At 70.3% G+C, this 43,896-nt stretch carries 35 protein-coding genes, 8 tRNA genes, 1 other RNA gene and 4 pseudogenes; 21 read left to right on the top strand and 27 right to left on the bottom strand.

Translation table 11 applies throughout. From position 1 onward, the window contains the following. From ACZ7J0_RS14680 to ACZ7J0_RS14670, 3 genes are all read right to left on the bottom strand, one after another. Window positions 1-1,929, bottom strand: a 1,929-nt coding sequence (locus tag ACZ7J0_RS14680; protein ID WP_470887267.1) for a DEAD/DEAH box helicase, incomplete at its 3' end; no start/stop codon positions are given. Window positions 1,930-2,128: 199 nt separating this feature from the next. Next, complete coding sequence (locus tag ACZ7J0_RS14675) at window positions 2,129-2,638, bottom strand: hypothetical protein (RefSeq protein ID WP_470887265.1); 510 nt, start codon at window positions 2,636-2,638, stop codon at window positions 2,129-2,131. 214 nt (window positions 2,639-2,852) lie between these two features. Further along, window positions 2,853-3,203: a metallopeptidase family protein gene (locus ACZ7J0_RS14670; RefSeq protein WP_468708724.1), complete on the bottom strand. Its 351-nt coding sequence runs from the start codon at window positions 3,201-3,203 to the stop codon at window positions 2,853-2,855. An 85-nt stretch (window positions 3,204-3,288) separates the two neighbouring features. On the opposite strand from ACZ7J0_RS14670, the gene ACZ7J0_RS14665 reads away from it, so the two are divergent. From ACZ7J0_RS14665 to ACZ7J0_RS14650, 4 genes are all read left to right on the top strand, one after another. Then, a complete protein-coding gene (locus ACZ7J0_RS14665; RefSeq protein ID WP_470887263.1) occupies window positions 3,289-4,731 on the top strand; it encodes a metallophosphoesterase family protein in 1,443 nt (480 codons plus the stop codon). 88 nt (window positions 4,732-4,819) lie between these two features. Then, a tRNA-Glu gene (locus ACZ7J0_RS14660) sits at window positions 4,820-4,892 on the top strand. 40 nt (window positions 4,893-4,932) lie between these two features. Beyond that, window positions 4,933-5,007, top strand: a tRNA-Asp gene (locus tag ACZ7J0_RS14655). 54 nt (window positions 5,008-5,061) lie between these two features. Continuing rightward, window positions 5,062-5,138, top strand: a tRNA-Phe gene (locus tag ACZ7J0_RS14650). Between the two features lie 38 nt (window positions 5,139-5,176). On the opposite strand, the gene ACZ7J0_RS14645 is transcribed toward ACZ7J0_RS14650, so the two are convergent. The 3 genes from ACZ7J0_RS14645 to ACZ7J0_RS14635 all read right to left on the bottom strand — a co-directional run bounded on the left by ACZ7J0_RS14645 (window position 5,177) and on the right by ACZ7J0_RS14635 (window position 7,136). After that, window positions 5,177-6,010, bottom strand: a complete 834-nt coding sequence (locus ACZ7J0_RS14645) for a cytochrome c biogenesis CcdA family protein (protein WP_470887261.1) — start codon at window positions 6,008-6,010, stop codon at window positions 5,177-5,179. Continuing rightward, complete coding sequence (locus tag ACZ7J0_RS14640; RefSeq protein ID WP_470887259.1) at window positions 6,007-6,798, bottom strand: DsbA family protein; 792 nt, start codon at window positions 6,796-6,798, stop codon at window positions 6,007-6,009. The genes ACZ7J0_RS14645 and ACZ7J0_RS14640 overlap by 4 nt, the downstream gene beginning before the upstream one ends. 77 nt (window positions 6,799-6,875) lie before the next feature. Further along, window positions 6,876-7,136 (bottom strand): hypothetical protein, encoded by a 261-nt coding sequence (locus ACZ7J0_RS14635; RefSeq protein ID WP_470887257.1) that lies wholly within the window; start codon window positions 7,134-7,136, stop codon window positions 6,876-6,878. Between the two features lie 410 nt (window positions 7,137-7,546). On the opposite strand from ACZ7J0_RS14635, the gene hrpA reads away from it, so the two are divergent. From hrpA to ACZ7J0_RS14620, 3 genes are all read left to right on the top strand, one after another. Further along, window positions 7,547-11,476, top strand: coding sequence for an ATP-dependent RNA helicase HrpA (gene hrpA / locus ACZ7J0_RS14630; protein ID WP_470887255.1), 3,930 nt, complete (start codon window positions 7,547-7,549; stop codon window positions 11,474-11,476). A 92-nt stretch (window positions 11,477-11,568) separates the two neighbouring features. Continuing rightward, window positions 11,569-11,643 (top strand) — tRNA-Asp (locus tag ACZ7J0_RS14625). A gap of 122 nt (window positions 11,644-11,765) precedes the next feature. Continuing rightward, entirely contained in the window at window positions 11,766-12,044 is a 279-nt protein-coding gene (locus tag ACZ7J0_RS14620; RefSeq protein ID WP_470887253.1) for a DUF6274 family protein, read from the top strand. Between the two features lie 355 nt (window positions 12,045-12,399). On the opposite strand, the gene bldC is transcribed toward ACZ7J0_RS14620, so the two are convergent. Both bldC and ACZ7J0_RS14610 read right to left on the bottom strand, forming a co-directional pair. Further along, window positions 12,400-12,606: a developmental transcriptional regulator BldC gene (gene bldC, locus ACZ7J0_RS14615; protein WP_003949541.1), complete on the bottom strand. Its 207-nt coding sequence runs from the start codon at window positions 12,604-12,606 to the stop codon at window positions 12,400-12,402. A gap of 487 nt (window positions 12,607-13,093) precedes the next feature. Continuing rightward, the gene (locus ACZ7J0_RS14610) at window positions 13,094-13,939 is read right to left on the bottom strand and encodes a DUF8083 family protein (RefSeq protein ID WP_470887251.1); all 846 of its coding nucleotides are present in this window, start codon (window positions 13,937-13,939) and stop codon (window positions 13,094-13,096) included. Between the two features lie 177 nt (window positions 13,940-14,116). On the opposite strand from ACZ7J0_RS14610, the gene ACZ7J0_RS14605 reads away from it, so the two are divergent. Continuing rightward, window positions 14,117-15,217, top strand: a complete 1,101-nt coding sequence (locus tag ACZ7J0_RS14605) for a Leu/Phe/Val dehydrogenase (RefSeq protein ID WP_470887249.1) — start codon at window positions 14,117-14,119, stop codon at window positions 15,215-15,217. A gap of 352 nt (window positions 15,218-15,569) precedes the next feature. Then, window positions 15,570-15,821 carry a DUF3073 domain-containing protein gene (locus ACZ7J0_RS14600; protein ID WP_470887247.1) on the top strand — a complete coding sequence of 84 codons (252 nt, stop codon included), beginning with the start codon at window positions 15,570-15,572 and terminating at the stop codon, window positions 15,819-15,821. A gap of 80 nt (window positions 15,822-15,901) precedes the next feature. Here ACZ7J0_RS14600 and purM read toward each other — a convergent pair whose 3' ends face one another. The 4 genes from purM to ACZ7J0_RS14580 all read right to left on the bottom strand — a co-directional run bounded on the left by purM (window position 15,902) and on the right by ACZ7J0_RS14580 (window position 20,636). Further along, entirely contained in the window at window positions 15,902-16,996 is a 1,095-nt protein-coding gene (gene purM, locus ACZ7J0_RS14595) for a phosphoribosylformylglycinamidine cyclo-ligase (protein ID WP_470887245.1), read from the bottom strand. Window positions 16,997-17,038: 42 nt separating this feature from the next. Next, the gene (purF, locus tag ACZ7J0_RS14590; RefSeq protein ID WP_470887244.1) at window positions 17,039-18,565 is read right to left on the bottom strand and encodes an amidophosphoribosyltransferase; all 1,527 of its coding nucleotides are present in this window, start codon (window positions 18,563-18,565) and stop codon (window positions 17,039-17,041) included. A gap of 359 nt (window positions 18,566-18,924) precedes the next feature. Further along, complete coding sequence (locus tag ACZ7J0_RS14585; protein WP_470887243.1) at window positions 18,925-19,758, bottom strand: META domain-containing protein; 834 nt, start codon at window positions 19,756-19,758, stop codon at window positions 18,925-18,927. Window positions 19,759-19,844: 86 nt separating this feature from the next. Then, the gene (locus ACZ7J0_RS14580) at window positions 19,845-20,636 is read right to left on the bottom strand and encodes a maleylpyruvate isomerase family mycothiol-dependent enzyme (protein WP_470887242.1); all 792 of its coding nucleotides are present in this window, start codon (window positions 20,634-20,636) and stop codon (window positions 19,845-19,847) included. 91 nt (window positions 20,637-20,727) lie between these two features. On the opposite strand from ACZ7J0_RS14580, the gene ACZ7J0_RS14575 reads away from it, so the two are divergent. Continuing rightward, window positions 20,728-21,132 (top strand): nuclear transport factor 2 family protein, encoded by a 405-nt coding sequence (locus ACZ7J0_RS14575; RefSeq protein WP_470887240.1) that lies wholly within the window; start codon window positions 20,728-20,730, stop codon window positions 21,130-21,132. Window positions 21,133-21,233: 101 nt separating this feature from the next. Here ACZ7J0_RS14575 and purL read toward each other — a convergent pair whose 3' ends face one another. Genes purL through purS form a run of 3 tightly spaced genes read right to left on the bottom strand, consistent with a single transcriptional unit; the run spans window position 21,234 to window position 24,402 of the window. Next, complete coding sequence (gene purL, locus ACZ7J0_RS14570) at window positions 21,234-23,483, bottom strand: phosphoribosylformylglycinamidine synthase subunit PurL (protein ID WP_470887238.1); 2,250 nt, start codon at window positions 23,481-23,483, stop codon at window positions 21,234-21,236. After that, window positions 23,480-24,160 carry a phosphoribosylformylglycinamidine synthase subunit PurQ gene (gene purQ / locus ACZ7J0_RS14565; protein WP_470887236.1) on the bottom strand — a complete coding sequence of 227 codons (681 nt, stop codon included), beginning with the start codon at window positions 24,158-24,160 and terminating at the stop codon, window positions 23,480-23,482. Before purQ ends, purL begins: the two co-directional genes overlap by 4 nt. Continuing rightward, window positions 24,157-24,402: a phosphoribosylformylglycinamidine synthase subunit PurS gene (gene purS / locus ACZ7J0_RS14560; protein ID WP_468708750.1), complete on the bottom strand. Its 246-nt coding sequence runs from the start codon at window positions 24,400-24,402 to the stop codon at window positions 24,157-24,159. The genes purQ and purS overlap by 4 nt, the downstream gene beginning before the upstream one ends. Before the next feature lie 315 nt (window positions 24,403-24,717). On the opposite strand from purS, the gene ACZ7J0_RS14555 reads away from it, so the two are divergent. The 7 genes and pseudogenes from ACZ7J0_RS14555 (at window position 24,718) to ACZ7J0_RS14525 (ending at window position 27,003) form a co-directional block, all read left to right on the top strand. Further along, the gene (locus ACZ7J0_RS14555; protein ID WP_468708751.1) at window positions 24,718-25,053 is read left to right on the top strand and encodes a histone-like nucleoid-structuring protein Lsr2; all 336 of its coding nucleotides are present in this window, start codon (window positions 24,718-24,720) and stop codon (window positions 25,051-25,053) included. A 112-nt stretch (window positions 25,054-25,165) separates the two neighbouring features. After that, window positions 25,166-25,237 (top strand) — tRNA-Gly (locus tag ACZ7J0_RS14550). 76 nt (window positions 25,238-25,313) lie between these two features. Beyond that, window positions 25,314-25,386 (top strand) — tRNA-Gly (locus tag ACZ7J0_RS14545). Window positions 25,387-25,450: 64 nt separating this feature from the next. After that, window positions 25,451-25,774 (top strand): annotated as a pseudogene (locus tag ACZ7J0_RS14540) (ATP-binding cassette domain-containing protein); the annotation flags it as partial. Between the two features lie 116 nt (window positions 25,775-25,890). Beyond that, entirely contained in the window at window positions 25,891-26,298 is a 408-nt protein-coding gene (locus ACZ7J0_RS14535; RefSeq protein WP_470887234.1) for an ATP-binding cassette domain-containing protein, read from the top strand. Then, window positions 26,295-26,905, top strand: a pseudogene (locus tag ACZ7J0_RS14530) (response regulator). Before ACZ7J0_RS14535 ends, ACZ7J0_RS14530 begins: the two are co-directional and overlap by 4 nt. Before the next feature lie 22 nt (window positions 26,906-26,927). Further along, a tRNA-Gly gene (locus ACZ7J0_RS14525) sits at window positions 26,928-27,003 on the top strand. Window positions 27,004-27,047: 44 nt separating this feature from the next. Here ACZ7J0_RS14525 and ACZ7J0_RS14520 read toward each other — a convergent pair. The 6 genes from ACZ7J0_RS14520 to ffs form a co-directional block, all read right to left on the bottom strand. Continuing rightward, window positions 27,048-27,959: a phosphoribosylaminoimidazolesuccinocarboxamide synthase gene (locus tag ACZ7J0_RS14520; RefSeq protein ID WP_470887232.1), complete on the bottom strand. Its 912-nt coding sequence runs from the start codon at window positions 27,957-27,959 to the stop codon at window positions 27,048-27,050. A gap of 72 nt (window positions 27,960-28,031) precedes the next feature. Then, window positions 28,032-29,492, bottom strand: a complete 1,461-nt coding sequence (locus tag ACZ7J0_RS14515) for a N,N-dimethylformamidase beta subunit family domain-containing protein (RefSeq protein ID WP_470887231.1) — start codon at window positions 29,490-29,492, stop codon at window positions 28,032-28,034. 310 nt (window positions 29,493-29,802) lie between these two features. Then, window positions 29,803-31,695 (bottom strand): M48 family metalloprotease, encoded by a 1,893-nt coding sequence (locus tag ACZ7J0_RS14510; protein ID WP_470887229.1) that lies wholly within the window; start codon window positions 31,693-31,695, stop codon window positions 29,803-29,805. Window positions 31,696-31,971: 276 nt separating this feature from the next. Beyond that, window positions 31,972-33,255, bottom strand: coding sequence for a phosphoribosylamine--glycine ligase (gene purD, locus ACZ7J0_RS14505; protein WP_470887227.1), 1,284 nt, complete (start codon window positions 33,253-33,255; stop codon window positions 31,972-31,974). A 61-nt stretch (window positions 33,256-33,316) separates the two neighbouring features. Continuing rightward, window positions 33,317-35,416: a DNA polymerase III subunit gamma and tau gene (locus tag ACZ7J0_RS14500; protein WP_470887226.1), complete on the bottom strand. Its 2,100-nt coding sequence runs from the start codon at window positions 35,414-35,416 to the stop codon at window positions 33,317-33,319. Window positions 35,417-35,460: 44 nt separating this feature from the next. After that, an RNA gene (gene ffs / locus ACZ7J0_RS14495) (signal recognition particle sRNA small type) lies at window positions 35,461-35,555 on the bottom strand. A gap of 72 nt (window positions 35,556-35,627) precedes the next feature. Between ffs and ACZ7J0_RS14490 the strand changes: the two genes are divergently transcribed. After that, a tRNA-Ser gene (locus ACZ7J0_RS14490) sits at window positions 35,628-35,715 on the top strand. 90 nt (window positions 35,716-35,805) lie between these two features. Here ACZ7J0_RS14490 and ACZ7J0_RS14485 read toward each other — a convergent pair. Continuing rightward, window positions 35,806-36,183, bottom strand: a pseudogene (locus tag ACZ7J0_RS14485) (tyrosine-type recombinase/integrase); the annotation flags it as partial. A 193-nt stretch (window positions 36,184-36,376) separates the two neighbouring features. Between ACZ7J0_RS14485 and ACZ7J0_RS14480 the strand changes: the two are divergent. After that, complete coding sequence (locus tag ACZ7J0_RS14480; protein ID WP_470887224.1) at window positions 36,377-36,796, top strand: hypothetical protein; 420 nt, start codon at window positions 36,377-36,379, stop codon at window positions 36,794-36,796. Between the two features lie 250 nt (window positions 36,797-37,046). Here the strand turns inward: ACZ7J0_RS14480 and ACZ7J0_RS14475 are convergent, their stop codons facing one another. After that, window positions 37,047-37,934 carry a hypothetical protein gene (locus tag ACZ7J0_RS14475; protein ID WP_470887222.1) on the bottom strand — a complete coding sequence of 296 codons (888 nt, stop codon included), beginning with the start codon at window positions 37,932-37,934 and terminating at the stop codon, window positions 37,047-37,049. A gap of 1,024 nt (window positions 37,935-38,958) precedes the next feature. On the opposite strand from ACZ7J0_RS14475, the pseudogene ACZ7J0_RS14470 reads away from it, so the two are divergent. Then, window positions 38,959-40,127: pseudogene (locus ACZ7J0_RS14470) on the top strand (TerD family protein); the annotation flags it as partial. On the opposite strand, the gene ACZ7J0_RS14465 reads toward ACZ7J0_RS14470, so the two are convergent. The 3 genes from ACZ7J0_RS14465 to wrbA all read right to left on the bottom strand — a co-directional run bounded on the left by ACZ7J0_RS14465 (window position 40,123) and on the right by wrbA (window position 42,037). Next, window positions 40,123-40,503 carry a VOC family protein gene (locus tag ACZ7J0_RS14465; protein ID WP_470887336.1) on the bottom strand — a complete coding sequence of 127 codons (381 nt, stop codon included), beginning with the start codon at window positions 40,501-40,503 and terminating at the stop codon, window positions 40,123-40,125. The pseudogene ACZ7J0_RS14470 and the gene ACZ7J0_RS14465 sit on opposite strands and share 5 nt — an antisense overlap. A 136-nt stretch (window positions 40,504-40,639) precedes the next feature. Then, window positions 40,640-41,218, bottom strand: a complete 579-nt coding sequence (locus tag ACZ7J0_RS14460; protein WP_470887220.1) for a rhodanese-like domain-containing protein — start codon at window positions 41,216-41,218, stop codon at window positions 40,640-40,642. 210 nt (window positions 41,219-41,428) lie between these two features. After that, window positions 41,429-42,037 carry an NAD(P)H:quinone oxidoreductase gene (gene wrbA, locus ACZ7J0_RS14455; RefSeq protein ID WP_470887219.1) on the bottom strand — a complete coding sequence of 203 codons (609 nt, stop codon included), beginning with the start codon at window positions 42,035-42,037 and terminating at the stop codon, window positions 41,429-41,431. 116 nt (window positions 42,038-42,153) lie between these two features. Here wrbA and ACZ7J0_RS14450 point away from each other — a divergent pair, with 116 nt between their 5' ends. Continuing rightward, the gene (locus ACZ7J0_RS14450) at window positions 42,154-42,777 is read left to right on the top strand and encodes a TetR/AcrR family transcriptional regulator (RefSeq protein ID WP_470887217.1); all 624 of its coding nucleotides are present in this window, start codon (window positions 42,154-42,156) and stop codon (window positions 42,775-42,777) included. A 177-nt stretch (window positions 42,778-42,954) separates the two neighbouring features. Here the strand turns inward: ACZ7J0_RS14450 and ACZ7J0_RS14445 are convergent, their stop codons facing one another. After that, the gene (locus ACZ7J0_RS14445; protein ID WP_470887215.1) at window positions 42,955-43,875 is read right to left on the bottom strand and encodes a LysR substrate-binding domain-containing protein; all 921 of its coding nucleotides are present in this window, start codon (window positions 43,873-43,875) and stop codon (window positions 42,955-42,957) included. Between the last annotated feature and the right edge of the window lie 21 nt (window positions 43,876-43,896).

Raw genomic sequence — 43,896 nt, 5'->3', positions numbered from 1 at the left:
ACGACGCTCGAAGGAACGGCCACCACGGTCGTCACGGTTGAAGCCACCCGACGGACGGTCGTCACGACGGAAACCACCGGACGGACGGTCGTTGTCCCGACGGAAGCCACCGGACGGACGGTCGTTGTCACGACGCTCGAAGGAACGGCCACCACGGTCGTCACGGTTGAAGCCACCCGACGGACGGTCGTCACGACGGAAACCACCGGACGGACGGTCGTTGTCACGGCGGAAGCCGCCCGAGGGACGGTCGTCACGACGGAAGCCGCCACGGTCCCCGCGGTCGCCACCGCGGTCACGGCGCTCGTAGTTGCCGCGGTCGTCGCGGAACGCCGGGCGCTCCTCGCGGGACTCGCGCACCGGCTCCGGCGTCGCGGCGGCCGCGACAGCCTGCGCGACCTCGGCCTCGGCGGCCTCGGTCACCTCGGCGACCGCGGTCTCCGGGTCCTCGCCACGCTCGCGGGCGGCGCGGGCCACCAGACGGTCGGCCTCCTCGCGCAGCTCGGCGGCGCGGCGCTGGACGCGCTCCAGCTGCTTGGTGAGGTCGACGACCTCGCGCTCGGCCTGCTTGGCGGCGTTGTTCGCGGAGTCGGCCTGGACCTCGGTCAGCGAACGGGCGCCGGTGATCTCGGCGACCTCCGGGTCGAAGGCGCCGGCGCTCTGGATGATGTGGCGCGAGGCGTCGACGCCCGCGTCCTCCATCAGCCGGAAGATCTGGCGGCGCTGGTGCGGCAGCGACAGCGAGACGACGACACCGGACTTGCCGGCACGGGCGGTACGGCCCGAGCGGTGCAGGTAGTCCTTGTGGTCACCGGCCGGGTCCACGTTGAGGACCAGGTCGATGCCGTCGACGTGGATGCCGCGCGCGGCCACGTCGGTGGCGACGAGCGCGTTGACGTAACCCTTCTTGAAGTCCTCGAGGACTCGGGTACGCGCGCCCTGGGTCATGCCGCCGTGCAGCGCGTCGGCCTTCACGCCCGACTCGCACAGCTGCTCGGCGATGCGGTCCGCGCCCAGCTGGGTGCGGACGAAGATGATCGTGCGGCCCTTGCGGGCGGCGATGGCGGCCGTGACCGGCGCCTTGTCCTTCGGCTTCACGACCAGGACGTGGTGGGTCATCGTCGAGACGTTGCCCTGCGCGCTGTCGACCTCGTGCGTGACGGGGTTCGTCAGGTAGCGCTTGACCAGGGTGCTGATCTCGTTCTCCATGGTGGCGGAGAAGAGCATGCGCTGGCCGCCGCCGGGGATCTGGTCGAGCAGCTCGGTGACCTCGGGCAGGAAGCCCAGGTCGGACATCTGGTCGGCCTCGTCGAGGACGGCGACCTGGACGTTGGCGAGCGAGCAGGCGCCGCGGTTGATGAGGTCACGCAGTCGGCCCGGAGTGGCGACGAGGACGTCGACGCCGCGCTCCAGGGCGTAGATCTGGTTGCTCATCGACGTACCGCCGCAGACGACCTTCATCTTCAGGCCGAGCACGTCGCCGTACGGCTGGAGCGCGTCCGCGACCTGCATCGCCAGCTCACGCGTCGGCGTGAGGATGATCGCGCGGGGCTTCTTCTTCTCGGTGACGCCGCCGGCCAGCGCGGCCAGGGTCGGCAGACCGAACGAGAGGGTCTTGCCGGAGCCGGTGCGGCCGCGGCCGAGGATGTCCTTGCCGGCCAGGGCGTCCGGGATGGTCGCGGCCTGGATCGGGAAGGGCGTGGTCACACCGTTCTGCGCGAGCTTGCGCACGACGCCCTCGGGCAGCCCGAGGTCGGCGAAGGTGACGGTCGGCTCGGAGGACTCTTCGGCCTCGGCGGCCTCTACGGCCTCCGGAGCCTCAGGGGCGTCGACGACGGCCTCGGGGGCCTCGACGACAGCGATCTCGACGGCAGCCGACTCGTCGTTGTTCTCGGGCAGGACGGCGTGGTCAGAACTGAAAATGGACATGCGAAATGCGAAACCTTCCGGAGTCTCGGCACGCGCCCGTCAACTCCGTGTGTTTCGCAAAAGACCGCCTCAATGCGGTCAGCCACGGCAAGGGAGAGTACGCGCCACACGGCGCTCTTCTGTGTCGGCGCCGGGCAAATGGGATCAAACGATCTACCACCATACGCACCCTCCCCCGCCCATGGCAAACCGGGGTTCGTCACACCGGCCCGACCTGCGGTGATGCCTCCGGCTCGGACCGCATCCCATGCCCGTCCGCCGCCGTCATCGCCCCCATGTGGGTCTCCGCGGCGGGCGACGCGGACGGCGGGTCGGACGGCTTCGGGGTCGGCTCCGGCGTCGGGCTCGGCGGCTCCTCCACCGGCGGGGTCGGCGTCGGCGTGACCGGCTCCTCGGTCGGCGGCGTCGGGTCTCCCCCACCCGGCTCCGGGTCCTGCGGAGGCTGCGGCTGCCCGTCCGGCTTACCGCCGACCGGGGGATTCAAGGACGGCGCCGCGGACCCGCCGGGGGCCGGGGACGCGGTGGAGCCGTCGTCCGCCCCCTCGCTCCCGCTCTCGCCGTTCTTGCCCGTCGCGCCCGCCGGGCCGTGACCGCTACGGCCCTGCCTGCCGCCGGGCGCCACGCCCCCGCCATCCGGGTGGGCCGCCGCTCCCCGGCGCTCGGCCGACTTGGCGGGCGCCGGCTTCCCGCCGTCGTCGCCGACACTCATACAACCGCTCAGCCCGCTTGCGGAGGCCGCGACCGCGAGTGCGGTGACGGCCCATCTGACGGGGACGGGCAACTGGCGCACGAGCGGCACCTCCAGGGCACGGACGGCAGGGATCTTGGGCTTCGGGAACGCGGAGTCCCCCTGCCCAACTCCCTGCGCACCGCTGGGGACACGCCCGTGGAGCCGCCCCGGCCCCTGCCGCCCTCCCCGGGGCTCAGCCGTACCCGAGCGCGTGCAACCGCTCGTCGTCGATGCCGAAGTGGTGGGCGATCTCGTGCACCACCGTGACCTCGGTCTCCTCCACCACGTCCTCGCGCGACTCGCACATCCGCAGCGTCGGACCCCGGTAGATCGTGATCCGGTCCGGCAGCACACCGGCGTACCACTCGCCGCGATCCGTCAGCGGCGTTCCCTCGTACAGCCCAAGCAGCTCCGGGTCCTCGGGAGACGGCTCGTCCTCCACGAACACCGCGACGTTGTCCATCAGCCGGGTCAGCTCCGGCGGGATCCTGTCCAGCGCCTCGGCGACCAGTTCCTCGAACTCCTCGCGTGTCATCTCCAGCACGCCACCATTGTCACGCAGTTAACACAGGCCCACGCCGGGGCAAGGACGGAGCATGGACCCGCACCTTCCCGGGCATACGGCGCCAATGGCCCGAGACCTCCTCGTCACGCCCTCGCCCCTGCGCCGCGCCCTCGGCCTGATCGGTGTCGTCCTGCTCGGCGCCTGGCTCGGGCTGCTGACGGTCGACAGCATCGGAGCCGTACGCACGCCCGTCGGCCCCGTGGACACCCGGATGGCCCTGAAGCCCTCCCTGACCGGCGGCACCCGGATCGACGTCCCGCCCCTCGGCGCCCTCGACCTCGACTCCCACGCCTCGCCGCTCCGCCTCGACGTCGGGGTCGACCGGCTCGACCCGGTCCGCGCCCAGGCCCTGGTCGAGCACCCCGAACGCATCTCGGGCCTCCAGGAGGAGATCGCCCAGGACGTCGCCGACGGCACCCGCGACCTGGTCGTACGGTCGGCGGTCGCCGTCGTCTGCGGCTCCACCGCGCTCGCCCTGGCCGTCTACCGCCGCCCCCGGCGCGCCCTCGCCGCCGGTGGCCTCTCGATCGTCCTGCTCGCCGCCTGCGGCGTCGGCACGTACGCCACCTGGAGCCCGAAGTCCGTGCTGGAGCCCCGCTTCTCCGGGCTGCTCTCCTCCGCCCCCTCCGTGGTCGGCAACGCCCGCTCGATCGTCACCGAGTTCGACGTCTACCAGCAGGAGTTGGCGCGCCTGGTCACCAACGTCACCAAGCTCTACGACGCCACCTCGACGCTGCCGACCTACCAGCCGGACCCCGGCACGATGCGCGTCCTGCACGTCTCCGACATCCATCTCAACCCAGCGGCCTGGCGGATCATCGCCAGCCTCGTGGAGCAGTACGACATCGACGTGATCATCGACTCCGGCGACACCATGGACCACGGCAGCGCCGCCGAGAACGGTTTCCTCGACTCGATCCCCGACCTCGGGGCGCCCTATGTCTGGGTGCGCGGCAACCACGACTCCCAGGTCACCCAGGAGTACGTGTCCCAGCTGAAGAACGCCTACGTCCTCGACGAGGGCTCGGCGGTCACCGTCGCGGGCATCAGGATCGCGGGCATGGGCGATCCGCAGTTCACCCCCGACCGCTCGGTGAGCGTCCCCGGCGTGGACGCGGAGCACGCGGCCGGCGTCCGCCTCGCCGCCGCCCTGCGCGGCCAGAAGCGTGCCGGCACCCCCGCCGACATCGCCGTCGCCCACGACCCGGCCGCGGCCCGCGAGACGGACGGCGAGGTTCCGCTGGTCCTGGCCGGCCATCTGCACCACCGCGAGAACATCGTCCTGCCCCGGGGTACCCGGCTGCGCGTCGAGGGCTCGACGGGCGGCGGCGGGCTGCGCGCGGTGCAGAACGAGAAGCCGGAGAAGGTCCGCGCCTCCGTCCTGTACCTCGACCGGGCGACCCGCCGGATCCAGGCCTGGGACGAGGTCACGCTCGGCGGTCTGGGGCTGACGACGGCCGAGGTCAGCCGCCATGTCCCGGAGGTGCTCCAGGCCCGGGCGCCCTAGCCGCGGAAACCGTTTTGGCGATAGCTCCCCGCATCCCATATGCTTCTCACGTCCCCGACGCGCTGCGAAGCGCCCAGGTGGGCCCTTAGCCCTCATCGTCTAGTGGCCCAGGACGCCGCCCTTTCAAGGCGGTAGCACGGGTTCGAATCCCGTTGGGGGCACGCTTTACCGTGTGCGAGACTAGTGCTCGCACATAAGCTTGGTCCTGTGGAGCAGTTTGGAGTGCTCGCCACCCTGTCAAGGTGGAGGCCGCGGGTTCAAATCCCGTCAGGACCGCTGCGATCTCTCGTGGATCGCGTCCTCTGGCTCTTTCGAGCCGGGGATACCCCAGGCTGGGTAGCTCAGTTGGTACGAGCGATCGCCTGAAAAGCGATAGGTCGCCGGTTCGACCCCGGCCCCAGCCACCACTCGAAGGCCCCGTCCTCTGGACGGGGCCTTCGTCGTGTCAGACCCGCTCCTCCTCCCGGCGGCGCCACCCCCGGACCGCCAGGACGACGGCGACGACCCCGAGCACCACCATCAGCAGGGCCCAGTCCGGGACCGCGCGGCCGAGCACCGACACCCGCTCCTCCACCGCGAACGAATCGTCCACCGACAGCAGCCCCGGCAGGGCCGTCGTGCCGTCGAAGGCCAGGAACAGCGTGCCGATCCCGACGAAGAAGAGGCCGGACAGCAGCGATGTCGTATGCAGTTCGAAGCGGCCGAGCCGCACCGGACGGCCCCGCAGCCAGCGCCGGCGCCCCAGGTCGTACCGCTCCCAGAGCAGCGCGAGGACGAAGAGGGGGACGGCCATCCCCAGGGCGTAGACGGCGAGAAGCAGCCCGCCGTACACCGGGCTGCCACCGAGCGCGGCCACCGTCAGCACGCTGCCCAGGATCGGCCCGGCACAGAACCCGGCCAGGCCGTAGACCAGACCCAGGGCGTAGACCGAAAGGGCGGTCGTCGGACGGATCCGGACGCTCGCCTCGGCGATACGGCGGGAGGCGAAGCCCATGCCAAGGATCTGGAGCACCCCCAGGACGATGATCAGCCAGCCGCCGAGGGCCACGAGGAGGTCGCGGTGGCCGTAGAAGAGCCGCCCGGCCAGCGACCCGGCGGCGCCGAGCGGCACAAGCGTGGTGGCCAGACCGGCGTAGAAGATTCCGGTCCGGGCGAGCAACCGGGTGGGGCTGTCGACGGAGTACGCGAAGAACGCCGGGAGCAGCAGCGCGCTGCAGGGGCTGAGCAGGGCCAGAAGGCCGCCGAGGAAGGCGGCCAGATAGCCGGCGTCGGTGGTCACTTCCGGCCCCCGGTCGCGGAGGCGGAGGGAGCGGGGGCGGAGGGGGTCGGGGAAGCGGCGGTGGCCGTCTTCCTCGCTGCCTCGATGGCGGCGGTGAAGGTCTCCATGGACTGGGCGCCCGCGATCGGCCGGCCGTTGATCAGGAAGGACGGCGTGGAGGTGGCGCCGAGGCCGTACCCCTCGTCCTGGTCGCGCTTCACGGCGTTCCTCGCCCCGTCCGCGTCGAGATCGCGGGTGAAGCGGTCGAGATCGGCCACCCCCGCCTCCCGCGCGAGGGTCCTGAGCCGGTCCGTACCGAAGCCCTTCTGCTTGGCGCCCTCGGCGTACGCGGCCTTGTGGAACTCCCAGAACCGGCCCTGCCGCCCGGCCGCCCAGGAGGCCCGCGCGGCCGCCTCCGACTCCTCGCCGAAGATCGGGAAGTTGCGCCATTCGATGCGCAGGGTGCCGTTGTCCACGTACTTCTCGATCAGCTCGGGCTCGGTGTCGCGGGCGAACTGTCCGCAGTAACCGCACGTGAAGTCGGCGTACTCGATCAGGACGACGGGCGCGTCCGCCCGGCCGCGCGCCAGCGCGTCGGACGCGTCGCGGCGGGCGAGCTTCGTCAGCTCCGGGTAGACCCCCGCCCGCGGGTCGGCGGAGACGACGGCGGCGGGGCCGGAGCCGGCGGACCCGGGACCCTCCGGCCGGGTGGCGGTGTACGAGGCGACACCGAGCAGCACGGCGGCGACGGCGACACCGGCGCCGATGAGCAGCGGCTTGGACGTGGAGGGGGACAGGGGAAGGGGCATGGCGGAGCTCCTGGGCGCGCGTGGTGCGTAAGAGGTACGAAAGGGACCGGCTAGGGCGAGAGTGGCTCGCGCCGGTCCTACACGCGCAGGATCGAGAGGTCCTCGGGAGAGGGCGGTGCGACAGCCGGCGGCGCCCGCCCGGCGGAGAGACGCCGTACGTCGGTTCCGGCGCCCCGGATGCCGTGGGTGCCGTGCGCGTCGTACAGCGCGGGCAGCAGCTCCCCGAAGGCGCCGGACCGGGGCGGAGTCGCGGGCCCGGCCCCGCCCGCGTGGGGCGTGCGCTCCCCGCAGCCGGGCGGCCCCGGGTCGCCCACCACGACGGCGGGCGCACGGGTCACGGCCCTGGTGCTCGGTTCACCGACGTACGGTCCATGGGTCACGGGGCCCGTGGCCGTGCCACCGACGTACGGCCCGTGACTCACGGCCTTCATGGCCGGCGCGCCGCCGCTCCCGACGCGTGGGCCGCCTCCCCCAGAAGTTCCGCCGCCGCACACCAGCACCCCCGCGAGCAGAGCCACCAGCAGAGCCACCAGTGCGGCCGGAACGCGGCCGGCGCGGTGGCTGAAGCGGGGCATCGGGGCGGCTCTCCTGTCCGTACGGTGATCGCGGGGAGGGGCCGCGTCCGCCCGAAATGGTACGTGTCGGCGCCCCCGCGACGGCGAAACCCCGCGCGTCGGCGGCGAACCCGACGGCCCCATCGATAATCGGTTCGCCACCCTCTCTTCCCGGGTGCGATCCTGGAGACCGTATGTCTACTTCCTTCGCCGCTCTCCAGACACTGCTGGCCGAGGTCTCGCTGCGGGACGCGCACCGGCTCGGCCGCCGTCTCGAAGGCGCCCGCCGCATCCGTAAGCCCGAAGCCCGGGACGCCGTGCTGGACGAGATCGCCGCCGAGGCCGGCAAGGCCAAGGAGCGGATCGACCGGCGCGCCTCCCGCGTACCCGAGATCACGTATCCCGCGCAGCTCCCGGTCAGCCAGAAGAAGGACGCGATCCTGGAGGCGATACGGGACCATCAGGTCGTGATCGTCGCCGGTGAGACCGGGTCCGGCAAGACGACACAGATCCCGAAGATCTGTATGGAGCTCGGCCGGGGCGTGCGGGGCATGATCGGCCACACACAGCCCCGCCGTATCGCGGCCCGCACGGTCGCCGAGCGGGTCGCCGACGAGCTGAACACCCCGCTCGGCGAGGCGGTCGGCTGGAAGGTCCGGTTCACCGACCAGGTCAACCAGGACGCGACCTTCGTCAAGCTGATGACGGACGGCATCCTGCTCGCCGAGATCCAGACGGACCGCGAGCTGCGCGCCTACGACACGATCATCATCGACGAGGCCCACGAGCGGTCCCTCAACATCGACTTCCTGCTCGGCTATCTGGCCCAGCTGCTGCCCAAGCGCCCGGACCTCAAGGTCGTCATCACCTCCGCGACGATCGACCCGGAGCGCTTCTCCCGCCACTTCGGCGACGCCCCGATCGTCGAGGTCTCGGGCCGTACGTACCCGGTCGAGGTCCGCTACCGGCCCCTCCTGGAAGAGGACTCCGAGGAGTCCGACCGCGACCAGATCACCGCGATCTGCGACGCCGTCGACGAGCTCCAGTCGGAGGGCCCGGGCGACATCCTGGTCTTCCTCTCCGGCGAGCGCGAGATCCGCGACACCGCCGACGCGCTCCTGAAGAAGAAGCTCCGGAACACCGAGGTGCTCCCCCTCTACGCCCGGCTCTCGCACGCCGAGCAGCACCGCGTCTTCCAGGCCCACTCGGGCCGCCGGATCGTCCTCGCGACGAATGTCGCCGAGACGTCCCTGACCGTCCCCGGCATCAAGTACGTGATCGATCCGGGCACCGCCCGCATCTCCCGCTACAGCCACCGCACCAAGGTCCAGCGCCTCCCCATCGAGCGGATCAGCCAGGCCAGCGCCAACCAGCGCAAGGGCCGCTGCGGCCGCACGTCGGACGGCATCTGCGTCCGGCTGTACGACGAGGACGACTTCCTCGGCCGCCCCGAGTTCACCGACGCCGAGATCCTGCGCACCAACCTCGCGTCCGTCATCCTCCAGATGACCGCGGCGGGCCTCGGCGACATCGAGAAGTTCCCCTTCATCGACCCGCCGGACCACCGCAACATCCGCGACGGCGTCCAGCTCCTCCAGGAGCTCGGTGCGCTGGACCCCGTACAGAAGGATCCGAAGAAGCGGCTCACGGACATGGGCCGCAAGCTCGCCCAGCTCCCGGTCGACCCGCGGCTCGCCCGGATGGTCCTGGAGGCCGACAAGAACGGCTGCGTGCGCGAGGTGATGGTGATCGCCGCCGCGCTCTCCATCCAGGACCCGCGCGAGCGACCGGCCGAGAAGCAGGCGCAGGCCGACCAGCAGCACGCCCGCTTCAAGGACGAGACGTCCGACTTCCTGGCCTATCTGAACCTCTGGCGCTACATCCGTGAGCAGCAGAAGGAGCGCGGCTCCTCCGCCTTCCGCCGGATGTGCAAGCAGGAGTACCTGAACTTCCTGCGCATCCGCGAGTGGCAGGACATCTACAGCCAGCTGCGTACGGTCGCCAAGACGATGGGCATCCATCTCAACGAGGACGACGCTCCCGAGCAGTCCGTCCATGTCTCACTGCTCTCCGGCCTGCTGTCCCACATCGGCATGAAGGACATCAAGGAGGGCGCGAAGAACGAGTATCTGGGCGCCCGCAGCGCCAAGTTCGCGGTCTTCCCCGGCTCCGCGCTCTTCAAGAAGCCGCCGCGGTTCCTCATGTCCGCCGAGCTGGTGGAGACCTCGCGGCTGTGGGCGCGGGTCAACGCGAAGATCGAGCCCGAGTGGGTCGAGCCGCTCGCCCAGCATCTGATCAAGCGCACCTACAGCGAGCCGCACTGGGAGAAGGACCAGGCGGCCGTGATGGCGTACGAGAAGGTCACGCTGTACGGCGTGCCGATCGTGGCCCAGCGCAAGGTGAACTTCGGCCGGATCGACCCGGAGGCGTCCCGCGAGCTGTTCATCCGCAACGCCCTGGTCGAGGGCGACTGGCGCACGCACCACAAGTTCTTCGCCGACAACCGCAAGCTCCTCACCGAGGTCGAGGAGCTGGAGCACCGCGCCCGCCGCCGGGACATCCTGGTCGACGACGAGACCCTCTTCGACTTCTACGACCAGCGGGTCCCCGAACACGTCGTGTCCGGGGCGCACTTCGACTCCTGGTGGAAGCACAAGCGCCATGAGGCACCGGACTTCCTCGACTTCGAGCGCGAGATGCTCATCAACGAGAAGGCCGGGGCGGTCACCAAGGACGACTATCCCGACTCCTGGCGCCAGGGCCGGCTGAAGTTCAAGGTGACGTACCAGTTCGAGCCGGGCGCGGACGCCGACGGTGTCACCGTCCATGTGCCGCTCCAGGTGCTGAACCAGGTCACCGACGAGGGCTTCGACTGGCAGATCCCGGGCCTGCGCGAGGAGGTCGTGGTGGAGCTGATCCGCTCGCTGCCGAAGCCGATACGCCGCCACTACGTGCCGGCGCCGAACTACGCGTCGAAGTTCCTGGAGAGGGCCGTCCCCCTGCAGGAGCCCCTGACGGTGACGCTGGCCCGTGAGCTCCAGCGGATGGTCGGTGTCCCGGTCACCGCCGATGACTTCGACCTGACGCGCGTCCCCGACCACCTGAAGATCACCTTCCGGATCGTTGACGAGCGCCGCCGGAAGCTCGCCGAGGACAAGGACCTGGAGGCCCTCAAGCTCCAGCTGCGCCCGAAGGCCCGTCAGGCCCTCTCCCAGGCCGCCGCGGCGACCGCGGGGCCGAGCGGGGAGTCGATCGAGCGCACGGGCCTGACGGACTGGACGATCGGCACGCTGACGAAGGTCTTCGAGACCCGGCGCGCCGGCCAGCCGGTGAAGGCCTTCCCGGCGCTCGTGGACGCCGGTGACACCGTCTCCGTACGCCTCTTCGACACCGAGGCGGAACAGGCCCAGGCGATGTGGCGGGGCACCCGGAAGTTGATCATGCTCAACATCCCGGTGAACCCCGCCAAGTTCGCCTCGGACAAGCTCAGCAACCAGCAGAAGCTCGCCCTGTCCCGCAATCCGCATGGCTCGGTGCAGGCCCTCTTCGACGACTGCGCGACCGCCGCGGCGGACAAGCTGATCGGCGACCACGGAGGGCCGGCCTGGGACGAGGAATCGTTCCGGAAGCTGTACGACAAGGTCCGCGCCGACCTCGTCGACACGACCGTACGGACCGTCGGGCAGGTCCAGCAGATCCTGGCCGCCTGGCAGGCCTGCGAGCGCCGTCTGAAGGCCACCAACAGCCTCGTCCTGGTCGCCAACGTCCAGGACGTACGGCAGCAGCTGGCGGCCCTCATGCCGGCGGGCTTCGTCACGAAGACCGGCCTGCGCCGCCTGCCGGACCTCATGCGCTACCTGGTGGCCGTGGACCGCCGCCTCCAGCAGATGCCGTCGGCGGCGCAGCGCGACACCACGCGCATGGAGAAGGTCCACGAGATGCGGGACGAGTACGCCTGGCTGTTGGAGCAGCTCCCCCAGGGACGGCCGGTACCCCAGGAGGTACGGGAGATCCGCTGGATGATCGAGGAGCTGCGGGTCAGCTACTTCGCCCACGCGCTGGGCACGGCGTACCCCGTCTCCGACAAGCGGATCGTGAAGGCGATCGACGCGGCGGCACCGTGACACGGTGATCGCCCGGAGTGAGTTCGACCGGACCCTCTGACCTGCTGTACAGTCTCTCTCGCAGCCAAGCGCAAGTACGAGCTGCGAAACCTGGTCCTGTGGAGCAGTTTGGAGTGCTCGCCACCCTGTCAAGGTGGAGGCCGCGGGTTCAAATCCCGTCAGGACCGCAGAAAACGAAGGCCCGTGCCGAAAGGCGCGGGCCTTCGTCGTGCGCGCGTATTGACGCGCGTCGGGAACCACCGGTACCCCTGCATCAGGGAATCGGGGGCCCACACCGGAGGTGACGCGCATGGCCGCTGCGTCCACTGCCAGACACGAGACCCGAGCGCTGCTGCGCGCCCATCTGGCGGCCGCGTCCCGGTACGGACATGTCACGCGCCACTGCCCCGTCTGTCATCGCCTCCTGCGCCTCGCCATGGAGTTGCCCCCCACGGCCGACGAGCCGGTCCCCCAGGGCTCCCTCACGGACGATCTCGCGGACGAACCCACGGACGAGCCCCCACACGGCCCCGCGCACGACTCCACCGACGACCCCCGGGCCGCGGGCGAAAGTCCCACCACCCCATGAGCATCGGCGTGTTGGCCGGCTCCTCTACGGCGGCAGGCTGTTACATGGCAAGAGTTTGACGGTGTGACGGGTGTCACCGAACGAGTTTCGGAAACACCCCCACTTACCTCCCCCCTACACCAGACCAATTTAATATGTGCAATTGCACGGCCCCCAAGACTCTCTCGCCGCCTTCCCCCGCACCCCTCCCCCCAGGCATCCGCCCGCCCCTCCGGGCATAAAAAAGATCGCGCTGGACCCGGCGGAGTCCAGCGCGATCGAAGACGAAGGCCTGTTGGGGCAGGCAGCCGCCGTTGGAGCTAGGGGTGGGCCGACCGGATTGGGGGATCCGGAAACGCCCGGTTCATCGGGGTGTTCAGGCCTCGCTGCGCTGCTGCGGAATACCCGCAAGCAGTGCGCGGACCTCTGCCTCGCGATAGCGGCGATGTCCACCAAGCGTGCGGATGGACGTGAGCTTGCCCGCCTTCGCCCAACGGGTCACCGTCTTCGGGTCCACGCGGAACATCGTGGCAACCTCAGCGGGGGTCAGCAGCGGCTCGGCATCAGGGGTGCGAGCGGTCATGAGCGGCCTCCTCGGGAGAACCGAACCTTCTCGGTTCTTTCCTCTAAATTCTGCACCTTGACCCGCGTTGCCCGAAATGGCGGACGCGAGCCGAGTCGGTTATAGGACGAACGGCTTGTCCTCGGCACTACAACTACACCATCTGTCCAGCCACGTCGGCCAAACCGATGGAATTGCCCTCTCAGGTGTTCATCAGCGGCGGAAGCCGATGGACCATGCCATAGCGGACAGTCACGTCACAGTGACGATCAGTCACAGAGCGATCAGGAGTCGTCAGACCCCCCATAGAGTGCAATGCTGAGCAATTCCGCCCCTAGTGGGACGGAAGGAACCCTCCCCGGACTCCTTGTCCTATTTTGGCACGAGGGTGGGTGATGGGCGCAAGGGTGCAGTAAGTGCGATCCGTCACCCTTGAGTCAAAGGCCCGGATCGGGACCTACGTCCCGACGGTGACGCGCGGCGGGCCCCTCTTCCCTTCCGCGTGGGGTCAGTTGGCGAACTGCCGGTCGCGGATCGCCCGCCACCGTTCCATCAGCCGCTCGTACGCCGCGTTCGCCGCCTCGCCGTCGCCGACCCGCAGCGCCGCGATCCCCTCGGCCACATCGGCCGCCGACCGGTCGTCCTCCAGCTGGCGCGCCGACAGCGCGTGCACCAGGCCGCCGTAGTCGAGTTCGACCAGCGAGCGGGGATGGAACTCCTCCAGCCACCGCCCCACGTCCACCAGGCCCTCGGTCAGCGGGCCTTCCTCCGTCGTCTCGCGCAGCGTCCGCAGCCCCCGCGCCAGCCGGCGCCGCGCCTGGACCATCGGCGTGCGGTAGCGCAGCACCGGAGGCTCCCCCGGGCCCCGGGCGGGGACGTACTCCCGCTCCTCGTCGGTGAAGAGCGCGAACCAGCGCACCGGGACCTGCCACACCGAGGTCCGGATCCACGGCCGGGCGTCCGGGTTCCGGTCCCGCCACCGCTCGTAGTCCGCCTCCGCCTGCCCCCGGACCACCGGTGGCAGCACCGCGTCCAGAAGCGACGCCGGCAACTGCCGTCCCAGCTCCTCCAGGGCGAGCCAGCCGCGCAGCCGGGTCCGCCACGGACAGACGCACACCACCCCGTCCACCAGGGCGACGAAGGCGTCCCCGCTCTCATGGACCGGCACCGCGACCGGTGGGGTCGGCAGCAGGTCGGCCAGCGACCGCCGCAGCTCGTCCTGCGCCGTGGGGGTGGCCGCGCGCCGGGCGTAGCGGGCCCAGTGACCGCGCTCCGGCTCGGGGAAGGCCGCCAGCGGTTCGTACACGCGCAGATAGGAGGCGTACGGGACGAGGACCGAAGACACCGCGGGCATGTCGCAAATCCTTCCATGCGGGTACTCCGGGAGGGGGTGATCCTGAGCACTGCGTCGGATCTACGCACGCGTAGGACTTACTCTCTTGCCGAAGCGGCCCCGAAACGGGCCGCGGAGCCCTTCCCCCACCCGCAGGAGGGGCGTTCAACCGCCGCTTCGTACTTGGGAGTCACCACAGTGACCGATGTGACCGGCGTTCCTGTCGACGTACTGCACACCTTGTTCCACTCGGAGCAGGGTGGCCACGAGCAAGTCGTGCTGTGCCAGGACCGCGCCTCCGGCCTCAAGGCCGTCATCGCCATCCACTCCACCGCCCTGGGCCCGGCCCTCGGCGGCACCCGTTTCTACCCCTACGCCTCCGAGGAAGCGGCCGTCGCCGACGCGCTGAACCTCTCCCGGGGAATGTCGTACAAGAACGCCATGGCCGGCCTCGACCACGGCGGCGGCAAGGCCGTGATCATCGGTGACCCGGAGCTGATCAAGACCGAGGAGCTGCTGCTGGCCTACGGCCGGTTCGTGGCCTCGCTCGGCGGCCGCTACGTCACGGCCTGCGACGTCGGCACCTATGTGGCCGACATGGACGTGGTGGCCCGGGAGAACCCCTGGACCACGGGCCGTTCCCCCGAGAACGGCGGCGCCGGGGACTCCTCGGTGCTCACCGCCTTCGGTGTCTTCCAGGGCATGCGGGCCTCGGCCCAGTTCGCCTGGGGCGACCCGTCGCTGCGCGGCCGCAAGGTCGGCGTCGCGGGTGTCGGCAAGGTCGGTCACTACCTGGTCGAGCACCTCCTGGAGGACGGCGCCGAAGTCGTCGTCACGGATGTCCGCGAGGAGTCGGTGCGCCGGATCACTGACAAGTTCCCGCAGGTCACCGTGGTAGCGAACACCGACGAGCTGATCCGCCTCGAGGGCCTGGACGTCTACGCCCCCTGCGCGCTCGGTGGTGCCCTCAACGACGAGACGGTGCCCGTACTGACCGCCAAGATCGTCTGCGGCGCGGCCAACAACCAGCTCGCGCACCCGGGTGTCGAGAAGGACATCGCGGACCGCGGGATCGTCTACGCCCCCGACTACGTCGTCAACGCGGGCGGGGTCATCCAGGTCGCCGACGAGCTGCACGGCTTCGACTTCGACCGGTGCAAGGCGAAGGCCGCGAAGATCTTCGACACCACGCTCGCCATATTCGCACGTGCGAAGGCGGACGGGATTCCGCCGGCCGCCGCGGCCGACCGGATCGCCGAGCAGCGGATGGCGGAGGCTCGCGCCGCCCGTGCGAAGTAGCGCGCGGAACCAGGTGTGACAGGAGGGTCGACCCGCCGCCAGTGAGTTGGACGATCGCACGGACGTCCGTCCGAGCGATCGTCCACGCGTTCGCCAAGAGCGAGACAAGACTCACGAACGGTCGGCGGGTCGGCCGCCAAGAAGAGGTTAAAATCGCGGTTGACCAGCGAGGACAGGGCACCTCGAGGGTTCTGCACCGGGGCACGTCATGCGGGCGGCGTACCGTATGGCCGCGGAAGCAGGTACCGTTGAAGCCCTACGGACCGGTCCCTCTACGGAGAGCCCGTTCCGAACCATGAACGCGTGTCAAGACTCTGGGGCCGTCGAGCCCCGTCACCGAGGGGGTCGAGCCATGGGGCGCGGCCGGGCAAAGGCCAAGCAGACGAAGGTCGCCCGCCAGCTGAAGTACAGCAGCGGCGGGACTGACCTGTCGCGTCTGGCCAATGAGCTGGGCGCTTCGACTTCGAGTCAGCCGCCGAATGGCGAGCCGTTCGAGGACGACGACGAAGAAGACGACCCGTACGCGCAGTACGCGGATCTCTACAACGATGACGAGGACGAGGACGAAGAGTCCGGTCCGTCGTCTCAGCGTCGCGGTGCTTGACGCGCTTGACCTCGCACTGACGCACAACAGCAGCAGCACTCACCCGGTCCGGGGCCTCCCCGGACCGGGCTTTGTGCTGTTCAGCTCGCGTAGTCCCCGACCATCGTGGCGCCGGTCGCGTGGTCGCCGCGCTCGGTGATCTCACCCGCGACCCAGGCGTCCACGCCACGGTCCGCGAGGGTGGTCAGCGCCACGTCGACCGAGTCGGCCGGGACGACGGCCATCATGCCGACGCCCATGTTCAGCGTCTTCTCCAGCTCCAGGCGCTCCACCTGGCCCGCCTTGCCGACCAGGTCGAAGATCGCGCCCGGGGCCCAGCTGGAACGGTCGACCGTGGCGTGCAGCCCGTCCGGGACGACCCGGGCCAGGTTGGCGGCCAGGCCGCCACCGGTGATGTGGCTGAAGGCGTGCACATCGGTGGTCCGGGTCAGCGCCAGGCAGTCCAGCGAGTAGATCTTGGTGGGCTCCAGCAGCTCCTCGCCCAGCGTGCGGCCGAGCTCGTCGACCTGCTGGTCGAGGGTCATCCCCGCCCGGTCGAAGACCACATGCCGTACCAGGGAGTACCCGTTGGAGTGAAGGCCGGAGGACGCCATGGCGATCACCGCGTCACCCGTACGGATACGATCCGCGCCGAGCAGACGGTCGTACTCCACGACACCCGTGCCGGCGCCGGCGACGTCGAAGTCGTCGGGGCCCAGGAGGCCGGGGTGCTCGGCGGTCTCGCCGCCCACCAGGGCGCAGCCGGCGAGGACACAGCCCTCGGCGATGCCCTTGACGATGGCCGCGACCCGCTCGGGGTGGACCTTGCCGACGCAGATGTAGTCGGTCATGAAGAGCGGCTCGGCGCCGCAGACGACGATGTCGTCCATGACCATCGCGACCAGGTCGTGGCCGATCGTGTCGTACACGCCCATCTGGCGGGCGATGTCGACCTTCGTACCGACGCCGTCGGTGGCGGAGGCCAGGAGCGGGCGCTCGTAGCGCTTGAGGGCGGAGGCGTCGAAGAGACCGGCGAACCCGCCGAGGCCGCCGAGGACCTCGGGGCGCTGCGTCTTCTTCACCCACTCCTTCATCAGCTCGACGGCGCGGTCGCCCGCTTCGATGTCGACGCCCGCGCTTGCGTAGCTGGCACCAGTGCCCGGGGACGGAGTCACCTGATCAGATGCAGGGGGCATGCTGAGAACTTTCGTGTCGTCACTGCGGTTACTGCGGGAGTCTTACGGGCGACGGAGCGCGTCGGCGGCGGCCGTGGCGGCCGGCCCGGCGGCGAGCTCGGACTCCAGGAGCTGCTTACCGAGCAGCTCGGGGTCCGGGAGGTCCATCGGGTACTCGCCGTCGAAGCAGGCGCGGCAGAGATTCGGCTTCTGGATCGTGGTCGCCTCGATCATCCCGTCGAGGGAGATGTACGAGAGCGAGTCGGCGCCCAGGGACTTGCCGATCTCCTCGATCGACATGCCGTTGGCGATCAGCTCCGCGCGGGTGGCGAAGTCGATGCCGAAGAAGCAGGGCCACTTCACCGGCGGCGAGGAGATCCGGATGTGGATCTCGGCGGCGCCGGCCTCGCGGAGCATCTTGACCAGGGCGCGCTGGGTGTTGCCGCGGACGATCGAGTCGTCCACGACCACCAGGCGCTTGCCCTTGATGACGTCCTTGAGCGGGTTCAGCTTCAGCCGGATGCCCAGCTGGCGGATGGTCTGCGAGGGCTGGATGAAGGTCCGGCCGACATAGGCGTTCTTGACCAGGCCCGCGCCGAAGGGGATGCCGCTCGCCTCGGCGTAGCCGATCGCGGCGGGGGTGCCGGACTCCGGCGTCGCTATGACCAGGTCCGCCTCGACCGGGGCTTCCTTGGCCAGTTTCCGTCCCATCTCCACACGGGAGAGATAGACGTTCCGGCCGGCGATGTCGGTGTCGGGGCGCGCCAGGTAGACGTACTCGAAGACACAGCCCTTGGGCTTCGCTTCCGCGAATCGAGACGTACGGAGACCGTTCTCGTCGATCGCGATCAGCTCGCCCGGCTCGACCTCGCGGACGAAGCTGGCGCCGCAGATGTCGAGGGCGGCGGTCTCGGAGGCGACCACCCAGCCCCGCTCCAGCCGGCCGAGGACCAGCGGGCGGATGCCCTGCGGGTCGCGGGCGGCGTAAAGGGTGTGCTCGTCCATGAAGACGAGGGAGAAGGCGCCCATGACATCGGGAAGGACCTTGGCGGCCGCCTCCTCGATGGTCAGAGGCTTGCCGTCGTCGTCGTACTGACCCGCGAGGAGCGCGGTGACGAGGTCGGTGTCATTGGTGGCAGCCACCTGAGTGGAACGGCCGTTCTCCTTGGGGAGAGCGGCGACCATCTCGGCGAGCTGCGCCGTGTTGACCAGATTGCCGTTGTGGCCGAGCGCGATCGAACCGTGGGCGGTTGCCCGGAAGGTCGGCTGCGCGTTCTCCCACACGGAGGCACCGGTGGTCGAGTAGCGGGCGTGACCGACCGCGATATGACCTTGGAGAGAACCGAGAGAGGTCTCGTCGAAGACCTGGGACACAAGGCCCATGTCCTTGAAGACGAGGATCTGGGAGCCGTTGCTGACCGCGATTCCCGCGGATTCCTGACCCCGATGTTGGAGGGCGTAGAGCCCGAAGTACGTGAGCTTTGCGACCTCTTCACCCGGAGCCCAGACACCGAAGACGCCGCAAGCGTCCTGGGGGCCTTTTTCGCCGGGAAGCAGATCGTGATTGAGTCGACCGTCACCACGTGGCACGCCACCGAGTGTAGGCGAGATCGACCACTGGTCCGAATTGGGGATGCGGACAGAGCGCGCGGGCGGCGCTTTGGAGGGTCCCACGGAGTGCGGGGCGCGAGAGGGCTCGCACGAGGGGCTCCTGGGCCCTGTCCACGGGGCTGACCTGGGGTTATGTTCCTTTTGGATCTCGTACGAACCTACTGGTCAGGGGTCACGCCGGGTCGTTCGCGAGGGGGTCGGCGGATGTGACTTAGTTCGCAACGGGCAGGTCCGGGAGCGGGCCGGCCACGAGTGGGCGGTGTGGCCCGCGCGGCGCAGAGCCCGCACCCCGGTGCGCTCGCGCGCCGGCGCCTCACGCTGCGCCGGCGCGTCCCGTGTCACTTCCGCTCGGCGTCCTCCGCCACCGCCGCGAGTCCCTTGCCGTTCGGCGCGGTGAGGGACAGACCGCGGTGCCGGAGCTGATGGGTCGCCTTGCTCTCGAACACCTTGAGCAGGGCGTTCTCCAGATCCATCTGCGGGTCGGGGCAGAGCATCCGGGTGGTGACGACCCGGCCGAAGGTGAGGGTCGAGCCGGACGCCTTGGCCGTCGTGTTGAAGCGGTTGCAGCCGAGGGTGCCACTCACGGACCCGTCCTTGCCGAAGACGAAGTGCGCCTTGCCCTCCGTACCGGCCGGCAGGGACGTCGCGGTGTCGCCGGAGGTGAGGGAGGTGACCGTCCAGGTGGTGCCGTGGAGCGGCGCGGGCGGCTGCGAGGTCAGGGCGATGGTGTCGCCCTCCCGCGTCGTCAGGGTGAGCCTGTCGTCGTCGAGCTTCGCCTTGAGCGTGCCCGAGAAGGCGCCGTTCAGCGCGGACTCGAAGGCCTGGAGCTCCGGCGGGCAGCCGATCTCGGTCGTCTCGCCGGGCTTCACCGTCAGGGTGTCGCCCGCGACGGTGACATCGGCCCGGAACTGGTTGCAGCCGGTAGTGCCCTTGGCCACACCCTTGGAGTCGATCTCGACACGGGCCGCGGCTGGGGCAGCGGTCTTCCGGCCGTCCACCGTCACGCTGTCGACGACCCAGTGGACACCCGTGACGGGCACGTCCGGGACGACCGAACCGCCCCCTCCTGGGCCGGACCCGGTCTGTGTTCCACAGGCGGTGACGAGCGCCAGGAGCGCCACGGCGGCGAGAGCGGTGCTGTGCTGCTTCTGCATACCGCTGGGACGGGACATCCCGGACTCCGGTTCCACGCCGGACTCCGCGTCGGGTTTCCTCCCGGGCTCCGCCCCTGGTCGCTGCGCGGCTCGCACGGCTCGCCTCAGCCCATGATCGGCAGCAGCTCGGCGAGATCGGCGCGCTCACCGCTCGCGTGCACCTGCGTCGCGTGGAGCGCCTCGCTCCACGTCGTACGCCCGGTGGCGAGCCGGATCCATGTCAGCGGGTCCGTCTCGATCACGTTCGGCGGGGTGCCCCGGGTGTGCCGGGGACCCTCGACGCACTGCACCACCGCGTACGGCGGAATCCGTACCTCCACCGAACCCCCCGGCGCCTTCACCGCGAGCGCGTCCGCCAGCAGTCGCGTGCAGGCTGCCAGCGCCTGCTTGTCGTACGGGATGCCGAGGCCCGTCGCGTCGTTGAGGTCGTCGGTGTGGACGATGAGTTCGACGGTCCGGGTGACGAGGAAGTCACCGAGCCACATCGCGCCGAACCGGGACGGCACCAGCCGGTCGTCCGGGGCCCCGGCCATCCGCTCGTTGTACAGGGCCTCGGTACGGCCGTACAGCTCCGCGAGATCCGCGTCGGCCGCGACGGCCCTGGTGTTCTCGTCGACCTGACCGGCGGCGGACTCGGTCGCGAACGGCCAGTCGAGCAGGGCGACTTCATGCCGTGCGGGCTCGGGCTCGCCGAGGTGGCGGGCGACGGATCCGACGGCCATGGCCAGATGCGCGGCGACCTCACGCACGGTCCAGTCACCGAGCCGGGTGGGCGCCTCCAGCTGCTCGGCCGTCAGCGTGAGCACCCCGACGCGGACGTGGTCGAACTGTGCGAGCACGGCGGCGCGCGTCTTGGCGGAGTCGTATCGGCGGGCGCGCCTCTTGGCCGGTGGCATGGGCCGAGGTTAATCCCTCCCACAGGACAGCGGCCCGGGACCCGACGGAAGATGGGAGAAGGCGCGAGTGCAGGAAGGGCGTGATCCACCTATGAGTGAGCACCCGGACAGTGCCCTGATCCGCCGGGGCTACGAAGCGTTCGAACGCGGCGACATGGAGACACTCGGCTCCCTGATGACCACGGACTGTGCTTACCACTCCCCCGGGGAGAGCCAGATCTCAGGGCACTTCAAGGGCCGGGACAACGTCCTGGAGCTGTTCGGACGGCTCTTCGAGCTCACCGGCGGCTCCATGCGGTCCGAGCTGCAGGGCGTCTTCCCGGACGGGCGCGGGCACGTCATGTCCGTCCACAAGCTGTACGCCGAGCGCGGGGACCGTGGCATAGAGATGAGGGGCGGTCTGTTCTTCACCATCATCGGAGGCAAGATCTCCGACATCGACGCGTGCGTCGAGGACATCGACCAATCGGACGCGTTCTGGGGCCAGGCCGCCTAGCCGGCCGCCGGTCCCACGCGACCGGAGCACGGCGGAGTCCGAAGGAACGGCGGAGCCCCCGTCCGGACCAGGTCCGGACGGGGGCCGCCTACAGCCGGGTGTCAGGCGAGCAGGCCCGGAATGGTCTGCTCGTGCGCCGTGCGCAGCTCGCTCAGCGCGATGCTGAACTGGCCCTGGACATCGACCTCTTCGCCGTCCACGACACCGATCCGGGTCGCGGGCAGACCCCGCGCTCCGCACATGTCGGTGAAGCGGAGCTCCTCGCTGCGCGGCACGGACACGACCGCGCGGCCCGCCGACTCGCTGAAGAGGAAGGTGAAGGCGTCCAGGCCGTCCGGGACGACCAGCCGCGCGCCGTTGTCGCCGCGCAGGCACGACTCCACGACCGCCTGGACCAGACCGCCGTCGGACAGGTCGTGCGCCGCGTCGATCATGCCGTCGCGGGAGGCCGCGATGAGGATGTCGCCGAGCAGCTTCTCCCGGTCGAGGTCCACCGTCGGCGGCAGACCGCCGAGGTGCTGGTGGACGACCTCGGACCAGGCCGAGCCGCCGAACTCCTCACGCGTGTCACCCAGCAGGTAGAGGAGCTGGCCCTCTTCCGCGAAGGCGATCGGCGTACGGCGGTTGACGTCGTCGATCACACCGAGCACCGCCACCACGGGGGTGGGGTGGATGGCGACCTCGCCGGTCTGGTTGTACAGCGACACGTTGCCGCCGGTCACCGGGGTGCCCAGCTGCAGACAGCCGTCCGCCAGACCACGGGTGGCCTCGGCGAACTGCCACATGACGTCCGGGTCCTCGGGGGAGCCGAAGTTCAGGCAGTCGGAGATGGCGAGCGGCTTGGCACCGGAGGCGGCGACATTGCGGTACGCCTCCGCCAGCGCGAGCTGTGCGCCCGTGTACGGGTCGAGCTTCGCGTACCGGCCGTTGCCGTCGGTCGCCATGGCCACACCCAGGTTCGACTCCTCGTCGATCCGGACCATGCCGGCGTCCTCGGGCTGGGCGAGCACGGTGTTGCCCTGCACGAAACGGTCGTACTGGTCGGTGATCCAGGACTTCGACGCCTGGTTCGGCGACGAGACCAGGGCCAGGACCTGCTCCCGCAGCTCCTCCGGCGTCTGCGGCCGGGGCAGCTTGCCGGCGTCGTCGGCCTGGAGCGCGTCCTGCCACGACGGGCGCGCGAACGGCCGGTGGTAGGTCGGGCCCTCGTGGGCCACCGAACGCGGCGGAACATCGACGATCTGCTCGCCGTGCCAGAAGATCTCCAGCCGCTCGCCCTCGGTCACCTCACCGATGACGGTGGCGATGACGTCCCACTTCTCGCAGATCTCCAGGAAGCGGTCGACGTGCTCGGGCTCGACGATCGCGCACATGCGCTCCTGCGACTCGCTCATGAGGATTTCCTCGGGCGAGAGGGTCGCGTCGCGCAGCGGCACGGTGTCCAGCTCGACGCGCATACCGCCGGAGCCGGCGGAGGCCAGCTCGGAGGTCGCGCAGGAGAGTCCGGCGCCACCCAGGTCCTGGATGCCGGCGACCAGCTTCTCCTTGAAGATCTCCAGGGTGCACTCGATGAGGAGCTTCTCCTGGAAGGGGTCACCGACCTGGACGGCGGGCCGCTTGGTGGGCTTGGTGTCGTCGAAGGTCTCGGACGCGAGGACCGAGACGCCGCCGATGCCGTCGCCACCCGTACGGGCGCCGTAGAGGATGACCTTGTTGCCGGGGCCGGAGGCCTTGGCGAGGTGGATGTCCTCGTGCTTCATGACGCCGATGCAGCCGGCGTTGACCAGCGGGTTGCCCTGGTAGCAGGCGTCGAAGACGACCTCGCCGCCGATGTTGGGCAGGCCCAGGCAGTTGCCGTAGCCGCCGATGCCGGCGACGACACCCGGCAGGACACGCTTGGTGTCGGGGTGGTCGGCCGCGCCGAAGCGCAGCGGGTCGACGACCGCGACCGGACGCGCGCCCATGGCGAGGATGTCGCGGACGATGCCGCCGACGCCGGTGGCCGCGCCCTGGTAGGGCTCGATGTACGAGGGGTGGTTGTGCGACTCGACCTTGAAGGTCACCGCGTACCCCTGGCCCACGTCGACCACGCCGGCGTTCTCGCCGATGCCGACGAGCATGGCGTCGTTCTCGGGGACCTTCTCGCCGAACTGCTTCAGGTGGACCTTGCTGCTCTTGTACGAGCAGTGCTCGGACCACATGACGGAGTACATGGCGAGCTCGGCGCCGGTGGGTCGCCTGCCGAGGATCTCGCGGATGCGCTCGTACTCGTCCTTCTTCAGACCGAGCTCGGACCACGGCTGCTCGACGTCGGGCGTCTCGCCCGCGTGCTTGACGGTGTCGAGAGTCATGCGCTGACCAACTTCTTGAGGATCGACGTGAAGAACCCGAGACCGTCGGTGCGGCCCGTGCCGACCAGCGGCTCCACGGCGTGCTCCGGGTGCGGCATCAGGCCGACGACGTTGCCGGCGGCGTTGGTGATGCCGGCGATGTCCCGCAGCGAGCCGTTCGGGTTGAGGTCCAGGTACCGGAAGGCCACCCGGCCTTCGGCCTCCAGCTCGTCGAGCACGCGCTCGTCGGCGACATACCGGCCGTCCATGTTCTTGAGCGGGACCTGGATCTCCTGGCCCTGCTCGTAGTCGGCGGTCCAGGCGGTCCCGGCGTTCTCCACCCGCAGCTTCTGGTCGCGGCAGATGAAGTGCAGGTGGTTGTTGCGCAGCATCGCGCCCGGCAGCAGATGGGCCTCGGTGAGGATCTGGAAGCCGTTGCAGATACCGAGGACGGGCATACCGGCCTTGGCCTGCTCGATGATCGTCTCCATCACCGGCGAGAAACGGGAGATGGACCCGGCCCGCAGATAGTCGCCGTAGGAGAAGCCGCCGGCGAGAACCACGGCGTCGACCTGCTTGAGGTCCTTGTCGCGGTGCCACAGCGAGACGGGTTCGGCGCCCGCGAGACGGGCGGCGCGCAGCGCGTCCCGGTCGTCGAGGGTTCCGGGGAAGGTGACGACTCCGATACGAGTGGTCACGACTCCACCTTTACGACGAAGTCCTCGATGACGGTGTTGGCGAGGAACGTTTCGGCCATCTCATGGATGCGGGCGAGGGCGGCGTCATCGACCGGTCCCTCAACCTCGAGCTCGAAGCGCTTTCCCTGGCGGACGTCGGTGATCCCCTTGAAACCGAGGCGGGGCAGTGCGCGCTGCACCGCCTGGCCCTGCGGGTCGAGGATCTCCGGCTTGAGCATGACGTCGACTACGACGCGTGCCACTGGCACTCCCGGTGGTGTGTTGCGTGGGCGGTTCCCTCAGCGTACCTGTCTCCAAAATCTACGCGGGTAGATATCTGGAGGTCCCTACAAAGACAGCCAAGAAAATCCCGGTGAAATATCGCGCCGCCCATTGCAGTGGCGGGGACACGCTGATGCAATTGGCGGAGCTTCACAATGCGACGCCGACCGCTGTACAAAGGAATACAGAGGAAAGCAGCATTGCCCCTCAGCAGCCGAAAACCCGGTATCACCCCACGTCAGGCGCGCACTAGTTGAGCGCCCGGCACGGTGGACCGCAGGAAAGGACCGATATCCGTGGCTCAGCGCGTAGTGGTCACACTCTCCGACGACATCGACGGCGGAGAAGCGGCGGAAACGGTCACGTTCGGCCTCGACGGTAAGGCGTACGAGATCGACCTGAATCCCGCCAATGCAAAGAAACTGCGCAAGGCGCTGGCGCCTTACATGGCCGCGGGACGAAAGCAGTCGAGTGGGAGCAAGCCCGGCAAGTCGGGCAAGGCGGCCACTTTCACCTCGCTGGAGCCGGACCCGGCCGCCGTTCGCGCCTGGGCCCAGTCGCACAAGATGGACGTCCCGGCCCGGGGCCGCATCCCCAAGCGCGTGTACGAGGCGTTCCGCGAGGCCAGTTGAGCCGACCGGCTGACGGGGTGCCAGCAATGGATTTGCCATGCACCCCCGCTGGTCGGCTAGAGTCTGGAGCACGCCGAAGGGCGCGGCCGGAAGGCCGGGCCTCACGCAGCGTGCGGGTGTAGTTCAGTAGTAGAACATCCCCCTTCCAGGGGGAAGGCGCAGTGTGCAATTCCTGTCACCCGCTCTGCATCGCTCTTCCGTTCCGGCCACTCCGGTCGATCAGGTAGAGTGGTGTTCGCACCGCTCAAGAGCGGCGCAATGCGGACGTGGCTCAGTTGGTAGAGCATCACCTTGCCAAGGTGAGGGTCGCGAGTTCGAATCTCGTCGTCCGCTCAGGGAACGTAAGGCCCCGGCCATCAGACCGGGGCCTTCGTCGTGTGCCCCGGGCCGAAGACACTTGTCATGGACAGTCAGGACAGCCGACACTGCTCGCCGTCCCCGTGCGGCGGAAGCCCTGGGCCATGACCAACGCAATCGAGGCCGAAGAGCTGCGCCGGACCTACTCCGGCGGCGTCGAGGCGGTGTCCGGGCTCTCGCTCGCCGTCCCCCGCGGCAAGATCTTCGCCCTTCTGGGGCCAACGGCGCCGGCAAGACGTCCACCGTCGAACTGCTGGAAGGCCTCGCCCGGCCGAGCGGCGGGACCGTACGGGCGCTGGACCATGATCCGTACCGGGAGCGGGCCGTCGTCGTCCGGCCCCGTATCGGCGTGATGCTCCAGGAGGGCGGCTTCCCTCCCGACCTGACCGTCGCCGAGACCGTACGCATGTGGGCGGGCTGCACCACCGGCGCCAGGCCCGGCGGGGAGGCCCTGGACATGGTCGGGCCGGCCGCGCGCCGGTGTCCGCGTCAAGTCAGCTCTCCGGCGGCGAACGGCGCCGGCTCGACCTCGCCCTGGCGCTGCTCGGACGCCCCGAGGTGCTCTTCCTCGACGAGCCGACGACCGGCCTCGACGCGGAGGGGCGCCCTGACACCTGGGAGCGGGTGCGCGGCCTGCGGGACGGCGGTACGACCGTCCTGCTGACCACCCACTACCTGAAGGAGGCGGAGGTCCTCGCCGATCGGCTGGCGATCATGCACCGGGGGCCTCCGGCACCCCTGCCGAGGTCACCGCCTCGCGTCCCGCCCGCATCCGTTTCGTCCTCCCCGACGGGGTGGCGGCCGGGCAGCTGCCGCTCTCGCTGCGGGCGGCGGTCACGGGGCGACGGGTGGAGATCCGTACGCACGCCCCTGGAGGCCGCGCCATGACCACCGTTCGCGTCCTGCTCGCCGACGACGAGCACCTCATCAGGGGCGCGCTCGCCGCGCTCCTCGGCCTGGAGGGCGACCTGGTCGTCGTCGCCGAGGCCGCCTCCGGACCGGAGGCTCTGGCCATGGCCCGGGCGCACCGGCCCGATGTCGCGGTGCTGGATCTTCAGATGCCGGGCGCCGACGGTGTGAAGGTCGCCACATCCCTGCGTGACGAGCAGCCCGAGTGCCGGACCATGATCGTGACCAGCCACGGCCGACCCGGACACCTCAAGCGCACCCTCGCGGCCGGGGTGCGGGGCTTCGTCCCGAAGACGGTCAGCGCCCGGCGACTGGCCGAGATCATCCGCACCGTCCACGCCGGAAACCGGTACGTGGACCCGGAGTTGGCGGCCGACGCGATCTCGCCGGCGACTCGCCGCTGACCGCGCGCGAGGCCGAGGTGCTGGAGCCGGCGGCCGACGGAGCCCCCATCGCGGAGATCGCCGAGCGCGCCTCGCTTTCCCAGGGGACCGTACGGAGCTGCCTGTCGTCGGCCGCCGCGAAACGGGGCGCCGAGAACCGTCATACGGCGGCGCGTCTCGCCCGCGAGCGAGGTTGGGTATAGTGGGCTGCGCGCTACGGCGCATGCGGACGTGGCTCAGTTGGTAGAGCATCACCTTGCCAAGGTGAGGGTCGCGAGTTCGAATCTCGTCGTCCGCTCCACAGAAGAAGCCCCCGGTCGATCCGACCGGGGGCTTCTTCGTGTTCTAGGACCAGCTGTGGCCGGTCAGCAGCTCGTACGCCTCCAGGTACTTCGCCCGGGTCGCGTCGACGACGTCCTGCGGAAGGGCGGGCGGCGGCTGCTCGCTCGCGCGGTCCCAGCCTGAGGCCGGTGAGGTCAGCCAGTCGCGGACGTACTGCTTGTCGTACGACGGCTGGGCGTGCCCGGGCTCCCAGGTGGCGGCCGGCCAGAAGCGCGAGGAGTCCGGAGTCAGCACCTCGTCGGCGATGATCAGCCGCTGGCCGTGCTCGGTGCTCTCCAGCCCGAACTCGAACTTGGTGTCCGCGAGGATGATTCCCCGGTCGCGGGCGATGTCACGGGCCCGGCTGTAGACGGCGAGCGTGGTTTGGCGCAGCATCGCGGCGGTTTCCGCGCCGACCTGACGGGCGACCTCCTCGTAGCTGACGTTCTCGTCGTGGTCGCCGACTGCGGCCTTGGTGGCGGGCGTGAAGATCGGCGCGGGAAGCTCCGAGCCGTCGGTGAGTCCCTCGGGAAGGGCGAGCCCGCAGACCGTGCGCGACTGCTGGTACTCGACCAGCCCGGAGCCGGTGAGATAGCCGCGCGCGACGCACTCGACGGGCACCATCGCGAGCGACTTGCAGATGAGGGTGCGGCCTTCCCAGTCGGCGGGGGCGCCGGCGGGCAGGTCGGTGGAGATGACGTGGTTCGGGACGAGGTCCGTGAGCCGGTCGAACCACCAGAGCGAGAGCTGGGTGAGGACCCGGCCCTTGTCGGGGATCTCGGTCGGGAGGACCCAGTCGTACGCGGAGATGCGGTCGCTGGCGACCATCACGAGGTCGCCCGCCTCGTTCTGGTACAGGTCGCGCACCTTGCCGGTGTGCAGATGTACCAGGCCCGGCACCTGAAGCGGCTCGGGCTTTTCGACGAATCCGGACACGGTTCCTCCCCGTGGTTCTGTCCAAGAGGCTCTGATTGTCCCGCATGGGGACCACAGGCCTTGGCCAGGGGTCTAGTCCCGTTTGCAGATGCGGTCCAGCAGGTTCGCCGTGGCGCGCTGAACGCGTTCGTCGACATGACCCGGCCGGTCCAGAGCCGGGGACCACGCGAAGGTTCCGGAGGCGAAGACCAGCGCGCCGGACGGGGCCCGGTAGACGGAGGTCTCCTGGTGGCGCAGGGCGCCTTCGGTGTCGCGGTACGGGGAGTGCGCGAGCAGGATGCGCCCCTGGTGCTCGGGGAGCGCGGTGCGGGGGAAGTAGCGGTCGGCCTCGCCCGCGACCAGGCCCGCGATCTCGTCGCCGTCCCCGGCGCCGGTGGCTTCCCAGAGCCAGTGGTCCGCGTTCCGTACGACCATGGGGTGCGGCTCCGGTACCCGACCCGCGTACTGGATGCCGAGGAGCTGCTGCTCCGCCCGGTCCACCTCGCGCCACAGGGCGGGACGGCCCGGACCCCGGCGTTTTCGGCAGGTGAGCAGCCGGTCGGGGACACCGGAGGCGGACGGGCCGAGCTCCACCTGCCAGTACATGGTGTTGGCGGAGAGGAAGACGAGCGAGGTGCCGCTGTCCCGGGCGGACTCGACGGTCCGGCGCATGGGAACGGACCAGTACTCGTCGTGGCCGGGGAAGACCAGGCCGCGGTAGCGGGTCGGGTCGACGTGTCCGGCGTGCAGGTCACGGGCGTCGGCGTAGGCGAGGTCGTAGCCGTACCGCTCGGCCCAGCGGATGAAGTCGTAGGCGTGGCCGACGTGCAGGGGGAGGCCCGCGCCCGCGTACGGGCGGTCGAAGGAGACCGTGGTCGCGGCGTCCTCCTCACCGAGGAGCCGGCCCTGCTCGTCCCACGCGTGGTAGAGGCTGGCGCCGGTGCGTCCGTCCTCCGGGTAGAGGTTGTACGCCTGCCAGGTGATGTCGGGCAGGAGCAGGAGCAGGTCGGCGGGGCGGTCGTCGCGGACCGTGAAGGGGATGTGGGAGCGGTAGCCGTCGGCGGTGGTGAGGACGGCGACATACGCGCCGACCGACCAGTAGGAGGGCACCTGGAGGCGCCAGGACAGCCACCAGTGGTGACAGGAGACCGTGCGGTCGGCGGCCAGCGGCGGAGGCTGCACGATGCCGGCGAGCCGGGGGCTCGTGATGATCTTGGCCGCTCCGTCGCCGGCGTAGTGACCGATGCGGTAGACGTCGACCGAGAACTGCTGCGGCGGGTCCACCGTGATGTGGAAGTCGATCGACTCACCGGGCGCCACCGCGCCGCTGGACGTGAAGCCCTTGATCTGGCGTCGTACGTCGTCGGCGCTGCGCGGACCGCCACAGCCGCCGCGCGCGAGCTGCGGGTCGGCGTACCAGGGCACGACCTGTCCGGTGTCGTCCAGGTACTGCTCACCTGCCCGGAGCCAGGGCAGGGGTCCCTGGCCGAAGGGGTCCGTGACCGCGTGGGCGAGGGCCCCTGACTCCCATCGCCGGATCTGCTCCGCCCCCATGTTGCGCCCCTCCCTCGATTCCCCCGTCACCGAACCGGTCGCTGTCAGCGCCGATCTCCAGCACATCACATAACGCACGCACTCCGTCACCGTTCGTCGCGAATCGACGGGAACGGAACATCAGGTTCCGGCCACGAGTGGTGTCCGGAAGCCTCTTTCCCTCGCCGCTCGGGCCAGTCACTCGGACCGGCTGCTCGGACCAGCTCTGCGACCGGTCGCTCGGACCGGACTGGGTCCGGCCGCTCCGCTCAGCCCGGCCGACCCGGTCGGGCGGGCTGGCTGGCGGCGGCGGCGGCGGGCGGACAAGCCCTCAGACGAGCCGGACGGGCTTCTCCGGGCGAACGCCCACCTCCACGAGCCAGCTGCGCAGGGGCTCCGGGTCGGCGTCCTCGATCAGGGTGAGAACCCGGCCGGTCAGATCCCCGCGCCGCTCACCGCGTATCAGCAGCGTCGGCCCGTCGAGCCAGTCGAGACCCGGGGTCGCGCCCGCGGTGTCGACGGCGGCGCAGCAGACCATCGCCGTCACATGGTCGGCGAGCAGCTCCCGACCGGTCCGGGGTGGCTGGAGCGGGAAGAGCGGCAGCGGGTCGGTACCGAAGATGTACGGCCCGTCGAGGTCGCCGTGGGCCTTGGCGGGACCGTGACCCGCGCCCGGTGTGAGGGCCGGTCTGGCGGCTTCCTCGCGGGCGACTTCGGCGCTGATGCCCGCCGCGAGGGTCTCGCCGCCGTCCCCGCCTCCGGCCGGGGCCACCGTGTCGTGCGGTGGACGGTCGTGGCCGTCGGGGTTCTCGGCGCTGTCGGAACCGGTGGAGCTGTTGGAACCGCCGGGAGTCTCGGATCCACCGGGAGTGACGGAACCGCCGGGACTGTGGGAGCCGCCGGGGGCGCCGGGGCCGTCCGCTCGCGGGGCGCCGGTCGTCGCGGCGGCGGGACCGGCCGAGAGATGGTCCATGACGCGGGCCAGCGTGGGGCCGGCGTTCGCCCCGCCTCCGGACACCGTCCTGGCGCCCAGCCGGTCCAGAACCCGGTGCAGCCTGGCCGCGTCCGCACGCCACTTCCGGTCCACCACCTCTTCCGGGTAGCGCTGCCAGTCGACGGGCGACCAGTCGGGTCCCGCCTTGGCCGGGCCCCCGTGGAAGAGCCGGGCCGCCAGCAGGGACGCGGCCTCGTCGACCGCGCCCGGCTCCTCCAGCAGGTCACAGGCGGGCCGCTCGCCCAGCCGGGAGGTGAACCCCTCGGCCAGGCGGTCACGCCGGGACAGCTCGGTGAGGGCGGACACCACACCCGCGTCGAGACGGGACGGCCAGCGGCCCATGCGCCAGGCGGGAAGCGCGACCCGGGTCAGCAGCCGGTCCCAGCCCGCGTAGGCCAGACCGACCTGCTCCTGGGCGACGATCCGCAGGCCGTAGTCCACAGCCTGTGCGCGCTCCGACCCGGCCGCCGCGACGCCCCGCTCCATCTCGGCCGCGTGCCGACGGCAGCCGCGCAGCAGGATCCGGGCGATCCAGCCGGTGAACCGGGCACCCAGGCGGCGTACGGGATCCAGCCCGGGCCGGTCCGGCACCGCGACCGCGGCGTCCAGGCCCCGCACGAAGCGGCGGGCCGCGGCTATGTCGGGATGCGCGGACGGACCCGTGCCGGCGACGACCGGCGCGAGCACCGCCCGCAGCTCGCCGACCCGCATCCACCAGAGGAAGGGCGAGCCGATGACCAGGACAGGAGCGTCCGAGGAGTGCCCGGCGGCGCCCTTGGGGCCGCCGGGACCACCCAGGCCGCCGCGCTTTATGGCGCTCGCGCCGTGCGCGGGATGCGTGCGGTCCTCGAGCCAGCTGTCGCAGTCGGGCGTCAGGGCTATCGCGGAGGGCGCGGGCACATCGAGGCGGTCGGCCAGGTCCCGCACCATCCGGTAGAGATCGGGGGCGGACTTCTCGGTGAGCTCCACGGTGGGGGTGACGGCCGGACGGGACCGGGCGATCACGGCCGCGACGGCCGCGGCGAGCAGCAGCACGACCGCCGCCCCGGACGTCACCACCCAGCGGGCGGTGTCCCAGCCCTCGCCGGTGAGACGGCCCATGGCCCCGCCCGCGAGGAGCACGACGGCCACGGCCGCGGGCAGCAGGGCCACGGCCAGCGCCCTGCCACGGACCCGCAGCACGGCGAGAGCCCGGGCGCGCGCGGCCCGCGCACCCAATTCATCGCCCATACCGGGACCTGAACCTGAACCGGACACGGCCGTACGTCACCCCCTCTTGCCCTGTGGACTGCCTGCGGCGGTGGTGCTCACTCCCCCACTGTGGCACCCGCCACTGACATCGCAATGCCGGTGGGCCAAGTGCCGGAACGCCTGCGCCGCACCCTAGTTGGGGGTTCGGCGGGCGTCATCCGGATGGCCCACCCGTCACTCGATGGAATGGCTTTGGGCAAAGGTGATGACGGAATCCGGGCCACGGGGTTCACTCCCCCGCGGCCCGTTCCCGGGCTACTGCGCCGCGGTGTCTCCCGCGGGCGCCGCGGCGTCCGCCGCCGCCTTCCGGGCGATGTCCGTACGGTGCTGGGATCCGGCGAGGCGGATCCGGCCGACTGCCTCGTACGCCCGTTCGCGCGCCTGGCCGAGGTCCTCGCCGGTCGCCGTGACCGACAGGACCCGGCCGCCCGCGCTCACGATCGCGTCGCCGTCCCGCGCGGTCCCGGCGTGCAGGACGTAGGCGTGCGGCGCGTCCTGCGCCGCGACCTCGTCCAGGCCCTCGATCGGGTCGCCGGTGCGGGGGGTGCCGGGGTAGTTGTGCGAGGCGATGACCACGGTCACCGCGGCGTCGTCACGCCAGTTCAGCGGCGGCTCGATGTCCAGCGTGCCCTTGGCCGCGTTGAGCAGGACGCCCGCGAGCGGGGTCTTCAGCCGGGCGAGGACCACCTGGGTCTCCGGGTCACCGAACCGGGCGTTGAACTCGATCACCCGTACACCGCGGCCGGTCATCGCGAGGCCCGCGTACAGCAGCCCCGCGAAGGGCGTGCCGCGGCGGCGCAGCTCGTCGACGGTGGGCTGCAGGACGGTGTCCATGACCTCGTCGACCAGCTTGGGGTCGGCCCACGGAAGCGGCGAGTAGGCGCCCATGCCACCGGTGTTGGGGCCCTGGTCGTCGTCGAGCGCCCGCTTGAAGTCCTGGGCGGGGGTCAGCGGAAGGACCGTGGTGCCGTCCGTGATGGCGAAGAGCGAGACCTCGGGGCCGTCCAGGTACTCCTCGATGACGACCCGGCCGCAGGCGAGCGCGTGCGCCCGGGCGACCTCGAGGTCGTCGGTGACGACGACGCCCTTTCCGGCGGCGAGGCCGTCGTCCTTGACGACGTACGGAGCGCCGAAGGCGTCGAGTGCCTCGTCGATCTCCGCGGGAGTGGTGCAGACGTACGAACGGGCGGTGGGGACGTTCGCCCCCGCCATCACGTCCTTGGCGAAGGCCTTGGAGCCTTCGAGCTGAGCGGCCTCCTTGGAGGGGCCGAAGCAGGGGATCCCGGCCGCGCGCACGGCGTCGGCGACGCCCGCGACGAGCGGGGCCTCCGGGCCGACGACGACCAGGTCGGCCTGCAGGTCACCGGCCAGGCGGGCCACGGCGTCGCCGTCGAGGGCGTCCACCGGGTGCAGCTCGGCGACCTCCGCGATTCCGGCGTTGCCGGGCGCGCAGTGCAGAGCGGTGACGTCGGGATCGAGGGAGAGAGAGCGGCACAGGGCATGTTCGCGGGCGCCGCCGCCGATGACGAGGACCTTCACGCCAGCCAGGGTAGCCCGCGCGACGGCGTGCCCTTTGTGCGGGCCGCCGACGTGGACGGTCCTACTCGTTTGTGTATTCCTCCACCACCGTGGCCCCGAGCTCGCGAACGATCAGCTCGTGACCGGAGAGGGCCGAGTCGACGAGGTCGGGGTCGTCCTCCTCGGGGGTGTCGTCCTCGGGCGCGACCGGCGGGGGCGCCTGCTGGACCGGCGGGGCGGCCCGGGGCGGCTCGGGCGCGGTGTACGACTGCGGCGGCGCGGACGCCTGGGGAGCCTGCGGCGCGGACTGTACGGGCGGGGGCGCCGGGGCGGCGGGCGGCGGGCCCGACGGGCGGCCGCCACCGAAGCCGGTCGCGGCGGGGGGAGGCGCGGCCCCACCGGACGGGTCGATGATCGCCTCGATCTTCCACTGGACGTGGAACTGCTCGGCCAGTGCCTGCTTCAGTACGTCCTCGCTGCCGCTGCTCGCGAAGTTGTCGCGGGCGCCGGCGTTGAGGAAGCCGAGCTGGAGCGTGGTGCCGTCGAAGCCGGCCACCTGGGCGTTCTGGCTGAGCAGGATCCAGGTGAAGCGGCGGCGGTTCTTCACGGCCTCGAGGATCTCGGGCCACATGTTCCGCACCTGGGCGGCGCCCTGCGCCGACCCCGGGGCGGCCTGAGCCGGGGCGGGCGGCGCCGCCGGGGCCGGGGCTTGGGCCTGCGCGGCCGGGGCCGGCGCGGGCGCGGCCGTGGGCCAGCCACCGGGCGTGCCCGAACCGGGGGCGGCTGCACCGGGCCAGGCTCCGGGCCGCTGCGCCTGCGGGGCCGGCGCCGGAGCGGGAGCTTCCTGAGGCGCGGGGGCCGGGGCCTGCACGGGGGCGGCCGCCGCGGGCTGTACGGGCGCGGGCGGGGCGGCCCGCTCCGGTCGCACCGGTACGGGCGGGGCGGCGGCCGGCATGGGCACATGAGCGTCCGGCCCCGGTGCGTACCCCATGGCCGGACCGGGCCCGGCGGGCGAGAACGCGACGGCGCCGCGCTCCAGCCGCTCCAGGCGGGCCTGCGTCGAACGCTCGTCGTCGAAGGCGGCGGGCAGCAGCACCCGGGCGCAGATCAGCTCCAGCTGCAGCCGGGGCGAGGTGGCACCACGCATCTCGGTCAGCCCGGTGTTGACGAGGTCGGCGGCCCTGCTGAGCTCGGCGGCCCCGAAGACGGAGGCCTGCGCCTGCATCCGCTCGATCACGTCGACGGGCGCGTCGATGAGCCCCTTGTCGGCGGCGTCGGGCACGGCGGCCAGGATCACCAGGTCGCGCAGTCTTTCCAGAAGATCGGCCACGAAGCGGCGGGGGTCGTTCCCGCCCTCGATGACCCGGTCCACGACCTCGAAGGCGGCGGCCCCGTCGCCGGCGGCGAAGGCCTCCACCACGGCGTCGAGCAGCGATCCGTCCGTGTACCCGAGCAGCGCCGTCGCCATGGCATACGTCACACCGTCCTCGGCGGCGCCGGCGAGGAGCTGATCCATCACGGACATCGAGTCACGCACGGACCCGGCACCGGCACGGACGACGAGCGGCAGGACCCCGTCCTCGACGGGGATGCCCTCGCGGCCGCAGACCTCGCCGAGGTACTCCCGGAGCGTGCCGGGGGGCACGAGCCGGAACGGGTAGTGGTGCGTACGCGACCGGATCGTCCCGATGACCTTCTCGGGCTCGGTGGTCGCGAAGATGAACTTGAGGTGCTCCGGCGGCTCCTCGACCACCTTCAGCAGGGCGTTGAAGCCCGCCGAGGTGACCATGTGCGCCTCGTCGATGATGTAGATCTTGTACCGGCTGGAGGCGGGCCCGAAGAACGCCTTCTCCCGCAGGTCACGGGCGTCGTCCACACCACCGTGGGATGCGGCGTCGATCTCGATGACGTCGATGGAACCCGGCCCGTTGCGCGCGAGGTCCCGGCAGGACTGGCACTCCCCGCAGGGCGTGGGCGTGGGTCCCTGCTCACAGTTCAGGCAGCGGGCGAGGATGCGCGCACTGGTCGTCTTTCCGCACCCGCGCGGCCCGCTGAACAGGTACGCGTGATTGACCCGGTTGTTCCGCAGCGCCTGCTGCAGCGGGTCGGTGACATGCTCCTGCCCGATGACCTCGGCGAACGACTCGGGGCGGTAGCGGCGGTAGAGCGCGAGAGACGACACGCATACGAGGTTATAGGCGCCCACTGACAACCGTCGCCGCGCACGCAAGCGCCCCCCACGCACCCGCCAGAGCCGACCTACCCTTGCTGCCTTCCGGCCCTGGGGGAGTTCAGTCAGATAGCGCCACGTGAGGGGCTCCGCACAGGGTACCCGATCTCCGCCCGGGGAACGAGTTCGCGAGCACGGCTCAACGTCTTGTATTGTTTGCCGCGGAGGATTCGCCTAGTGGCCTAGGGCGCACGCTTGGAAAGCGTGTTGGGGGCAACCCCTCACGAGTTCGAATCTCGTATCCTCCGCCAGTGCCTCACCGGGCACGATGTCGAAGGGCCCCACCGCTCGCGGTGGGGCCCTTCGTCGTTGTCCGTCTCAGTTTCCGTCTCAGTTGGGCTTCAGCCGGTCTTCGGCGGCTCCCAGAGAGCGTCGCCGACTTGCTGGGCAACCTTCCGCAGGAGCGTTCCGGTGACGTGCATGTAGCGGGCGCGCATGCGTGCCGCTCCCCCGGGCTCCCAACCCATGATCGCGTCGACCACGACGTCCGGGACGCCGAGGATCAGGAGGACGGTCGCTGCGGTGTGGCGTGCGTCATGGAGGCGGCCGTCTCGTACGCCGGCGTCTCGCAGTAGTCGCTTCCAGGTGTGGAAGTCGGTGTTCGGGCTGAGGGGGCCGCCGGTCGGGGAGGCGAAGACGTATCCCTTGTCCTCCCAGTCGGCTCCGGCCTCGATCCGTTCCTTGTCTTGTTGCTCCTGGTGCTGGCGGAGGACCACGAGGAAGGCACTCCTACGCGCCGAGCCCAGCACGGTGACGCTCACCCAGGCCCGTACTCGCATCACATGGACGATCCGGCCTGTGATCTTCCTACCGCTGGCACACCGCCAGAGCCTCGACATCCCAGCCTGCGCGCACCAGTTCAAGCCTCGTACAGGGCCTTCAACTGGCACGACTTCTCAATAGAGTGCACGCATGACCGACTCAGACGTACGCGGGATGAGACGCAGGCCCAGGCGCATCGAAGATCTCACCGACGTGTACGACTTCCTGGAGGAAGTACGACTCCGTCCGGGCATGTGGGTCCGCAACAACTCCTTGCAGCACTTGGACTCCATGCTCACCGGCTACCGCGTGGCGCTAGGCATCCACGACAACGCGGAGCCGTTCGACTTTTGGACCCCAGGCAGCCCGAGCCCCTTCTCCGAGTGGCTATGTCAGCGCCAAGGCAGCCCTTCCTCCCTCGGCTGGGCCGCAGAGATCGAACGTGATGCAGAGCGGTCCAGCAGGCCCGCCATGGAGATGTTCTTCGAGCTCCTGGACGAGTTCCGAGCCGATGCCAAGCCCGACAGGCAGTCTCGGACAGAGACTCAACAGGCCCACGCCTCAGACTGAGTTACAACTTTCTCTACTGATTCAAGGCGGCTCGCTCCGCTCCCCGCGCGCGGCCCGGCCCCCGGCCGGGCCTGCGCTCCTGTCTCCGCCCCGCTCCAGCCCGGCCGGCGTCCGTGCCACGCTCAGAGCGATCAACCATGAAATGCCGGAGCAGGGGTTCATCGCGGCTGGGGCGGTCGGCTACACGGTCTTGCGCAGCCACTTTGCCGCGTGCCTCGAAGATCACGGCCCCAGAGTCGTTCTACCAACCTCACGCTGTGTTCAGGCCCGCATGCCGCCCAAGTGCTTCCAGATCGAGTACAGGCGATCGCCGCAACTCGTCTCGGAATAGCGTGCTCTTCAATTTCCTGAGCGTATTAGCCTTGCCGCTCAACCTAAAAGTCCATTTGCCGTCCTCGAGGTCAAGTACGTGCAGCCCCCGCTTCAAACGCACATCTGAGTACTGACTTAGGTCGAGAATGTACGCCTCATACTTGACTCCCTGGCGGTGCTGGTCTGAGAGCGTAGCCTGAATCAGGTGCGCAAACCGGAGGTCAACGAGGCGCGCAAGAGTCTCATAGGCCGAGAGGGATTTTTGGGCAACATCGACGCGGAAGTAGGTGTACCCCTCTCCCCGAACATACGACGAAAGGTATTCGAGAGCCGAAGTCAAAGAATCGGCGTTTGCGTGCTGGATCAAGGAGGTCAGTACAGTCTCCGCGATCATAAGGAAAGCGGAAGCTGAGTTCATTAGCCGCAGGGTGTGGGCATTCATCCACGCCGTTACGTGCCCTTCTCTCTCGGCGAGACGCTTAGCCTCAACAAGAAGCGCGGTCTTCCCTACACCACGTCGACCGTAGACGAGGTGGTGACGTGACGCACCAATAGCGGCCAGACTAGCCCGGGGATCTTCCATGTACTTGAGACTGGGAAGTGCGTCAGATGTGCGCGACCTAGCTTCCAACAGCTGGATCAGCTGGTCAACTTTCGAAGAGGCGAGGACACTTTTTGACGTAGAGACCAGAGGCTTTTCAACATTGGTACGATGCGGCCTAAAGGTGACAGCAAGAGATTCATTTTCCGTATCGTGGACGGAATTTAGTTCTTGCTCAATAGGTCCAGCCAGGCTCTGCGCTGCCGCTATCGAGTCTTCGTCCACCCAAACAAGAAACCATCGTTCGCCAGGAAATGACCTTTCCTCAACACGCACGATGGGGAGATATCATAATCAGCCTGATTGCGCAGCAGGCGGGCATCCACGAGTTCAGCCTCGCGTACGACCGGGTTATCGATGCCCGCCGGGAGCGCACCAGGACCTCCAGTTCCCGCTTTCCCTCGGAGATCATCTGCTCTGCCTCGCGCTCGGCGTCGTCCCCGAGCTTCCCAAGCTCAGGGCTTCGGCCACCGGATACGCAGTGGCCACCTGACGCGTGGTTCTGTAGCTTGCCCCCATGACCGACAACCGAAGGGGCAATGCCGCGTAGGCGCCCGTCAGCCCTGCGGGGCGACCTCCCTATCCGCCCCTGGAGGCGGCGGCTGTACCCGTTCATTGATCGCCTTTCAGGATCTTGCACAGCTCCGCGAGCACCTCGAATCCGTGCTTCACGCACTGCCCAGGAAGAGCGCGCGTGAGTTGCGTGCCCTCGTGTGGGCTCGCGACGGGAAGATTCTGGCAAGGGCCAAGGTCATCCCGGCTGACAGCCTGGACGTGCCGTGGTGGCGAGGTCAGCTCTAGGACCACAGGCGGCCGTCTCAGTTTCCGTCTCATTCAGCCCCGTTCACGGCCATTCAGGCGAGACCCTCAGCCGTCCCCGCGTCGACAGCCAGCCACCCATGAACGCAGGTGAACGCCCCCGTACACACCCCACGACCCCACCACCACAGTTGGAAAGCGTGTTGGGGGCAACCCCTCACGAGTTCGAATCTCGTATCCTCCGCCAGTGCCTCACCGGGCACGATGTCGAAGGGCCCCACCGCTCGCGGTGGGGCCCTTCGACGTTTTCCGGCCCCCCGGTCGGCCTGAGGGGCGGGCGGTCACACCTTTCTGAAGAGCGCCGTCAGGCTGCCCCGGCCGCTGCTCGTACCCCGGGGGACGGTGACCAGCAGCGCGGCCAGGTCGGCGGCGTGCCGTGCGCGCTGGGCGGCGGCGGGGGCCCCGCCTCGTGGCCTCCGACGTCGCGCATGCGACCCCGGCACCTCGCGCCCGTACCCGTACGGCGAAGAGGAAGATCACGCTGCCGAAGGCCTCAAGGAAATCCCTCGCCGACAACGACTCCTGGCAGCCCGCCCGGCTCTTCCCCGTCCCCTCGCTCAAGAGCGACCGGGAGCGGGAGCTGCGGGCGACCTCCGTTCTGCTCGCGGTCATGACCCAGGTGCCGGAGTTCGGCCGGCGTCTCACCGCCGCCTTCGGGGCTCCGGCCGGTCTCATGCAGACCTTCACCGAGGTCTCGCTGCCCCACGGCGACGCTCCCAAGCGGCCGGACGGCGTGATCCGGGTGGAGCGCGCGGGCAAGTTGTGGACCGCGCTGGTCGAGACGAAGACCAACGGCAACGCGTTGAAGGCCGACCAGGTCCAGAACTACATGGACATCGCCGCCCGACGCGGATACGAGGCCGTGATCACGCTGTCCAATGACGTCGCCCTGGAGGGCAGTCCGCTGGTCGACGTCAAGATCGACGGACGGCGTAAACACAAGGTCGCGCTGTGGCACCTGTCCTGGGCCGAGGTGGCGCACCAAGCCCAGATGCTGATCCGCCACGAGGGAGTGGGCAACGCCGCCCACGCCTGGCTGCTCCAGGAACTGCTCCACTACCTCCAGCACGAGAACTCCGGCTGTCACGGCTTTCAGAACATGGGCCCCTCATGGGTGCCCGTACGCAAAGGGATCGACGCCGAGACACTCACCCCGGGTGATCCCCAGGCTGTGGATGTCGTCGAGAGCTGGGAACGGCTCATCCGTCAGGTCTGTCTGCGGCTGGGCGGTGAGCTGGGACAGAAGGCGTTGCCGGTGCAGCGCGCCAAGCGCGGAACGGATCCACTGTCCCGGCGTGCCGCTCTCGCCGACCGGCTGTGCGAGGAGGGCCGGCTCTCCGCGGAGCTCCGCATCGACGGCACCCCGGGGATCCTGGCCATCACCGCGGACCTGCGGACCGGCAGGCTCCGGACCTCCATCGACGTCCCGGCCCCTGAGGGCAGTTATCCGCTCTCGTCGGCCAAGCGTCTGATCCGCCTGCTGGCCGAGGCTCCGGCCGATCTCCATGTGGAGACGCTCGTCGAGGGGACGCAACGGCCCCCGGGGCACGCTGGAGCGGCTGCGCCCCGAACCGGGCGACCTGCTCCCCAAGGACTACCCCCGTGCCCATTCCACGAACTGGACCACGACCCCGTTCGGGTCGGTCACTTGGAAGAGGCGTTCGCCCCAGGGCTCTTCGCGCAGGGGCATCGTGATCTCCACGCCCGCCTCGCGCAGGCGCTTCTCCTCCGCCTCCAGGTCGGTGACGGTGAAGGCGAGGATCAGGCCGGTCGCGCGCTGGTCGCGCTGGGCGGGGGGCAGGAGGGGGAGGCCGCGGCGGAGGAGGACGAGGTCGGTGGCCGCGTCGGGGTGGGTGAGGGAGGCGAAGCCGTCGGCGGAGACCGTCTCCTCGTAGCCGAGGTGGGTGGTGAAGAAGGCGTGGGACGCGGCGACGTCGTCGACGGTCAGGGACACGGTGGTGGCGGTGATGTTCAGAGCGGGCTCCCGGACAGGGCGGATGGGTCTCGGCCCGTCGCGGGCCGGCCAAGAGAGTTGACCGGTTCGCTGTCCGACGGCAACAGCCTTTTCTGGACGACCACTTCGCGCCATAGCCCGAGGGGCGGCTCCCGCGTCAGGCTTTCAGCGCCGCCAGGGTCGCCTCGAGCTGCTCGCCGTCCCCGGCGCGACGGTTGTGGGGCAGCTTGCCCAGGACCACGGCCATGCCACAGGTGTTGGTGAGTGCCGAGAAGACCAGACCGCCCGCGATGCCCGCGGAGAGCAGTTGCCAGGCCGGGTGCGCGAGCCGGCCGAGAGTCAGGCCCGTCAGGACGAGCGCGCCGGCCGTGAGGCGGACTTGGCGCTCCATGGCCCAGGTCGTGCGGGCCGCCCCCTGCGGGCGGGCCAGTTCGTGGCCCCGGCTCGCCCACTCGGACGTACCGCCGCTGAGGTTGAGGGCTTGGACGCCGTGCTCGGCCAGCAGGGCGCAGGCGGTGCCCGAGCGGGCGCCGGAGCCGCAGACGACGAGGAGTTCACCGCGTCCGGCAGCCTCCTCGAGCGCCGGGAGCGCACGGCGGAGCTGGTCGAGAGGGACGTTGAGCGCGCCCGGCACATGCCCGGAGGCGTACTCGCCGGGCGTGCGGACGTCGATGACCGTCAGGTCGTCCAGCCGGTGGTGAGCCTGGTCGGCGTCGAGGGAGAGGGGAGCGCTCATGCGGGCCGTCCTCGGTTCTGCGAGTGGGGGAGAGCGTGGGGGTGGTTCGAGGGTACGGCCGCGCCCCGCCGTCCCGGAGGTGCGCAACCCCGCCTTCACAAGCCTGCAAAAAAACCCGCGATACCCCCGCGGAACAACCCGCCCAACCACCTCGCAGAACGAGAAGGGCCGGGGTTCCGCCCCACGCGGAACCCCGGCCACTCACGGCGCTCAGCGCTCCGCGACACCCAGCAGCCGCGCCGTGATCTTTGTCAGCCGCTCGCCCTGGTAGCGCGCGGCCTGGAGGACGGTGTCCGTCGGGCCGCCCGCCCTGGACCCGTGGGACGTGCCGTACGGGTTGCCGCCGGCCGCGTAGACCGCCGGGTCCGTGAAGCCCGGGGAGACGACCAGCGAACCCCAGTGGTGCATCGTGTTGTAGAGCGCCAGGAGGGTGGTCTCGTTGCCGCCGTGCGCGTTGGAGGCGCTCACGAAGCCGGTGACCGGCTTGTCGACGAAGCCGCCCTGCGCCCACAGGCCGCCCGTGCTGTCCAGGTACTGCTTCAGCTGGGACGAGACGTTGCCGTACCGGGTCGGCGTACCGAAGGCGTACGCGTCCGCCCAGATCAAGTCGTCCAGGGTGGCGACTTCGACGTCCTCGGTCGCGTCGGCGTGCGCCCGCCAGGCCGGGTTCGAGTCGATCGCGGCCTGCGGGGCGAGCTCGGGTACGCGCCGCAGCCGCACCTCTGCGCCGGCCTTCTCGGCGCCCTCGGCGACGGCCAGGGCCATCTCGTGGACGTTCCCCGTGGCCGAGTAGTAGATGACAGCAACCTTGACGGACATGAGTCGGCCCCATTCGGATTTGTTTCCGCTTCAACGGCTCCGAGTTAACCGGATACTGCTCCGCTTCGCAAGAGATGCTTGAAAGTAACCGGATAGTGATCCGTTATGCTCGAATCGTGAGTGAGTCCGCCAGAGAGCCGCGACGGATCGATCTGCCCACGCTCGGGCAGCCCGTCGAGCGCGCCGACGCCGCCCGCAACCGGCGCAAGATCCTCGACGCGGCCGCGCGGATCGCCGCCGAGCAGGGGCCCGAGGCGGTCACCATGAACGCCGTCGCCCACGCCAGCGGCATCGGCGTCGGCACGGTCTACCGCCGCTTCGGGGACGTGGCACAGCTGGTCTTCGCGCTCCTCGACGAGCGCGAGAGGCAGTTCCAGGAGGCGTTCCTCAGCGGTCCGCCCCCGCTCGGCCCCGGCGCCGAGCCCGGTGACCGGCTGATCGCCTTCCTCCACGCGCTCACCGACCGCGTGCTCGAACAGCGCGAGCTGCTGCTCGCCGCGGAGGCGGCCGCGCCCAGCGCGCGCTACGCCAGCGGCGCGTACCTCACCATGCACACGCACACGTCGATGCTGATCGGGCGGCTCCGGCCGGGGTCGGACAGCGCGCTCCTGGCGCATCTGGTGCTCGCGCCGTTCACCCCCAGCCTGATACGTCACCTGTCGGGGGACCGCGAGATCTCGGCGCGGCGGATCAAGGAGGGGCTGGAGGCGGTCCTGCGCCTGTCGGCCCCGGAGGTCTAGTCCGGCCTCAACACCCCCTCCGGCAGCGGACGAGAGCGCCTGAAGCTCGCCATCGCCAGGGCGGAGAAGGCGGCCACCGACGTCCTGGACGAGCCGACGACCGGACCGCGGCGCCCGGGAACGGGATTCAGCGGCCGGCGTCCCCCCTCAGGAGACGTCAGGAGACGTCAGGAGGCGTCAGGGCGTGTGCTCTCTCAAGTGATCGAGTACGGAGGCGAGTACGGGATCGCCCTCTGACCCCGTCCGCACCGCCGCGAAGACGTTCCTGACCGGTGACTGCCCCGTCGGCGGGCGCAGGACCAGGCCCGGCCGGTGCAGGGGCTGGACCAGGCGGGGGACCAGGGCCACGCCCGCGCCCGCCTCGACCAGGGCGGCGAGGGACTGCCAGTCGTTCACCGCGTGCCGGATCTCCGGGGTGAAGCCACCCGCCGCGCAGACGGAACGGGTCACCGCGCCGCAGCAGCTGCGGGCGTCACCCACGATCCAGGGGTCGGTGGCGAGTTCACGCAGGGAAACCCGCTCGCGACGGGCGAGCCGGTGCGCCACCGGGAGGGCCACGTCGAGGACGTCGGCGAGCAGGTCGATCCGGGTGTAGCGGCGGTCGGTGTGCGGCGGGGCGGCCGCGAAGTCCACGGCGATCGCCACATCGACCTCGCCGGCGTCCAGCCGGGTGAACAGGTCCGGCGGCTCCGCCTCGACCACGCGGACCACAACATCGGGCCGGTGCGCGGCCAACGCCCCCAGTACGGGCGGCAACAACCCCGACACCGCGCTGGAGAACGCCCCGATCGTCACCGTGCCGCGCTGCCCCTCCCCCCACGCGGCGAGATCCGCCCGGGCCCGCTCCACCTGCGCGGCGATCAGATCGGCGTGCTGCAGGACGAGCCGCGCCTGGCCCGTGAGCCGGACACCCCGCCCCTGCCGCTCGATCAGCGGTACGCCCAACTCCCGGGAGAGCACGGCGAGTTGCTGCGAGACGGCGGACGGGGTCAGGTGCAGCGCCTCGGCCGTGCGCGCCAGCGACCCCCGACGGTCCAGCTCCCGCAGCGCGCCGAGCCGCCGCAGGTCGATTGTGAAGGCAGCGCTTACCGGATGCATGCAAAGACATTAACTGGACCT

It is taken from the genome of Streptomyces sp. NPDC038280, from assembly GCF_055600045.1.
The sequence above is the reverse complement of the archived record's forward strand: the minus strand, read 5'-3'. Positions and strand labels throughout refer to the sequence as shown.

What these genes read in the sequence shown, in the direction of transcription:
- ACZ7J0_RS14600 (WP_470887247.1), top strand. Translation starts at nt 15,570, where the DNA reads ATGGGGCGCGGCCGGGCAAAGGCCAAGCAGACGAAGGTCGCCCGCCAG.
- bldC (WP_003949541.1), bottom strand. Translation starts at nt 12,606, where the DNA reads ATGACCGCTCGCACCCCTGATGCCGAGCCGCTGCTGACCCCCGCTGAG.
- ACZ7J0_RS14460 (WP_470887220.1), bottom strand. Translation starts at nt 41,218, where the DNA reads ATGAGCGCTCCCCTCTCCCTCGACGCCGACCAGGCTCACCACCGGCTG.
- ACZ7J0_RS14665 (WP_470887263.1), top strand. Translation starts at nt 3,289, where the DNA reads ATGGCCCGAGACCTCCTCGTCACGCCCTCGCCCCTGCGCCGCGCCCTC.
- ACZ7J0_RS14610 (WP_470887251.1), bottom strand. Translation starts at nt 13,939, where the DNA reads ATGCCCGCGGTGTCTTCGGTCCTCGTCCCGTACGCCTCCTATCTGCGC.
- wrbA (WP_470887219.1), bottom strand. Translation starts at nt 42,037, where the DNA reads ATGTCCGTCAAGGTTGCTGTCATCTACTACTCGGCCACGGGGAACGTC.
- ACZ7J0_RS14575 (WP_470887240.1), top strand. Translation starts at nt 20,728, where the DNA reads ATGAGTGAGCACCCGGACAGTGCCCTGATCCGCCGGGGCTACGAAGCG.
- ACZ7J0_RS14480 (WP_470887224.1), top strand. Translation starts at nt 36,377, where the DNA reads ATGACCGACTCAGACGTACGCGGGATGAGACGCAGGCCCAGGCGCATC.
- purL (WP_470887238.1), bottom strand. Translation starts at nt 23,483, where the DNA reads ATGACTCTCGACACCGTCAAGCACGCGGGCGAGACGCCCGACGTCGAG.
- ACZ7J0_RS14510 (WP_470887229.1), bottom strand. Translation starts at nt 31,695, where the DNA reads ATGGGCGATGAATTGGGTGCGCGGGCCGCGCGCGCCCGGGCTCTCGCC.
- ACZ7J0_RS14580 (WP_470887242.1), bottom strand. Translation starts at nt 20,636, where the DNA reads ATGCCACCGGCCAAGAGGCGCGCCCGCCGATACGACTCCGCCAAGACG.
- ACZ7J0_RS14445 (WP_470887215.1), bottom strand. Translation starts at nt 43,875, where the DNA reads ATGCATCCGGTAAGCGCTGCCTTCACAATCGACCTGCGGCGGCTCGGC.
- ACZ7J0_RS14620 (WP_470887253.1), top strand. Translation starts at nt 11,766, where the DNA reads ATGGCCGCTGCGTCCACTGCCAGACACGAGACCCGAGCGCTGCTGCGC.
- ACZ7J0_RS14515 (WP_470887231.1), bottom strand. Translation starts at nt 29,492, where the DNA reads ATGGGGGCGGAGCAGATCCGGCGATGGGAGTCAGGGGCCCTCGCCCAC.
- ACZ7J0_RS14640 (WP_470887259.1), bottom strand. Translation starts at nt 6,798, where the DNA reads ATGCCCCTTCCCCTGTCCCCCTCCACGTCCAAGCCGCTGCTCATCGGC.
- purM (WP_470887245.1), bottom strand. Translation starts at nt 16,996, where the DNA reads ATGCCCCCTGCATCTGATCAGGTGACTCCGTCCCCGGGCACTGGTGCC.
- ACZ7J0_RS14675 (WP_470887265.1), bottom strand. Translation starts at nt 2,638, where the DNA reads ATGAGTGTCGGCGACGACGGCGGGAAGCCGGCGCCCGCCAAGTCGGCC.
- ACZ7J0_RS14585 (WP_470887243.1), bottom strand. Translation starts at nt 19,758, where the DNA reads ATGTCCCGTCCCAGCGGTATGCAGAAGCAGCACAGCACCGCTCTCGCC.
- hrpA (WP_470887255.1), top strand. Translation starts at nt 7,547, where the DNA reads ATGTCTACTTCCTTCGCCGCTCTCCAGACACTGCTGGCCGAGGTCTCG.